The following is a 57,671-nucleotide window of genomic DNA, read 5'->3' as shown; positions in this document are numbered from 1 at the left end:
GGGCTATGGGCATTCTATTGATGTAGATCTGCAGCTGCGTGCCCAGCAACCGCCCGAAATTCTTTATCATGGTACAGCGCAGAGAAATGCAGATAATATTCTTGCTGAAGGACTCCATTCCGCCAACCGTAATTTGGTGCACCTGTCGGTTCACAAGGCTGATGCTCATCAGGTGGGAGCACGCCACGGGGAATCGGTAATTTTACGAGTAAACTCAATAAAAATGGCACGAAAGAACTATGATTTTTATCAATCCGAAAGTGAGCCCAGTATTTGGTTGACGAAGTATGTACCAGCAAAATTTATTGATGGTTTCCAATAAAAGCGGATAACGTAGCCATAAACTTAGTGTAGTAAAGAAGTAGCGTACCGTATGTAATATTCTTCCAATCTGCTGAAAATTTTATACCTTCATTTCTAATACTTCTATTTAAATCAATATCCGAAGGTCAATTATGAAAAAACTAATACTATCTTTTTTTATGGTGGTTATTTCCACCGCAGGATTGAGCGTTATCAATGTACAAGCTCAAACTGACAGTTCGGCAAAAGCGATACCAGAGGCTAAACAGTCGGTGACGCAGCACACTGTTACCGTGGATGGCGAAGAGATTGAATACACGGCCACAGCTGGAACAATGATTCTCAAAAATAATAAAGGGGAACCAGTTGCCTCTTTTGGTTATACAGCCTACAGCAAAAACGGGGTAGAAGACAAATCGACTCGTCCGCTTACCTTTTCGTATAACGGTGGACCCGGCTCTTCATCTCTATGGTTACATATGGGTGTAATGGGGCCACGACGCGTTGTCGTTGACGATCCCAACAGCACACCACCTGCTCCTTATGAGTTGACCGACAATCAGTATTCTATGCTGGATGCTACCGATATTGTAATGGTTGATCCTGTGGGAACCGGAGTAAGCCGAGCTATTGGCAAAGCGGAAAACAAAGATTTCTGGGGATTAAGCCAGGATGTTCGCTCAGTTAGCAATTTCATCAAGACCTATATCAGTGAAAATAACCGATGGAATTCGCCAAAATATTTGTTGGGTGAAAGTTACGGTACTACTCGGTCGGCCGGTATAGTTGATCACCTACAGGAACAGGGGATTGCCATGAACGGAGTGGTCTTGGTTTCTACTGTTCTTGATTTACGTACTATTTCTTTCGGTGATGCTGACTTTACGCCTTACGTGGTGTACTTGCCTACTTACGCAGCGGTGGCTGAGTATCATGGAGAGTTAAGCCATTCTCCTGAAAGTTTAGAGGCATTTATAGAGGATGCCCGTCAGTTTGCCTCAACGGAATATACGGAGGCACTAATGAAAGGAGAAGAACTGTCGGAGGCGCGACGCAACGAAATCATCAATAGGTTATCTTATTTCACGGGACTTAGCAAAGACTACCTGGACAAAGCTAACATGCGTGTAACACAGTCGGAGTTTACTAAGCAGCTGCTCCGTGAAAAAGGCAAAACCGTGGGACGGCTCGACTCTCGGTATAAAGGATATAGTCTGGATAACCTTTCCCAGAATGCAATTTATGATCCACAGAGTTCCGCTATTAGTCCGGCTTATACGACCATGTTTTTGCAATACTATCATAATGAGTTGGAGTTCGGAAAAGATATGCAGTATAACATCTCAGCTTACAGTCTGCCCGGTTTTGAGTGGGACTGGTCTCGGCCCGGAAGTTATTTTCCCACAAGCCCGACTACTGCTCCAGACCTTGCGGACGCGATGGTTAAAAACCCCAATTTAGAAGTGTTGGTACTAAATGGATATTATGATTTAGCTACGCCGTTTATGGGAGCTGAATATACAATGGACCATTTGGAAATACCCTCGGAGCTGGAGGAAAATATTTCAATGGAATATTACAAGGCGGGACATATGATGTATATCCATAAGCCTTCGTTGAAAAAAATGCATGATGATGTAGAGCGTTTCATCCAACAAACAGGTCAAAACTAAAATTAGTAAAAAATTATGAGCACCTGATTTTAAATAAGTTCCGGTGCTCGATACGAACCATTTTAGCCACCTTTATCAATACTAAGAAGCTACCTGTTGGTGAATATACCAGCAGGTAGCTTTTTGTTTGGGAAACTACTTTTACAGCCATCCCCAACTGACAAATCTATAAATGGCTGTACATACAAATATATAAAAGGGTTGTTGGATAGTTTCTATTGTTGGCAAATTAACCTTTCGAAAGTGAGTTAAGCTGTTCCTTGAGCTGTTTTGAGGCTGATACATACCCCCCGCCGCTACCGTCAACGAAATGGATGTGTTCACGATGGTATTGAAAAACCATACAAGTAATCATCGCTGCATCAGCAATATGGATACCGTAGGCAAGCTTATTTTCTTTGTGTTGTTGCTGTAGAAAAGCTTCTAACTGTTGGCGCTGTTTGGGGGTACCGCTTATAACTACGCGCAGCATATCGTCAAACTTACGGTGGTCGGAATTCAGAGACATATCCCTTTTGTATAGCGACCAATCGGTCGCCGAAGTTTCATAATTGAGGGCCATCAGTAGTTTTCCGATAAGAATTTGAAGTTCTGTTTTTACGAGATAGATAATACGGCTCAGCCATCCCTCTTCGAAAGTTCGAAATTTCACCTCGTTCATAAGTTTATTGAACGAGGTGGTCATTTTGAGTTGTGAGGGATCAATGGGATTTGTTATGTCATCAAAACCGAAAATGTCGCGCATTTTCTGCAAGACAGGTTGATAAGCTTCTTCTGTAAAATCGGTGGCTGGGTTATGTTTAACCAGCAGGGTAAGCACTTCTTTGTTGGGTTGTTTTACCTCCTTCCAGCGGCATTCAAGCCCGGAAAAATCAACGTCGCCGGTACTATCAGAGGGATAGATGGCGTATTGTTGAATGTTAGGACCCTTAAGAATTTCCTCTGCATAGCTGATACCGCCCCCTGAAAAAACTCCTTGAATATAATATTCCGAGGCACGGTAGCGAGCTACTTTTATTGTATATCCTTGGTCTTCGATATGAGATATTGGAATGAGGGCTGTTCGTAAGTCTAAGTTGTATTCTTTTTTCCCAATTTTACGACTTTGGGCTAGTACATTCTTTGCACTATCGTACAGCGTTGGGGGGGTACAAAATGAACAGCCGTCCCCCCCAAAGATATAGGGAATTTCGTTACGGTCTGCAATATTAAGGATACCAACAATAGGAGAGGCTCCAAGCATATTTACTTTTTTATATAGATTATTTTCAACTGCAGTGGTTGAGTCCACAATATCAGAAACGGCTACATACCAGTCAGAGGGTAATGAGTGGTAGTTGTTTTCATTTGATGCATCAAAGAAATTTTTGATGACAGGCAATTGTGTGTAGAAGTTAGAGGGCATATAAAGTCATTTTATAATTATCACTCCGTATTTAATGAGTTACAAAAACAAACAAGGAGTTCAGTAGTCAGGCCAAGAAAATTAAGATATTGAGAAAATATTTTTGCTTAGGGTGTTGTTTTAACTCTTTAAAGAGCAGGATTGCTTATTTATCAATAGCTTGAGTATAATAATTGAAATTTATATGTAACCAAAAGTGTGATATCTAAGCGCTATTGTTGTGTAGCTCAAGTAGCTGAGATTTAAAGTATATCAATTGGTTATGATAGCTTTAAACCTTTAAAAGATCGGTGAGGACATTTTTGTTTATCGTTGCAGGCAAGTATTAGAAATGCAATAAAGCAAGGAAGAATAGTAAGATATTTATTCTCCATTTAGTGATATTAATCTATCTAACAAAAATTAGATAAAGGCGTATTACAAATTAATGTCTTGTATTTTGGTTGTTCCCTCTCACAGCTTCAGTTTTGCTTCAAAATCGGGTTTTATATTTTAGATTATGAAATTGTTGATTATCGAAGATAATGAAGATTTGCTGGAAAACATCTGTACCTACCTAGAACGTGAAGGCTATATCTGTGAGTATGCCCAAAATTATTCACAGGCCTTCGACAAGGTTATGTCTTATACTTATGATGTAGTGCTCATAGATATTATGATACCCGGAGGTTCGGGCCTGCAGGTACTGCGGGAGCTGAAGTCAGTAAATCCGAAGACGGGAACGATTATTATATCGGCGAAAAATGCACTTGATGATAAAGTAGAAGGACTTGAGCTTGGAGCCGATGATTACATCACCAAGCCCTTTCAACTACCAGAGCTTCATGCACGGATAAAGGCAATCAATCGCCGTAACCAGCGGGATGGAGAAGAGATCCTGAATGTCAACGAAATTGCGATTAACACCGATACTATGGAGGTTACCGTAGATGATACGGAAGTAGAGCTGACCCCCAAAGAGTACGATTTATTGCTTTATTTTGCATCCAACAAAAATCACGTGCTCTCTAAGCAGACAATTGCCGAACACCTATGGGGTGATTACGTAGATCATCTGACAAACTTGGATTTTGTATATCAGCATATCAAGAATTTGCGAAAGAAGTTGGAAGAGGCCGGTGCCGAGAATTATATCGAAAGCGTGTATGGCATTGGTTATAAATTTAATGTAAAAAGAAGGTAATGAAGCTAACATCAAAATTTGTGCTTATCTACCTTGTCGTAACGCTTATTGTGTTGAGCATTGGCGGATACCTGTCCTATCATATTATTAAAGACGAGGTAGATAGCGAGTTAAAGTGGCGTTTTATGGATCGGGTAGAACGAATTACATACCTGATTGAAGAAGGCCATATTATGGACGATACTACATCAGTCAGTGATGAGGATAGGAACTTGACGATTAGGCAGCTTTCCCGACAAGTAGAGCCTAAAGTTGAAGTCCGTGATACCATGGTATGGCACGAGCGACTGCAGCAGAAAGAGCCGAACTTAAAGCTGATAGCCCATCGCAATGTTAACAACAAGTCATATTATATTGCTACATACGGGGCACTTATTGAGACGGATGATATTACCGAAGCGGTTACCAAGATATTGCTTTGGATTCTGGGTATGCAGGTGATTGGTGCCATAGGAGTGGGGTTTATTGTATCCAATCGCTTATTTAAGCCATTTCGTGAGACGTTGAATCAACTTAAAGCATTTAATTTGCAGAATAAGGAACCCATTGAAGCCGGACAGGCCAATGTAGAAGAATTTGCTGACCTGAATCACTTTGTAGAGCAAATGACCCGTAAGGCCGTAGCTGACTATAAGAATCTCAAAGAGTTTGCTGAAAATGCTTCACATGAGTTACAGACACCGCTCGCTATTATTAAAGGCAAGCTAGAGCTATTGACTGAGACAGATCTTAACCCCGAACAGTATCAGTATGTGGATGACAGCCAGCGTGCCATTAAGAAACTATCGCGGCTCAGTGAGTCCTTATCATTACTTACAAAAATCGAAAACCATGAGTTTGGTGATGCTGATGAAGTAAATATGACAAAGCTCATCAGGGAGAGCACACAGTCTTTTCATGAGTTTATAAAACTCAACGATTTGTCGGTACAGACAGATCTTACCGAAGACGTGATGGTGCACATCCACCCGGCGCTGGCGGATATTTTGTGGACTAATTTATTCCAGAATGCAATTAAGCACAATATTGAAGAGGGCAAAATAAGTATAACGCTAACCGAAGAGACGCTTACTATTGGCAATACCGGCAAACCGCTCGATATGCAACCCGAAAAGCTATTTGAGCGATTTAAAAAAGATGCTCAGAATACTGAATCAATTGGGTTGGGGCTGTCGATCATCAAGCAGATTGTAGATCAAAATGGCTACCAAATTTCATATCGCTATAATGATGGTTGGCATAATATAAAGGTCACATTTAGCTAAGTCGGTACGCTCAAAATAGAAGAAAGGTGTAACAGCTAAAAAGAACGTCCTCATCTATTTTTCCTAGTACGTTCTATTGAAATATATACGAGTGAACGTATATCAAATCTTCAAATTTCGTTCAGCTTTAATACAACGTTGGCACAAGTTCATCTGTTATCTTGAATTCAGAAATAAGAAAGCGAACACAGAAACGATAAATATTGATGAAAAAGCTAGCCCTCTCGTTATTTATATTACTTACATTTTGTTCGATTGCACTATCCCAGTCAAATAATGCAACGCTCACCGGAACCATTTTAGATGAAAAAGAACAACCTGTGCCCTATGCTTCAGTTGCGGTTTATGATTCCAGCCAGTCCCAGGTGCTAACAGGTGCATCAAGCGATACAACGGGTACTTTTTCTATCGATGTGGAGAGCGGCAGTTACGTATTAAAGATAACCTTTTTGTCATTTAAGCCTCATACCGAATCATTCGAGGTTGGCGCGGGCGAAACAAAAGATTTTGGTGATATTGTATTAACGCCCACCGCCGAAAGTATGGATGAAGTTGTAGTTCGGGGCGAACAGTCGCAGATGGAAATGAGCTTCGACCGGCGCGTTTTTAATGTGGGGCAGGATATCACTAGCCTGGGCGGCTCTGCCGTAAATGTGTTGGATAATGTCCCCTCTGTTAGTACGGATATTGATGGCAATATTAGCCTGCGCGGTAATCAGTCGGTGCGGGTACTTATTAATGGTAAACCATCAAGTATGGTCAGCGGTGATGTAGATGCCCTGCGCAGTCTGCCGGCCAGCATGATTAAAAAAGTGGAAATTATTACCAATCCTTCTTCGAAATATGCGGCCGAAGGTTCGGCAGGAATTATAAATATTATCCTCAAAAAAGAACGTGAGGGAGGCCTTAATGGTAGCGCCAGCGTGGAGGGCGGATATCCCGAAGAATACGGAGGGTCTGTGAACCTTAATTATCGTAAGAATGATATTAACTGGTTTATTGATGCCGGTGCTGATTACCGTTCGGAGCCGGAATCCGGCAGTTCATTTCAGCGCTATGCAGGTCCCAATGCTTCTAGTCCTGACACAACTTATATGTATCGAGAACGTACGGAGGCAACAGAATCTGAAGTAGACGGAGATCTACGGTTCGGTGCTGATTTTTATCTGTCAGAGAATGAAGTACTTACTGCCAGTAGCTATATCAGTATGGAGAAAGAGACCAATGACGAAGATATCCGCTACACTGATTATCAGTATTCAACCGGTGCAACAACAGGTCCTGTCATTGAACAAGTAAGCCGTGATAATATTGAAGAAGCCCGAGAACGAAACTTCGACTTTAATCTCAATTATGAAAATAAGTTTAACGGTGATGAGCACAAGTTGGTGGCAGATGCCAGTTTTGATATCAGCCGAGAAAATGCAGAGACAAATATAGAAGAGGTGGTCCAGCAGGGATCGGCCGCTCCGCTTCGTCAACGCAGCGAAGATACGGAGGAAGAAATGGATCTGCGGATTAATGCTGAATACAAACAGCCGCTCGGCGAAAAGGGTAAGCTGGAAGCCGGACTCCGTAGTGACACTGAGTGGATGGATACCGGCTATAGCGCCGAAACATTTAAGAATGGCAACTGGGTAACCGAGCCGACTTTTACACAAAACTTTTTATATAACGAAAACGTCAATGCTGCTTTTGTCATCTTGGGTGGTGAATTCGGATCCTTTTCCGGCCAAATTGGCCTACGCGCTGAAAACACAAATATCCGTACCGAGATAAAGGGTACCGGTCAGGTTAATGAGCAGCACTATCTTAATCTATTTCCCAGTGCCTCTTTAAATTATTCATTTAACGATCAGCAGTCGGTGCAAATGAGCTACAGTCGCCGTCTGCGTCGCCCATGGTCACGCTCGCTTATCCCTTTTGTGGATTTTGATGATCCGCGAAGCCAGTATATTGGCAATCCAAATCTAACGCCAGAGTTTAGCAATTCTTATGAGGTAGGCTATCTCCATTATTGGGAGACCGGCTCGCTGTTGACCAGCTTTTATTATCGGCACCGCACGGATGTTATAGAACGTATAACTGAACAGCGGAATGGAGACCTATATCGCTTTCCTATCAACTTTGCGACAGAAAAAGCGTGGGGGGTTGAGTTTTCGGCTGACCAAGAAATTATTGATGGGCTTTCGGTAAATGCCAATGCTAATCTTTTTAAATCTAATATGGATGGTACATATCAAAGCCAAGCATTTAACAGCGAGTCGCGCAATGTACAGGGACGTATGCGCCTGCAGTGGGAAATAGTCGAAGGGTTTAATTACCAAGCGTCAATGCGGTATCGTGGACCCAGTAATACCCCGCAAGGTAGCCGCGAAGGTATGACGATGATGGATGTTGGCGTTGCCTATGATATGCTTGACGGAAAAGCGAAGCTTTCGCTAAATGTTCGGGATCTGCTAAATTCACAAAACTTCAATAATACTGTTACAACAAACGGAAATGAACAGACAGACTTTTATTCCACTCGGCAATTTAGTTGGTCGTCGCGTTCATTTTCGTTGAGCTTCCAATACTTTTTCGGTGATCGCCAAAATAAGCGTCGCGATAACGACCGGCGCGGCCCCCAGGAAGGTCCGGAGCAAGGGGGAGGTTATTAATCTGAATTGTTGGGAAACATTTTGCGATTTCGTTCGTAATGTATACAGAGTAGCTTTCTAAGCATAAGCTATGACCTTTGGCTGCAAGCTCCGAATAGGGCTTGCAGCTTTTTTATTGATAATTAGTTCTGCAGCTGTGGCCAGTCCCCATTTGCTGCAAACAATTGTTCATATATGACTGTCATAATATGAGCAGAATTGAGCATCCCTCCACAATAGCCCGGTTCTTGTGCAAGGGTTATGCCTTCACATTTGGGTAGGATATGTTGAAACACCGGTTGCTGGGGATCTATTACAGTCTTAATTTCCTCATCAGTATAGCGACTAAAATCCTCTGAGTAGTGTCGTTTGCCCTTCCCGTGAATAAAGTAATCCAAATCAATATCAAAAAAAATGTGCTGATCCTCACGATCGAGGATAAAATTCTGAAAGCGCTCAAAATCTCCAAATTCATAAAAAGTGTGCTCCCTGCCCTCGTGATCCATAATGGTTTGATGCATTTCTTCCGCTGTATTTTTGAGTAAAATCACATCTCCCACAAGGTTCAGCCATGTGGCACAGCGAATGTGTGCGTCATTGGTTTGGGCAAACCGTGCCCATACGTAGTTCGAGACATCTGATAGGTTCGATTGATCAAGCTGAAGCAGAGATTTTTTTTGTTTATCAGTAGGTGGGGCAAAGTCGCGGTGCCAGTCAATGGTAACCAAGGTTGGTGCTTGCTGATCCGATTGGATATCCTGAAGCTGATTTCGCCACTTCATCCAAAAGAAAAAGGCGAAGCGGTGTTCCATAATTACGGCTTTTTCTACTGACCGGTTACTGTTTGCCGGATGAGGAAGCTTTGTTAGAAAAGTTCCGGGTGGGTTGCAGTTTTGGGGATCTACATTTTCGTACATTTATAGGGGGACTGGTTTATGTAAGGATGACTAAATTAAAGATCATAAAATAAAAATTAGCATTATTCATTCTGAACCCTTTTAATATGGTAAACCTATTAATCTAAACAAGGATAATAATATGTTACAACGACTAAAATCTTCTACCCTTAGCGAGTTTGTCGATGTCAATACCTCCGTTATGTTGCTACGGCTTTTTGCTTTTTTGATGATCTACAATCATGGCTTTGGCAAAGTAATGAATGTGATAAACGGCAACTTTCAGTTTGGGGATCCCATTGGTTTAGGTCCAGAAGTTTCTCTTGTTTTAGCTGCTCTGGCCGAAGGTATCTGTGCATTGTTGGTTCTTGTAGGGTTCTGGACGCGCCTGGCTTCCCTCATTCTAGTTATTAATATGGCTGTTGCTGCTTTCTTTTATCACCTACCCGCTGGTGATGGTTTTGGAGGAATGGAAATGGCGCTAATGTATATGCTGGTGTTCTTAATTATCTTTTTGCTTGGACCCGGCGACCATTCTATTGACAAAACTATTCAAGAAGGGAGTGCTTGATTAGTTGTTGGAAGTGACAGATCCTTCCTTATTGAATGTTTTTCTACTGTTATAGCTTTGGGAAATTTTTAACATTTCCCAAAGCTTATAAATATTGCTTGTCTTTTATGTTTTACCCAAAACTATTACTTACCGGTTGTTTTTTGTTTCTGATAATAGGTTGTAACTCAAATAATTCCGAAAAGGCAACCACAGTAAAATCGCCATCCAAGAAAACAGCCATCAGCCCACAACTTGATACTGTAGCTACCGACCGTGTGTTGGTTTATCAGTGTGGCGATTCATTGAGGACGGTGTCCTATGCGAGCACTGACAGTACTTGGGTATTATTGCCCGACACTACCCTGAAAATGTCCCGCCAAAAATCTGCATCCGGAGAAAAATATAAGGCGGACAACCACTTATACTGGACCAAAGGAGACGAAGCACTGTTACAGCTGCCCAAGGGCTCGTTGATGAGCTGTAGCTTGCAGCCCAAGCAAAAGTCATGGGCAGTAGCAAAACTTCGCGGAGTTGATTTTCGGGCCATGGGTCAAGAGCCCGGCTGGGTTCTTGAGATTACTAAGGGCAAGCAAATTAAATATGTAGGGAATTATGGACAGGATACGGTTTATACCCCCGCCCCTGAGCCTGCAGTACAGACCTCCGGCAAAACCGTTTATCGTGTATCAACTGAAGATGATACCCTTAAGATAGAGGTCTGGGACTCACCATGCACCGATACGATGAATGGCGCTCAATTCCCTGTAACCGTACATATGAAAGCCAACAAAGAGGAACATAAGGGATGTGGAAAGATGCTAACTAACTGATTAATTTTTAGTGCTGTGCTTTTGTATCAAGCATTCAAAGTTTGGCTAGTTATTGCCCGTCCAAAAGAGAAATTTTAATATCTATTTGAAGTCTGCTTGCCATAAATCCGATAGATTATCTGCCCTAATCAGCGATGCGGCTTGTTCGACGGCTTCTTTCACCATTGGGTGTCCCTTATCATACCCGTCATACACGTAGCCGTTCTTAAAGGAACCTGCTGCCCGAATTAAAATTTCCGCCCCAATGTGGGTAGTTGTATCCCGGTATTCTTGGTTGTCATAAAGATGGCTAAAGTTACTTTCTGTGCCCTCCTGGTAACTTTCCCAAAAATATTGCCACAGCTCTCTGAACATTTTTTTTCTATTGGCTTCTGATGATGTATGTGCCAGCATCCAGCAATGAGCGGCAAAATGACCTACATCCTGTAGTGGACGCCCAAAGTGGCTGAACTCCCAGTCAATAATGCGAAGCTTGTCATTATCTATTAATATGGAAGAGGGCCACAGGTCGCCCATAATTAAACAGCAGCCGGATTCAAGCAAATCTTTCCCCAGCTTCTGTGTTTCTGACTGAATAGCTTTTAATTCCGTACCCCCTCCCCTTTGGGCATACTCAGCTGCAGCATTATACTGCACTTCGCGCCGGGTTTTTTGGATACTGGTATTGGTAAACTGCTTTTTAAGATCAAGATCATTGTAGCTCAGCCTATGTATATTGCCAATAAAACTACCGAGCCTTCTGCCGGCTTGTTGGGGAGAGATTTCTGTATTCGACAATCTACTAATATCTGGTAGGTGCCCCAGATCTTCAGTAGCTAACAGGTGTTGCTTATTATCATAAAAAACATGTTTCGGCGGGCGTATTTCTCTGGAGGCAAGAGGATTCAGCAATTCCCTATTCCCAAAAAGCTGAAGCGCTTTGGATTCAAATTGTATGCGCTTTGGATCCAGCGGGACCTCGGGATTGGCTGCAATATAAGGAGGAGCCATCTTCAAAATTAAATTGCGGGATGATCCTTTTAGTCTCCAAACGTGATTAAGATTCCCACCTTCAAGAGACTGCAACGATGACTCAGGCTCAAAATCGGGCAGTTTTTCAGAAACAATTTTTAAAATCTGTTGCTTACTCAGCATTAAAAGCGGTAAATATGATTTTGGAATTCAACCGGTGAACCGTGTTGTAAGAAATCAATAATAATATCTTTAGTAGCTGACTTCGCTTCATTCAGAGTATCCGCGATATCGGCTTCTTCAGGGTTGTCAATCTCTGGTACCGAATATTTGTGCCCCACCACCAGTCCGGCCGTTGGTATTTCAAGTTCGTTAGCCAAGACTACTTCAGGGGCCACGGTCATCGAGTTGACGTCCCCGCCCAGTTGTGCCCACATTTGGTTTTCAGCTGCTGTTTTGCTCCGGGGGCCACCCGCATACACAAAGACAATATCTACATCGGGATTGTGAATCCTGCCTGAATGCTTACCGGCTATTTGTTGCGAAAGGGCACGGCTAAACAGTCCGTCATTCAGTACAAGGTGTCCCTGGCTGTCCGAAGGTTCTGTAAACATAGTACAGGTAGATCCGTCAGGAAGCCGATTTTCGGGCATTAACTGATCGGTTAGTATAAGGGGTTTGTATAGGGGTAAGTCAGGGGTTAGAACTCCTACAGAGCTGTTTATAAGGAGCGCGCCACAGTTTACAGATTGCAATGCCGCAGCCTGTGCCCGGTAGTTAATTTGATTGGGCAGTAGTCGGTGCGGGTGCTGGTGCCGCAAAATAGTATATATTTTGCGGCCTTCTTTATTGGTAGTACCGTAAATTTTTTGCGTACCCCATTGGGTGTCAATGTTAATGGGCTGCATGTCTAGAGAATTAGGGATTTCATCTCCAAATGCACTTCCAAGTATCACAGCCAGGGATTCCATATATTAAACAACTGTTTAGTTAGTATTGCTTATTAATTTCCAAAACTTAATTTCTTCTTGTACGGCCTTATGGTCAGCGGCTAAAAATTCTTCCAGTGATGGATAAATAGTTAGCTTCCCGTTATTCATATTGGCGATACGGTCGCCCATCAGTATGGCTTCCTTAATATTGTGTGTCACAAAAATGGCGGTAATTTCAAATTCTTGGGCAATTTTTTTGAAAAAGCGTTGCATTTGGCTGCGCGTGTCGGCATCAAGGTTCCCAAATGGTTCATCCAGCAATAGTACTTTGGGATTGGTAATGAGTGCCCGCCCAAAAGAAACCCGCTGCTTTTGTCCGCCAGATAGCTGATGCGGCATTTTTTGAGCCATGCCATCAAGCCCCAGTTTGGTAATCATATCATTAGTTTGGGTTGAGATATCCTCCTCAGCTTTGTTTCTGAGACGAAGACCAAAAGCAATGTTTTCAAATACATTCAAATGAGGAAACAGCAAGGCTTCTTGATACAGATAGACCACCGGACGATTCTGTGGAGACAGCGAACAGATCTTGGTACCTTCAATGGTAACCAATCCTGAGTCTGAATCTTGTAGGCCAGCGCAAATTTTAAGAAGGGTTGTTTTTCCACAACCGGACCGCCCAAGGATACTGAGTGTTTCTTGATCCTTAAGCTGAAGACTCAGTTCCGAGAGCACTGTTTCTCCACCAAATTGTTTTGATATATTATTAGCTTGTAAGGGCATTACCATCGTTTTTGAAAAAGATAGCGCTTGTTGAAATAAAGAAGAATTATAGGCGGAAGTACAAGCAGTGAGCTGCTTAAAGCCGCATTGTAAAAGGAGGCTTCATTAATATATTGAAAAACTTTCAGTGTTAGCGTTTGCACTTTCCCTACCCCGATGATGGTGGTGAGACCGTATTCAAACCAGGAAATTAGAAAAGTTTGAAAGAAACAAACCAGAAGCAGACCCTGAGCCATCGGCAATAGCACACGCCGGTAGGTTTGCCATCGGTGGCCGCCCAGTGTTTGTACCAGCTTTTCGATATGGAGCATCCGTTTGCTCCAAAAGCCGCTAAAAAGAATAACACTGTAGGGATAAGCAATGAGCAGCTGCCCAAGAATCACGCCCATAATACTGCCGGATAGTCCAAGCCGAATGAAATAATAATAAAGTACAGCAGCGTATATCACCGGCGACAGCACAAAGGGGAAGTAAGAAAGCCGCATCCAAAGGCTACGGTTAGGGTGATAGGCAAGGTGCTTACTCGTAAAAAATCCGCAAATAGTAGAAACTGTAGCAACGGTAAAAGCTATTATCAGTGATAACAAGAGGCTTCCCCAAAGATTATTAGCTCCGCCCACAAGTGTTCCCCATCGTTTTAGAGTGAGCGCTTCGGGAAGAAGCTGAGGAAAAATCCAGCTGTCCGCTAGCGAAAGTACTAGCAGATACAACACCGGAAATACAAAGGCCAAAGCGATCATCCGAGCGGCCATTGATTTTGATTTACTGATCGAGGTCATAGCTGAAGTTTCGGTTCTTAAAAATAAGCGTAAGCCCAATAATGATTAGCGTTATAAAAAGCAGTGCCGAAATATAAGCTTCCGGAATATCGGAGAGATTAAATTTACGCAGTTTGCGAATGACAAGTACCGATATCATCTGCGGAGATTGGCGACCAACAATGAGTGGAATCTCGTAAGATCCCATGACAAAAATGGTGTATAGGGTAAGAGTTGGAAAGGCACGCCTTAGCAGAATGGGTACGACGATCCGCCGGTGTTGCTGGGCGCTCGATGCTCCCAGCGTTTGCCCAACTTTTGCAAGCTGATTAATATTTTCCTGATCATAGAGATTTATAAAATAGAGCGTAAAAAAAGGCAGTGCCATAAAGGTATGAGCGGCAATAATTCCAATACCATAGGTGTCATTGACTAATTCGGGAAACTGAGCTGTACTGGATATCCATCCCAGTTGATAGATAATGCGGGCAAAAAATCCCGATTGAGAAGCCAGCTGGAAGATCAGGAAAGCAACAACAATTGCCGGAAAAGCCAGCGGCACATAGATTGAAAAGCCGGCAAAGCCCTGTTGTAAGGGTTCTTTAAGATAAATAGTTAACAACAGTGCGCCCGCGATAGTCAGCGTGATGGTAGCAAGGGCAATATAGAAGGTGTAGCCCATGGAATACCAGAGCTCAATATCGGTGAATGCCTGTTGCCAGTATTTCAGGGTAAAGCCGTCGCTGACCAGTCCGGTGATGCCCAGACTATACAGCAGCGCATAGATAATACCCAGCAGCAGCGGAAGCACTGCAAGCAGAAGGAAAAGGAGCAAGCCCGTAGCTTCTACTTTATTTTTGAATAATTTCTGTTCGAAAATCCTCATAAAGTCGAATCATATATTCCGGGGCCAGTTCACGCAGGGCGTGGTCCTGCAGGGAATCCCGCGGTGGAGCATAATACCGTTGGGGCATAGCCGCAAATTTTTGTTGCCATTTTGGAGGAACCTTCAACTTACTTAATACTGTACCGTCGCCCCAGATATCGGGACGTGCTTTGCGATATTGGGCTTCGGGAGAAATTAGAAAATTACTGACAACCATCGCTGCTGCTTTGTGGGTACTATTTTTGGGTATGCCCACATAGTGTGAATTTCGAATAGTACCTTTTTGAAATACATACGCACGTGCTGTTTGGGGAAAGAATCCTTCCAAAATTTTATTATCCACTTCGGTATCGTTGTTGCTCATCGTAAAATTGAGCTCTCCGTTAACAAAAAGCTGGTGCATAGCCGTCACGTTCGAAGGGAAAGTTTCTCCATTTTTCCAAAAATATGGCTTTATATCGTTGATATAATTCCAGAGACGCTCGGAGTATTTTTGATAGGCTTGTTCATTAAACTCACCGCTTAGCGTACCCTTACCGGCCATACCAATGAGCAATGACTTAAGGAAGGTCATTCCCGAAAAGTCGTTGGCGATGGTAAATGTCCCGGGATGGGTTTTGACATACTGCCTGAGGGCTTGTCGATTTGTGGGTGGTGATGATACACGGGCCGAATCATAGATGATGGTAAACTGTACCTTGCCCCAGGGAACTTCATAGCCATTGATGGATTGTTGAAAATCGTATTTTATGAAGGGATTACTAAAGTCGATAAATTTGCTGTTGGGCAGTTGCGAAACGAAGGGACCATAGAGGGCGTCGATTTCTCGTAGCTGATAAAAGGTTTCCCCATTGATCCATACCAGATCTAGTTCGCTTTGCTGCTGACCGGCCTCAAGCTCACTCATGAGCACTGACACGATGGTGCTCCCCTGCCCGTTGGAAACATTCAGGTCAATATCGAATTGCTTTTTAACCTGCGGCACTACATACTGCTGCATGTATTTGTTGATGTTGGGATCACCCTGCCACATCATCATATTCAGAGATTGTCCCTCGGCCTTTTGCAGGATTTGATCCCAAGAAAGGTTTTGCAGATCAGTTTGGTTATCGGGTGAACTGCTGCATGAAGCAAACAGCAGTACAGAAAAAATAAGAACGTAATAGAAAAAGAATTTCATCTAACAATTTTTAAGTATGGAATAAGATGTCAAAAATTTAAAGACGATATATTGTGTAAGCTGTTATTCTAATTAAAATTTATAGCTCAGACTGAACTGGAACTGCCGGGGTGGTGCAGCATTACGATATACAAACTGGTCTTGATCAATAAGGCCTACCTGGATTTGATTACTGACTGTAGCATTACTAGTGTAGCCGCTATAGTTCGTGGTGTTAAGCACATTAAAAACATCAGCTCGTAACTGTAGGGCGTTATTTCCAAAAATAGAGATACGGTATTGCAGGCTCATATCAAAAGTGTAAGACCACGGCAGTCGTTTGTCGTTACGTGTAGCACCCGGCGCGCGATCGGTTTTGCCGGTGTATTGTACGGCGCGACTGCTGCCGTCCCCGTTAAGATCAGTGGTACCGCCAAATTGAGTGGCATCAGGAATGCGGTTTACGGGCTGACCGCTTTGGATAAGCGAAGTAAGCGTGATGCCTAAATTGTCAATGGGATAATATGTGCCAACTGCGCTTAGTACGTGACGCCGGTCGTTGATTGATGGTCCCCATTCATCCGAAAAGTCATTAGCGTCTTCGGCTTCAAAATTGATGTCTTCGGTATTGTTACGCAGGCTCGAAATTGTATAGCTGATACGATAACTGTAACTACTGCTACCCTTACTTTTAAGTAGATTGAAATTGGCGGCCCAGTACCGCGATTCGCCTTTACTTTGGGTCATGGTCACGCGCCGGGCTATATTGCGCAGCGTATCGCCATTGCTAAGAGCAAAGGGATTGCCTTGGTTGTCATACCGGATGGGAACGCGACGCGTAGCATCAGCCACCCGTTGAGATCGAACATCAGAAGGGCCCGCATTCGGGTCATTCACTTCGTATGGTGAGGGGGTATTGACATCAGCCAGCCGGAATTTGTTAAAGCCGCGTTTGTGAATCAGATCAACATAAAAGAGCACATCTTCGCGGAGCTGCCGCTGGTATCCCAGGGTAAAATGGTGCGAATAGGGATTATCAAGACCATTGGGATTAAGAATGGTCTTCTGATTACTAAATGCATAGCCGTCGGAGTTGGCAAAATCTTTACTTGTTGATCCCTGAAGGTAAGCAACATTAGTCTCGGTAGCACTGGCATTACCATTAGATGTGATCCTGTCAATATTGGTATCGGAAGGTAAAAAGCCTTGCTGCCTGAGTAGTCGAAGCTGTTCTTTAAAATCGGGTGCATTAGAGCTGCCGGCTACCGCATCACTGTAAATAGTATATGGGATGCGTCCATAAAAAAGCCCATACCCGGCGCGGAAACTACTTTTATCATTCAGGCGGTAGTTAAGGTTAAAGCGTGGAGATATATTATTGAAATCTCCCTGATCGGCGCCGGCTTTTGAGAGGTTGTCATAATCATAACGCAGCCCAAAAGTTAGATTCAGCTGATTATTAACCGAGTATAGATCCTCAATGTACGCACTGTAAATAGATTGACTGCCGCTAAAGGTATTGGGATGAAGCTCTATCGTATTCGACAATACCTGCACGCCCGAGGGGATATCCCGGTACGACAGATCACGGCCCAGATTTTGTGACCGTAAATTGTTGAGTTGCTGTTGGTTGAGCTGTACCCTGTAGAAGCCTTTGGCGTTGCCACCGCGGGTATCATTGTGGATAGAACCAATAAAATCCAGCCCGGCTTTAATGGTGTGCTTGCCGCGGTAGAAGGTGAATTTTTGCTGTACCTGGTGTATGGTCTGCAGGATGTCAAAGTTCCCAAAAGATTCACCAAGCTTTGCAATCGTTTGTCCCTGCGGATCTAGCACATTAACGGAGGGTACGCCGGTGGTATTGGGTTTGGTGAAAATCCAGTTGAAGGTAGCATACTGGTAATTTGTTTCGGAGGTAAAGCCGCTGCCGTTATAGACATTACGTAATGCAGCGGTAAAAGAATTACGGCTTTGCTCATTAGCTGCTTCGGGGAAAGTCACGCCGCCGTTGAGTCCACCGCCCTGCCGGTCAATACTCACAAACCCTTTGTGCAGGCGCAGTGAAGAACGAAAGTTGCCGCTCCAGTTGTGGTCAATTTTGCCGGAGAGTAGGCTGTAGTTATTGCGACCCTGAACAGTGGTATTAACGCCCAGCTCGGGAACGTTGAGCAGGTTATCTTTTATACCGATGGTCTGTTCTGCGTTAAGGTAGAAGAAGGTTTTATCTTTTTTGATAGGTCCACCAACGCCCAGTCCAAACTGGTGCCGTTGGAAGCCGTCGTCGACGGCATTTCCGGAAAGGTCGGTTTGATTGAAGGGAGAAGAGGCATCAATAACAGAACCGGGACGCACATTATAATAAGTTTCTCCACTTATTTTATTGCTGCCCGACTTGGTTGTTACATTGAATAGGCCGTTACTTGTTTGTCCATATTCGGCAGAATAGTTATTAGCCAGCACGGTGATGTTTTTTGAAAAGCCAATGGGAATCCGGAAGCGAGGGCCGCCCAGAAATCGTTCATTGTTGTCCATGCCGTCAATGAGATAGCTAGTGTACAGTGAGTTAGCACCGTTGATGGTTACTTTGGGAGCCTCGGAATAAAAGCCGGTAGATTTTGTGACATTAGGCAGGCGGTGCAGAGAATTGCTTACCGTACGTCCTTCGATTGGGATATTTTCAATATCCTGTTCCTGAAGCTCCGATGAAACCTCAGCATCGATAGTATTAATACGAGAAATAGCATTACTGGCTTGTACTTTAACCTCTTCCAACTGGCGTGTTTCTTTGGGCAACAGTGCCATTGTAATACTCTTTTTATCGTTGGAGCGAAATACAATATCATCAGCGTTGAGCGAGTAGTATGAACCATTTTCAACAGCTATCGCCCGATAAGAACCAGAGGTTGACAGGCCGCCAAAGAATGCTTTGCCCTGGGCATTGGTAGAGTCAATTTGTCGATAGCCAATACCTTGGTTTTCGAGAATGATTGCCAAGTCTTTTACGACCTGACCGTCGTTTTTATTTATGACAGAAACTTCAAGCCTAGACTGACCGAATGCAGTTGTAGCAATGACTAAAGTAAATAGAGTGCACAGAAGTCGTTTCATACCGGTAAACATATTTATTGGATAGATGTAAGTGAAAAGAAGAAAAGAAGTTCACTTACACTAAAGGAGGGGCGCGAAGGGCATTCGGTTTATTAAAAAAGGTAATTAATCTTGTGGGCGGCAACTTATTTATATCTCCTAAAGTAGTGGAGAGAATAGATAGTAGAAGAGTAGCCAGCGACCGAAGAATGTATGGAGCACTATTTATAAAAGAGTTAAGATCCTGCGGAGAGTCGATATCACCCAGTTGCGGTAGTTCATATACCGAAAGAGCATTGGTATATTGCCGTATAGCTGACAGAAGCTGATTTGTCTGCCAAGGATGCTGTTTGAATGCTTTTTTGTTAAAAGCCCCTTTACTGTAGCCCGATAGCCAGATTCCCCCGTCGGTTGAGGGGCCTAATACCACATCAAATCCCGAACGCAGCTTTTGGGCAGTATCGATGATGTGCTCTTTTGATAGCCCCGGAGTGTCATTGCCTACTGCGATCACATAATCAAATCCCCGATCGAATATTTCTTCAAAGGCATTAGAAAATCGCTCTCCGAATGAATGACCTTTTTGTTGGCTTTCATCAATAATAAAATAGGGTAATTCTGTTTTGGAAATCTCTTTGCGGGTGTGAGCAATGAGCTGCTGAGCAATTTGGCAGTCTTTGCTGTGCCGGCCGTCATCAGAAAAGGTTTTAGCGTCTGCGTCTACTTGTGCAGATCGGCTAAAAAACAGCACGGCTGTATGTGAATTTGCTATATCCAACTAATATGACTTCTTTTTGAAATTATAGATAAATAGATGATCCGTTAAGAAAAAAGCTTACACGATTATTGTATAAATTAAAATACGATAAAAAGAATATTTGGGATTGTTTTAAATCCCACACAAAGGAGATGGTGGCATTTGTGTTAAAATGAGGGTATCAAATGTTCAGATGAATGTGTATAATATATTTTCAATTTGTTCAGACGTTTACATAAAGTGTAAGTATAAGATCTAAACTCAAAAGAGTATATTTATTATGCGGGTAAGTAAGGTGTTTTGTTGGCTGGTAGCTATGAGCGTAATGATAATGGGATGTGGCGGATCCAGTACTGGTGGAGATGATAAAAGTTCAGAACAGGTGAGGCTTTTAGTTACTGAAAACCCCAGTGAAGGCGGTTCGGTTGATCCGGCTCGTGGTACTTTCGATGTAGGCGAAGAGGTAACAGTTAAAGCTGATGCCAATGATGGATATGGCTTTGGAGAATGGACCGGCGACCAGCAGTCGCAAGATAATCCACTGACATTTACCATTAATGAACAGACCAACCTTACGGCTAACTTTGTGCAAACCGGTCCACGGTATTCGATGGTGATAACAGCAGGAGATGGAACGGAAACAATCAATGATTTGGAAACAGGACAATCATATGATGCCACTGCATCCTTTGATGAGAACCTTGATAAGGATGCACCCCCGTCCCCTCCTCAGGGAGCCTTTGATGCACGTTTTGTAACACAGAGTGACAACTTGAGAAAAGATTATCGTAGCAGTACGGTCCAACAAGTTGACTGGACGTTAAAATACCAGCTAAGCAGCGGCCAAGATTTGAATTTAAGTTGGAACCTGTCGGTTCAAGACCAGTCTCTGGATGGGGATGACTTAATTTTGACTGACCAAAGTGGATCCTTCGAAAAGGATATGACCAACAGTTCATCATATACGGTATCGGGAGCTAGTTCGGGGACCCTTATTATTTCATATACGGCAAATTAATTAACAATTCGCCGATATAACTTTTGACAGTTTTAAAATAGCTTAGCTCAATGACTAATCAATAAAGTAAAGGGTTGTGTGGGCAGGATATATTTTGCATTACAGAGGTTTTTAATTGGATAGTATTTCTATCTCTCCCTCTTTTTAAAACTTCGAATGTATATAGGCAGTCAGATTAAAAGAAATTAATCAAGCTTTTTGTAACATTTGCTTTGTTTGATCATCCTGTAAATAGCAAAAAGACTTCATCTTACAAGCCTTAGACGATTCAACTATATTAACTAGTGGTTTTAACCAACTTGGTAATCTGAATACGAATTAAATTCGATTCCTTATGTTTACTCAATTTGCTGGTTTAGCTATTGTTTCCGGTATAATAAATATTGGTGTACTTTTGTTTTTAGCATGGCTTGCCTATCGTTTCGTAAAAGCCCATGAATCTATTGCATACAGTCTTCGGGTTATGAAAGGGAAAATAACTGATCTGCCGTTTGAGAAAGAGTAACGCTAGCTATCGGATTTTTGAGATTGAAATATTTTCTTTCAAGGAGATACAATTTTCCAACAGGGCTTTCCTTTTAGCAACATAATTTCCAAGACTATATTTGCCCCTCCATCTAATAAATACTACACTGTTCATGATTTGCAATTGTTATAGAACTCAGAGACGGTGCTACTAAGACGCCCTATCACAGCCATAATGCTTATTATAGCGACGCTCATCTTCGGGACGATTGCCTTAAGTGAGTTGTCCGTAAGCCTGCTTCCGCAGGTTGACTCTCCCACCCTTTTAGTACGTACCGACTGGAGTGGAGCTGCCCCACAGGAAATCGAGCAGCGCATCAATGAACCCATGGAAGCTACGTTGAGTACTGTACAGGGACTGGAAAGTATTCATAGTTTTTCGCGACAAGGGCAAAGTATTATCTCTTTGCGATTTAAATGGGGGCAGAATATGGATCTGTCCTTTTTGAATGTCCGCGAAAAGCTTGACCAGGTGCAGTATGCCTTGCCCCAGCAGGCAGATCGTCCCCAGCTGGTTCAGAATAACTCTTCCGACGAGCCCATAGCTATTTTAGGTATTACCAGCGTCAATGAAGCTAATCCCGATTTTAAAACCCGTCTTGATCTAAAGCGATGGTCAGAACAAGTATTGTCCCGTCGGCTGGAGCAGGCCGAAGGTATCGCCCAAACGGTACTGGTGGGAGAAGTAAAGCCTGAAGTAAAAATAAATTATCAGCCCAAAACCCTTAACCGGTTTGAGGTTTCACTCAGCGAAGTAGAGAATCTGGTTTCTGATGCCAATCTTTTTACCGCCACCGGCGAACTTCGGGACGGTTGGTACCGCTACTCTCTAAAAATCCAAAGTCGCATACAATCTATTGAGGATGTTGAGGAAGTACCGCTGAAAACACTTGGTACCGGACGTGTACTTAAGTTGAGTGATGTAGCAGAAGTAGAGCTGGGCCAGGCCGACCCAAGTTCCTTTTCGCTGGTAGATGGTAAAGAAGTGCTGAGTGTGCTCGTCAAAAAAGAATACGGGGCCAATACCGTCGAAGCCTTTGATACTATGCAGCCCCTGCTTGATGAACTTCGTTCCCAAAACGCTAACATCGGCATTACCATACTGCAAGAAAATGCCAGTTTCATTCGAAATGCCATAAATAATCTATTGCAAACCCTGTTGTATGGGGCGCTGCTGGCTTTCATTATTCTCTTTTTGTTTTTGGATAACTGGCGGACGCCCTTCACTATTGGCGTAGCTATACCCGTGAGTATTTTCCTGACCTTTTTTGTGATGTACCTCTCGGATATCCAGCTTAATATTGTTTCTCTCAGTGGACTTACTCTCGGCATTGGCCTGCTGGTTGATAATGCCATTATTGTACTGGAAAATATTAACAGGCACCGCGGGGAGGCTGCCAGTATATTTGAGGCTGCTGACCTGGGAACGCGCGAAATAGCACTGGCCGTTACGGCTTCTACTTTTACTACTATCTCGGTCTTTTTGCCCCTGGTGTTTTTAGGGGGATTCGAAGGTGCCTTTTTCAAAGACCAGGCGTGGACACTCTCAATAAGTTTGTTGGCATCACTTGGGGTGGCCTTGCTCATTTTACCTGTCTTGGTTACCCAAGTACAAAAAGAGGAGCAGCAATCTTCTGTGCTTGGCTTTAACCGTTACTTTGATCGGCTGCGGGATCGGTATGAAAAAAGCCTGCAGTGGGCCTTGCAACACAAAGGATTGTTTTTGGGAATTATGATGGTGCTGCTGGTTCTTGCCGGATTGTTACTCATTACCGTTACCAAGAGCGTATTGCCCCACACTGAACCCAAGCAGGTACGCTATCAGGTGCAACTGCCCGGTAATACATCACTGCAAACGACCCGTCAGGCGGCCGAAAGCACTATTCGTCAGACTATGTCTTTAAAGGCCAATGACCGTTCCATACAAGTGCTGGGTGGCTATACCGATCAGACAAATTTGTCAAACCTCTCCGAAGAGGGACGCAATAAATTTACTATAAGTATTCCGGTAGAGGGATATGCTACGGCCGAACAAGTGCGGCGCCGGCTCACAACATATATTGATGACCATCCGGAATGGAGTAGTCAGCCGCTGGCAACACAAAGCGCACTGAATGTGCTGCCGTCGTCCTCAGAACCGCCAATACTTTTTAGGCTGGTGGGTAATGATCGCCGACAAGCCGAACGTAATATCAACCGCCTGCAGCAAGATTTACAGCATGCAGGACTGGATATACAGCTCTCAAAGCAATACAAGCAGCAAATAAATACCTATCAGCTGCAGTTTAAAAAGAAGAAGATGATGCAGCTGGAGATCTCCGAGCGGCAGATCATAGAGTACCTCGAATCACTGACCCGCGGAAGTTGGATTACCGACTGGAACCGGCAGGATGAAAATGTGCCTGTTCGGCTGGTAGGTAAAGACCAACGTATTTTTGATCCTCATAATATTACTCTCGAGCTTAACAACTTTAAAATACCACTCTCACAACTGGTAGCTATTGAACGCAGTTCTGAGCCGGAGCAGCTTGAGCGGGTCAATCAGACCCCGGTACTAAGTTATAAGGCCGATTTGAGTTTTACTGACTGGTGGTGGAATAAGCAAAAAATCCAAGACACACTCACTGACTTTGCCCGCCAAACCGGTATTGAGGTAAAGGTCGGCGGGTCGGTAAAAAACATAGCCGCGCTGCTGGCGGATATGGGATTACTGCTGCTTATCAGCGTTATTATTATCTACATTATTTTGGCTGTACAGTTCGAAAGCCTGCGGCATCCGCTTATTATTTTGACTGCCGTCCCCTTTGCTTGGGTGGGATCAGTCATCATTTTGTGGATGACCGGTATTAGTCTGAATGCCCTTTCGTTTATGGGGATTTTGATTTTAACCGGCATCGCTGTTAACGATTCTATCCTTAAAGTAGATTTTATGCGCCGCTATTATGCCGATACCGGCAATCTGCATCAGGCCATTACGCAGGCAGGCCTGCATCGTTTTCGTCCCGTAGTAATGACCAGCCTGACAACCATTTTTGGGCTTATACCTATGCTGTTGCCCATTGGCGATGGCTATGCCTTCCGCCAGTCGTTGGCTGTGGCGCTGATGGGCGGGATGGTTACAAGTACACTGCTAACCCTTTACTTGGTACCAATTATCTTCCAGTGGGTAGAAGGAATGCGAGCAAGGAATTGAAACTTCTTCACTTTCGGAGCTTTCTTTTGCTTCTGGATAAAGCAGAAACAAGATTAGATTGCTTTAATAGTCGTAAAACAAGCTGTAACAGTTACCCTTCCCGATAATCCTGATATGTAAAAGAGAGCCAGGTTTTTAGATGCTAACTTTTATGACATACTATTCCAATGAGTGCATATAGGAAGATCATTAAGCAGGAACTTGAAGATTATCGATCACAGCTGTCCGGTTGTTTACTTAAAATGAAGAATGGAAACGGCATTCCGTGGCCGCATGACGTTACTGCGGTTTCCCGATTTATAAGCCGGCGGTTATATCATCCCGATTTAGATATTGCCTATATGAAAGAAAATAAGGTAATCAAAAGTCGGAAAGTGCCTTCATTATTCAGCTATCATATAGGTGTGTCGATTACAACTTATATCAACCGGCACCGGGTACAAGCTTCCCAGAGAATTCTTTGCAATCCCAAACTTACCGCAGTTACCGTCACCGATCTCGCGTATAAGGTCGGATATCGCAGGTCTTCAACTTATATAAAAGCGTTCAAACGATGTGAGGATATCCCGCCCGGTCGGTGGAAGGATATCAATTTGACGTAGCGCTGTAAAATATTCAGTAATTATTTCAGCAAAAATTTCATGTAGCGGGTCTTATGATTTGTTAGGTTTTAAAAAACAAAGCGTTTATTAACATGAGTAACAGACTACAAAGTTTTGATTTAGAAAGTTTGCCCGGCCAGCTTCCACCGGTCACAAAATTATTCTACAGTGGGCTTTATTATGCTATTTCGTTTGTGTTGATCATTGCCGGAATGCTTAAAATTTATGACGCCTCGGGGTTGGTTTCAGCCATGCAGCAGGTAGTATTTTTCAACGATACGTTTATTACTCTCACGGCAACATTTCTGCCGTTACTTGAAGTGGGGCTGGCCGCAGCATTGCTGATAAACTACCACCCGGAATTGATGCTTGGGCTTACCGCCGGGTTATTTGCAATCTTTTTTGCTTTTAGCATATACGGTCTGGTTAGCGGACTGCAGGGAGATTGCGGATGTTTTGGAGACCTGGCTGAAAGTGGTTTTGGATGGGCGATGGCAGTAAGAAATTTGGTACTGTTTTGTGCAGCAGGCTTTTTATGGATGCGAAAATCGCATTTGTAAAATGAACCCTTGTTAGGGTGTTAATTTTAAATAAACAGAGAGCATTATAAAAAAGTACAAATCAATTCTTGTCAATAGTACAGGCCTTTTGATGCTATTGGCATTAGTTAGTCTAAACCTGAATGTTAATTCTTTTCCCAACATAGATTTGGATCACATGGGTTTTACTTTGGGAACGCAAGTCGCCCATGCTCAATGTCAGACGTGTCCAGATCCATCTGACTTAACGATGGAGCCATATACCTGTAGTAATGGGGACCATACTTACAGATGTGTTACTGGAGGAGATGGATGTGATGTGAGTTCACAAACTACATGTGGTGGAGGTGATGTGGGTTTTCAATAAATATAAATATTAATAACCTGCCTAGATTAACTTGGGGCAGGTTATTCTTTTTTTATGAAAGTTTATGTATAAAATGAGTAATTAATAACTCAATTTTTTTATTCAGTATCAGCCTCTCATTATGAAAATTTTAAATTATTTATTGTTATTCCTGACATTACTTTTTCTAAATTTTTGTAATCATACGACTAAGAGTAAAGTAATTGAAAGAAATAAGAAAAAACTGGCAATAGATCTGGAAGGTAGTAAAACTGTTCAAATGTCTGATATTTTTCAGAATATCCAGTATTTAAAGCTTGAGAACAAAAAAGAACAACTCATTGGGAAAGTCCGAAAAATATTAATCCGGGATAGTAAAATATTTATTTTTGAAAAAAACACACCTTCGATATTTATTTATGGCTTTTCAGGTAAGTTTATTAACCAGATTAAAATAACAAAAGGTCGTGGGCCACAGGAAATGCTATATGCAAGGGATTTTACGGTTAATACACAGCTAAATGAAATCATAGTATTAGGTTTTCAAGAAATTCATAAATATTCTTATAAAGGTGAATTCTTAGATCGAATATCTATAAAGATTGATCCCGATAAAATTACATTATTGCCTGGGAGTGGTTATGCATTATTTATGAATAATAGTACTTATAGCAGTGGGGAAATTGAAAATACAGGATTTAATTTATTGTACTTCGATGAAGAAAAAGTATTCAGACGGTTTCTAAAAATTGAAAAGTATAAGTCGGGCTTAGGTTTTGGGGTAACTAATAATTTCCCCCGTTATAATGGCAAACAGCTATTATACTTCCATCCTTCTTATAATATTTATGAATTAAAAAAAGATAAAATTGCTGTGAGATATACTCTTGATTTCGGGCCATATAATGTACCGGAATCATTGTTTAGGGAGAGGAAAAATTTAAAAAAAGGTTATAAATTTATTGAAAAAACAATTAATAGAGAATATGCTTCGTACATATCCCGATTTCTAGAAACAGATCACTTAATTTATTTTTCTATTTTTTGGGACAGACAAAAGTCATATCCTGTATTCTATTTGAAGAAGAAGGATAAATCGGTTGTTGCTAAAAAACTGGTGAATGATATTGACAATGGGCTCACGCCGTATTTTAAAGCTAAATATAAAAACGAATTGGTAACTGAAATACAGCCCAGTGATCTTTTAAAAAAGGCCAAAGCCATAAAAAAAATGCCAGAAAGCAAACGCAATAAACATGAAAAAGAATTACTTGAATTTGCTAAAAATTTAGACCCACTAGATAATCCAGTATTAATGTTTGCGCAAATAAAAACGAAATTTACAGACTAAATTGTATTGTCGTGAAGGAAATAAATTCAAAATGGGTATGGACAATTGGGATTATATTGGTTTTGTTGAATATGTACAGCCTTTATCAGCGAAATAAAATCGAGCAGACAAACGAAAAACTTAGAGTTAAGAAGACTAATCTTGCCAATAATCTCAAAAATATACGCCTTAATATTCAGGAGCGCACGTTTTTGCAATTTATGAGCGAAGATCACAGGATCGATTTGTCTATTCCACTGACGACGCCTTCGATGGATGATACTACGGACCTGTTTAATTTGGTGCGAAAAAGATGAGATGAATTGATTTCTTTCACTTCTGGATAAAGCAGAAATAAGATTAGGTTGCTTTAATAGTCGTAAAACATCTGTAACAATTGCCCTTCCCGATAATCCTGTATGTAAAGGAGAGCCAGACCTTTCGATGCTAACTTTTATCACATACTATTCCAATGAGCATATATAGGAAGATCATTAAGCAGAAACTTGAGGATTATCGATCACAGCTATCCGGTTGTTTACTTAAAATGAAGAATGAAAACGGCATTCCGTGGCCGCATGAAGTTACAGCGGTTTCCCGATTTATAAGCCGTCGGTTATATCATCCCGATTTAGATATTTCCTATATGAAAGATCGCGGTATTATTAAGAGTCATCGGTTGTCGGGGCAATTTGAATATTATGCAGGGCTAAAACCCAAATCGTATATTAATTTGCATAGGGTTAGCGCATCCCAAAAATTACTCAGATTGCCGAAATTGGGAAAGATGTCAATACTGAAGGTTGCTTACCATGTCGGATATCGCAGGCCATCGACGTATATCAAGGCCTTTAAACGTCAGGAAGGAGTTTCGCCTGGCAAATGGCGAAAGAAAAGTTGAAATAAATAATTCAACAACTATTTCAGTAGTTAATTCATGAATGGGATATTTAAAGTATTTAAAATTTCAATATAGTTATTACTAACCTCATTGGTTGACAAATAATTACACTATTTATTAATAGTAAATCTAATTAATACAGAGAGTATTATGAAAAATTTGACTAATATTTTCACTAATATCTTATTGATATCTGCATTCGTATGTTTATTAATTTTCAATATTAAAGTTAGCAATAATGAAACGGATGCTAAAAGAGAAGTTGCAAAACGTGCTAATGTAATACCGTTAGTACAAACCCAAAAGGCTTTTGCCGGACCGTGTGGCAGACGCGGATGTGAAGGCTCCAAAGGAGATTGTGGTGAAAGTCATACTGTAATTGAAATTGGGCCTATAGAAATAATCAGACATTGTAACGGGACGGATATGGATGAACCCAAAAAGGAAAGTATTGATCAAGGGGAGGAATCATTCCAGAAAGAGCGGTAAACGGAATAATAATTTTAAGCTGGTTAGATAGGTATCTAACCAGCTTATTCTATTTGTAACCATAACCAAATTAATATGAAAATTAGAATATCAGCTATTGTTCTTACGTTTTTTTTAGTCTCGAATATTAGTGCCCAGGTGCCAAAATCTTTTTATCAAAATTATGAGTCTCAACCCCAAAAAACTGATAAACGAATAGGACTGGAAGATAGCTTGGTATCGATCGGTCCCAAAATTACCTTAAGTGATTTTGAACTTTATGAGCTTGCATTTTTGACTGTTGACTCCAAAGGAAATATAGCCGGCTATGACTATCAGCTAGAGCATATTGTATATTTTCCCCATGACAGTCTTTCTGATATAAAGCTTTTGGGAAACGGGGTTGGGAATGGTCCTAAAGAATTCCGCTATCCAAGTGACGTAAAGTTCGACAAGGATGGTAATATTTGGGTAACCGATAAGAATGCTAGTCGAATAACCAAGTGGTCTCCAAGCGGGGAATTACTTAAAAGTCTTCCGGCCAATCGAAATTATGTACGACCTGCTAAATTAGCAGTGTGTAATTTCAAACTTTACACAGTATCTGAGCAATATCTGCCGAGTGGGGTCATGAGTGTGTTAACAAAAGGAGGTAAATTACTCAACTCATTTCAAAAAATTGAGGATCGGATGCAGCGATTTCCGGCTTATATGAATGGAGAGGTAACCTGCCATAATGAGAACCTTTTTATCGTAGGTTCTTATAAAAATTACATCCGAAAGTACGATTCTGGAGGTAGCATTATATTTTCACGTAGTGTCCAGTCTTTTGAACCGAACAAAGAACCAATGGTTACCAAAGATGGAAAATGGTATACTCGTTCTGATGATGCACGTCGCGTGAGCGGAGATGTGTGGGTGCGGAATAATAAGCTTTATGCTGGTTTTTCAGGCAATAAAAACTCATGGTATTATTGTTTGGATACTTATAATATTGAGGATGGGGGTTATTTACGGTCTTATATTTTTAACCATCCGGTGGAGGATTTTACGATGTCTGATACTAAGATATTTGTAATTGAATGGGATTCTAAAAATGATAATCGCAGGCTGGCTGTTTACAAATTGCCAAATTAACATTGCTGTGGAATCACGTAGTTGTTTTGAATCTCAACAAATTCAATAACATGTTTAAGTCAAAACTCACTCATAATGTTAAATTGTGGTTAGCAGTGGCAGCGTTATTTTCACTAAATTGTTATTTCTTATTTATAACAAGTAGTGACATAAATAATGACAAAACGGCCAAGGAAATTAAGCAAAAGGTGATTTTCAGCCAGACAAATAAAAATATCTTTGTTGATAAATTACTGCTATCAAAAAATAGGTCTGAGCTTCAATTAATTACTTTGTTCCCAAAGTCATATTGTCCTGCTTCGATAGAGTTAGAATTGCCCAAGCTCAAAAAGTTAGCTCAAGATTATTCAAAAGCGATTACGGTCTTAGATATTGGGATGAGATATGATATTAATAAATTAGTTGGTAAAAAGTTGAAAATGGTTTCTATAGATGATTTAAGTCAACTAATTCCGATAAACGAAAAACAAGTGACCGTACCTATTATGTTAGTTATTGACCAGAATGGACTTGTGCAATTATCTTATGTAAGCAATGACAAAAATCCACAAAAAAGCACTTGGTTTTTCAGGAGGGTGAATTCATTATTTAATTCAGTGTATAAGTGAAAGTTAGCAATCGACACTATTGGTTTTCTGTTCGGGCTAAAAAGCTAGTCCGGTGGCTTAAACTTATTGGAGCAATAGTCATTATCTCTTGGTTATGTAAGGCACTGCTTTTTTCGGTCTATTATGTGCCGACTCAGTCAATGTCCCCAACTATTCAGCCGAACAGTTATATTATAGTACTTAAATTTCCCTATCGACTTCATACTCCTGCCCACTGGCCATTAACTAATGTTCCATTCCCAGATTTGTCTATAAATGGTATAGGGAACATGAATCATAATGATATTGTCGTTTTTGAGGATCCTGTAGGGCAAAATAATTCAGAGATAGTATCAAAACGGAATTTAGTTAAGAGATGTGTTGGGCTTCCGGGAGATACTATTCAAATATACCTTGCTCATACCACTTTGAATAGCCAAATAATAGACCATAAACACAACGTGATGATTAATACAAAGTCTGATACATTATTAAAGGTTTTTGCTATTCCTCAAAAAAAATCCAATAGTTATTTTATGTTAGGAGATAATCGTACTCAAAGCTTTGACAGTCGATACTTTGGTCTGGTGCCCCAAAAGAATTTAATTGGCCGAGCTGAAGCCAAAATTTGGCCCTGGCCGCCCAAGTGGTTATAACTCATTTTATTGCAATCTTTTTTGGTTTGCCCAAAGCTTTGCTTCTCAATACATTATTGTGAATAAGAACCCTGAATGCTACCGATTATGCTAAAAAACTATTCGTCATTTTATCAGATTGCGCTACTTGTGTGTTGCGCGGCACTTTTGTTTAGTGGCTGTCAAACAAGTGAAACTGAAAACGAAAATCCTCTTTCCGAAGAAGAGCAGGAATCTGCCAAAGTGCGTCCGCAGGTGACTTTTGCTATAGCCGATGATAAACCTATCTACCAGTATGTCGAAAGTCAGGGCGTGGTAGAAGCTAACCAGTCTGTACAGTTAAAGCCGAAAATAAGCGGTTATGTAGATAGCTCATATATCAGGCAGGGGAAACGAATACGTAAGGGAGAGACACTGCTCACTTTTGATCAGAAAGAATATGCTATAGCAGTACAGGAAGCCCAGAACAAGTACAAGGAAGCCCGTCAGAAGTATCGCATCGAGATGGGCATGCGTTCCGGGCGTGACAGCGCACGAGGGACAAATGGGCATGAAGATCCTGGAGAACAGCTGGTGCGTATTACCACAGGCTTGGCACAGGCAGAGGTCAATTTGAAGCAAGCCCGCCTGAATCTATCCTATGCTACACTTAAAGCACCCTTTTCAGGGGTGTTGGCTACGAATAAGCGGCTCTCGTCCGGTACCTATGTAAATGCCGGTACAGAAGTGGGGCAGCTAGTGGATGACCGGACCGTACGCATCCGTTTTGATGTACTGGAATCTGAGCTGAGTAATATTAACAAAGGAATGAACGTGCGGCTGACTGCCCCTAACGGACAAGAGTTGCAGGGACAAGTACAGGCGGTAGCTCCGGTGGTAAATACCGAAACGAAAACCGGGACTGTAGTGGTACAGGCTAACAATAGCAGTCAAGTATTACGGCCAGGGATGACGGTAGAAGGACTTATCCAAACGTTGAAGCAGGATGGGAAAGTGCGTGTTCCCCGATCAGCCATTTTATCGCGGGACGGGGGGCGAACGCTGCTTTTTAAACTCAAACCTGAAAATAACGAAGTGCAATGGGTGTATCTAGAGCCAACAGCCCAGAACAGTGAATGGGCGATTATTGATCACAAGCAGATTGCCCCGGGTGATACTATTGCCGTGGACCGCCACTTTAGCCTTAGCCATCAGCAGATTGTAGACCCCCAACTGAGGGTAACCGCCAACGAATAATTAAACCATTTTGATGAGGTGCTTACATTATCTAACACTGTTTACTTTCTTTGTTTTGGTTCCGTTAGGATTACCGGCCCAGGGTTGCTGGATCGTATTCAGTAATGTGAAATATGATAGAAAGAATTTCTATGCTGTTGCAAATAAACTTTTCAGGTTGTAAAAATTGATACGTCAGGAGATGTTTTAAAAACTTTTGGCAAAAGGGGAAAGGCCCCCAAAGAATTTTCGACAGATAACTTAGAGTTTTTACTGACAGAGAGTTTTCTATATGTGTTGGATGATAAGGCGATGACTATTACGAAAATAGATAAAAATCTGTTTACGAGTCGTGGTAGAACGGTAATTAAGAAACCAGCATCTTGTTTAATATTCTACGAACAAAAAATGTATGGATATGTTACCGATTCCGAGGAGTCCTATCTCTCAGAAACTGGTAAACAGGTTAACACTTTTAGTCAGCTTAAGGATGACCAAAAGATGTTATTTAAGATGGAAGGTCCTAATCCAATAAATCCTTTTTATGATGCTGAACTTATGGATGTCTCAAATAATACTGTTCTCGTTGCTCGGGAAGCCAAAAGTTCTTTAACGATCTTCCATGGCGATTCCCTGTATCGAAAAAGAATTCCATTTATAGAAGAGCATTCTTTGGCAGAAGAAATAAAAGCCGATACCGATTTTTAAAACGCCCGATGATGAAAGTGGTCCGGAAAAAGAAGATAATGCCAGAATATGTACTGATAGATCCACATCTATAGATGGACCACATATTTTATCCAAGCAGATTCCTATAAGTTAGGGAGTGTGCTTTTTGTTTACGATATAAAGGAAGATTTTTTTGAAGAAATTGGATCTCTATATAATGGGAGGCTTCTAGCTGTTGATGATACTATATTTACTATTGAGGGTAAGAAAATTCATGAAAATTCTTTATCTGATATTTGATCTTGCGGCAATACCAAGGTCACTTTATACCTTGTAAAAAATGCTTTTAATGAAGAATGCACCACCTGTAAAAGTCTTTTCTTAAATGGTATGATTATCTTCGACAACAGAATATTCCGGTTAATATCGTTCTGGAAGATGATTCTTGGTTCGGGAGAAATGAAGTTACGTTTCAGGCAATTAATCTGTTAAAGCAATGGAACTTATGGGGAAAAATTAGCTATAGCCAAAATTGTGAGAGTTGTTTTAAATCATTCCTGTCTGCAATGATAGGAGAGCGAAAGAAAACTAAAAAATGTATTCTTTTTCCGTACCACTATCTATGCTGAAAAAGAGGTGCAATGTGTTTAAAAATAATTTATAGTTGTTAGGCTGAAGATGGTGAACGTATTGGTGTACAGGTGAGTATAATCTATGCTAATCTACGGTTACCTATGAATGCTATTGATATTTTCTGAGATCCCACTATCTTAATCGTATGTTATCACGACTATTTAACAGACGCTACTTTATTTCGCTCAGTTATTTGCTGGTGGTGGTCATTGGTGTAATTGCCTGGCAGCAGATTGCCCTCGAGCAGTCGCCAGACCTGAGCCTGCCGTCCATTACGGTCAGCTACAGTTGGGGAAGCACCTCTCCGGAAGTAATGGAGCAGGAGGTGACCCGCAAGGTGGAGCAATCGGCAAACCGGCTACGGGATGTCAAGAAAATTGAATCTATTTCAGAAGAGGGACAGGCCAGGGTTACCATCACTTTTAACCGCAATGCACCGGTAGAGTATCGCAAGGTAGAACTGCAGGAATATTTGGTTTCGCTACAGGAGCAGTTGCCGCCCAATGTGCGTCAGCCGTCGATCACCCGCCGGGTGCCCGAAGCCCTGCAGGAGATGCAGACCTTTGTGGTTTATTCGCTGAGCGGCGAGCGGCCGGTTCGCCAGCTGTTGGAATATGCCCGCCGGAATATCCGGTTGTCGCTGATCGGCTTGCAGGGTGTGGCCGATGTCGAAATTAACGGCGCGCGTGACCCTGCATTAACCGTTGAGTTTGATACCGAATTGTTGGAGCGCTACGAAATTAATCCCCAGCAGGTACTCGGGAATATTCGCCGCAATTTGGAGTGGCGTTCCTCGGGCTATGTAGAATCATCCGGCAAGCGTATGAGCATGCTGGTGCCCCCACAATTTTCAGGATTAGAATCGATTCGGAATATATCGCTTGCAATACCCGGCAGTCAACGGACTGTAAAGCTGTCGGATTTGGCAGAAGTTGATATCCGGGATTATCCGGCAAAAACCCTGAAGCGTATAAATGGAAGTCCGGCACTGAGTATAAATTTCATTAAAGAAAGTGGTGCCGATGCCATAGGGCTGGCTGAGCAAATTCGGAACCGGATGAGTGAGATTGCGGCCACACTGCCGTCAGACATGACTATTCAGCTGGAGCGGGACGCTACTGACAAGCTTCGGAAACAGTTTGGGAACCTGCAGTACCAGGCAGTCATTAGCCTATTAGCTGTATTTATCATTTTAATAGTATTTATCCGTCGATTTCGGGCGCCCTTTGTTATTCTTGGCAGCATCCTTTTTTCGCTGCTGATGAGTGTAAGTATCCTGTATTTTATCGGATATACGCTTAACATCATCACGCTGGCAGGGCTTACCGTTTCGCTGGGAATGATTATCGATAACGCTGTGGTAGTATTTGAGCAGGTGAACCCGGGTCTTCCGGATTTAAAAGATCGGCGTATAGCTCATATACAGCAGCAGCTGCCGCGGGCTTTGGTGCCGGTACTGGGCAGTACGCTAACGACAGTGGGGATATTTATTCCGTTGTTTTTTGCGATGGAGGAACTACAGATTTTTCTGGTGCCGCTGGCTGTAGCCCTGTCATTGACGCTGATCTCTTCAGTGCTTATTGCTCTCAGCTGGATTCCGTATGCACTCATTTGGTTGGTACCCCGACAATCCCAAGACTCACCGTCGGGATGGGTGGTACTTAAAAACGGTATCTTTGAGAAGGTTCGCCGATACTTGATGGGGCTTTTTGTTTGGCGGCACAAGCTGCGCTGGCTTTTTTACGGTGCACTGATTTTTCTTATTGGTATTCCCCTTTTTGCTATAGAAACACCGGATTGGGAGAAGGAAACGTGGTGGCCCGAATTTACGCAAACCTATTTTGATAATCGTGGAGATATTGATCCATGGATTGGGGGCGTTACCCATAAATTTTTTAATGAAACGTATTTTGGGAGTCCGTGGGGAGGCAGAGACCGACAGCAGCGCATTTATGTTACCATTCGTACGTCTCAGGGTACCCCCATTGAAGAGATTGATAAGATGGCGCGGAATTATGAAAAAATTGTCAAGCCGTATGAAGAAGCCTTTTCGTTTTATGAGACTCGGGTGTCGGAGTATAGCGGCGCGCGGATGGTCTTTTATATTAAAGATGAGTATCTGACCCGCACAATGCCCTTTGTTTTTTATTTTGAGGCCCAGTTTTTGGCAGCCCGAACCGGCAATTCGGCTATTTCAGTGGGCGGACTCGGAAACGGCATCAGCACCGGTTATGGCGGCGGTTCCTCCACCCATCGTATTACGCTAACCGGCTATTCATATGATAAGCTTTTGGGGCTGGCAAAAAATTTGCGAACAAAGCTAAAGAAAAACCGCCGGGTAAAAGAAGTGGATATTCACGGCACGGGCGGCTGGCGCAGCCGGGACGATCTATATCAGTATTTCCTGCAGTTTAATGATGAGCAGTTGGCGCTCAATGGGTTAAACCGCACAGATGTGCTTTCTGCAATTACACTTGATGTAAATCCTACCAACTCTCCTGGAAAAATAGAACTAAGTGGCAGAGAAATGCATCTTATTGGACGAAACAAAAATCAGCAAAATACCCGTAGATTGCTGATGCAAAAAAAGCGTTTTTCGCCCTCCGACAGTACCGTATTTTCGCTTGCTGGAATATCCAGGCTGGGGCGCGAAAAAAGACAGTCTATGATACAGCGCAAAAACCAGTCGTACCAGCGCACTGTAGAGGTAGATTTTTTAGGCCCCTATCGACTGGGAGAAAAATATGTAGAAAGTGTGCTCCAGCAAATGCCAGTGCCCGTAGGTATGAGTATGGAGTTTGGCGGCGGCGGAATCTTCGCGTTTGGAAGAGACAAAAACACAAAAAACGTTCTGTTGTTGCTGGGGCTTACCATCCTGAGTGTGTGGATGATCGTATCGGCCCTGCTGGAGTCATGGATAGATCCGCTAATTGTGATTGGTGCGGTACCGTTGAGCCTGCTGGGCGTTATGCTGGGCACTCTTTATCACGATTTGGCCTTTGATCGCGGAGCTATTGCCGGTACGCTGCTGTGTGTGGGCGTGGTGGTCAACAATGCTATTTTGCTGATGCATGAAAAACAATATACCCGAAGATTGGGCATTCACGGGCTTCGAAGCTGGCTTTACGTCTATAAAAATAAGATGCGGGCGGTACTTATTACTACGCTGACAACCATTGGTGGACTGGTGCCTCTTATTGTTATGGAGGGGAGCGATTTTTGGCAGACGCTGGCTACAGTAGTCGTCTGGGGACTAAGTTGCAGCACGCTGCTGATCCTGTTGCTGGTGGGATTATGGGAGAAAGCACGGTATTCCGGTTAACTGAAAATTGGTACCGGATGGACTCCAGACTGCAGTTTTAAAATGTAAAGTACGCCCTAATACACCAATTGACCTCCTTGATTCTTAAAAATTTCTAATGTAACAAAGGGGGGGAGAATCATCTTGTTATGTTAAGGCTATCTAACATTTACAGGAGTTATTATGAACAAGCAGAGGCAACTGGCGTCCATCGGAGAGGCATTATCTATTTTACAAGATGAGGTGTGTCATATTATTACCGTACAATATTGGGCACAAGCAGTTGGGTACGAGTGTTCAAAAAAATTTTCAAATGTATTTAGAAATGAATTTGGCAAGCGTCCCCAGCCGGTATTGATTAGCTTCCGCACCCGCAAGGCGATTGCCTTGGTACGGAAATCGAATCTGAGCAACTACGAAATTGCCCAAAAGCTGAAGCTGCGCAACGAAAAAGGACTGTACCAGTTTGTGAAAGAGCAAACCGGTCACTCACCAACAGCTATACAAAATATGGTTGCCAGTGATTATCAGAGATTGCAAAAAAGATTATGTAATAAGATTAGCGAATGAATCTAATTGCGGATAATTAAAAAAGAAAATAAGTTAAAATAATTTCTAATTGAAAATAAAAGCTATGAAATTTAATACTAAAGACTTTTTCAATTTAGTTTCAATAATTTTTATTTCACTATTTTTTACAGTGGGCCCGTTGGTTCAAAAAGCATTGGCTGATTTTTATGTTTGTCGAAATAATAATTGTGCTACTTATATCATTGAAGACAGCGAGGGCTTTAGTTGGCATATTGAATGTATGGATGGTACTATGGTTTCCGGACGTACTAGCGGTGCAGAATATGGTGGTAATTGTAAACAAATGACTATTTAATTAGAAATTTAAGGATTATCGGGTATCGATTTTTAGCATATGTATTTGGTATATTCTTATTGATATACAGTGCCTGCAGCAGCTCAATAGACTGGCCTGAATACATCAATAAGCTTCCTCAATCCAAAAGCTACGAATATGTTAAAGCGGGAGAGTGGAATAAAAAGAAAGCGGTTGATACCCTGGCTGCTTCCCTTTGGATTGATCCTAAAAATCCCAAAAATGCTGTTTACAGTACGCCTGCTGATCTTGTGAAGGTTGGTGATAATTATTGGATTTGTGATCCAATGATGGGAAGTATTTTTAAGTTCAGTTCTGATGGAAATTACTTAGAAACCGTGTCTGCCAGGGGAAGAGGTCCTGGAGAAACTCTAAAACCCGCTGCCCTTTATTCTCTGGATGGAGAAGATGGTACGCTTATATATACTGTTGATCCACCTCAGAAAAGTATTCTTATTTTTGATAAAGAGGGCAATGAAATAAACAGAATTCCACAAGAAACAATAGACAGGAGTCTATTCAACAATTGGGTAATTGCCCTCCGCAGTAACAGATTAGTTTGGCCAACGTATAATTTAGATAATCATGTCATAATAAAAGCTGATTCCAGTGGTATGATACAGGATTCATCGGTCCATAGATTAATTCCCAAAGGCCATCAACCGGCGACTTATAATGCAACGGTGTATGATGAGGACCCTTCTAAAAACGATATATTCTATGCCTATCGTGGTATTCCGGTACTGTTTTATAAAAATCCCAATGCAAAAAAAATGGTCAATCTACTCCCTCGCACCAACTTGGAAGATCTTAACACTCCGTTGAATATCATGCCGCATCAAGAAAAAGCCAGGGTCAAAAATATTATAAAAGACATTTATAGCTACAAAGACCGCCTTCTGGTTCATTTCCGCAACAAATTTTTGGTCATTTCAAAAAATAGTTGGCGGAGTAGGGCATTTATTTTTGTTGATAGCTCCGATAATAAAATTATTCCGCAAAAAATAGTCTTGGCAGGAAATGACCTTTTCTTGATTAATCGTTTCAATCTAAAAATTTATAAATTTTCGTTGAGTGAGATTGAAGGTTTATAAATTATGGCAGGCCATCTGTTTCTCTTAAGGGGTTTTAAATATTTGCGCCAGTTGTTCAATAAAGTCGTAGCCGTTAGAAAATAAGCGCAGCTGAGAGTTTCTACTCTGCTTAACCAAATGCGCTTTCCCACAGTACAATTGCGAAGTTAAATCAACTATTGATAACTTTTTTTATCTCTAAAAACTTAATTTTAAAATTATTTGGGTTGTCGTTAACTAATGTAATTATATAACCCTCTTTAGTATATCCCAGTGGAGCTCCTGATAATGGAACTTCTTTGATGAACTGATAATCATTTTTAGAGTATATAGCTAAGAAGTGATTTCTATCATTGTAATTTCGAGTTTCATAAAATTTCGATGTTTCATTTCGGAAAGTATGCAGTAGATACTCTTTATTTTGAGCCAGGAAAACCGTTGTACTTTGATCGTTGATCGCAAACTCTTTTAATTTTTCAGAATCTTTTACCTTTCCAATAAATTCATCTGAAAGTCTAAATGACGGGGGGGACCTCAGTAATTCTCTTGATTTTTGAAAAATCATTTAAATCCCAAACCTGTATGAAAGGTACTTTCATTTGAGTTGTGAATATTACATCCTCTTCACAATTAACTGACGAGATAGTTTTCATCAAAATACTTTTATGTCCTTTAAGATAGGGATCAATTTCACCAAATGATTCTTTTAGCGTAAAATCATCTGCAAACTTACCGACAATTTCATTATTACCTTTTTTAAGATCATTAATGCCAAGAAACCAATGTGATCCACATTGTTCAAGAATATTGGAGCTAATATTTATTTCTTCAGACATTGGAGATTTGAAGCTGTTTACAGTATCAGCTTTGAGGTTGAATTCTTTAATAGTAGCAAGTGTCTTATCGTATATATTGATGTTGTTTTCTTCATCAAAACCAAAAAAGCGTGCACTGAGTATTTCCTTAGGGCCTCTGCCTTTACTGCCATATTGATCTATGAAATTTCCCTGGTAATCAACTTTGATTACACTAAGTGGACCTTTCATATTAGATAGCGCCAAGTAATCTTCATTGGGACTTGCAGATATGATTGGATAAAGTCTTCCCAAGCGGTTTGAAACCGAACTGTCTAACTCTACCACTTTATGTTCAATGACTTTTATTGGAGAAGAGCGGTTTTTAGAATTCTTAGAGCAATTAAGAGCAATTGCTAATGTAAAAAGAGTGGTTGCGAATAGTATTATTTCTTTACGCATACTGGTATATCTTCAGTTACTAAGTTAACTTATATAAAAAATAGTAGCAGTAATATAGTATCTGCTACTATTGATTGTTATTGTATTGGACAAATACTAAAGGTTTGACAATCCAGCAACCACCTATATACATATCCATCTTCTCCCCTTTTATAAAATAGGTAGAGATTATCCAGCTATTTCGCAAAGGAGGTTAGCATTTCATGTGCCGTACTCCAGTTTCATCTATTTAACAACTGATATAGATGTGTTTGGGTTATGAATATTTTATAGCTACTATATCTATATGGTAGTATCATTTTTTGTTGTATAAAAAGTCCGTAAATCTTTATGAGTTGCGGGCTCAATGGATCTAGGAGAGGGATCTAGTTCATATCCTTATGCTCCGTAATCAAAACGAGATGTTCCTGAGGATGAAACAAGCCCGATCATAACATTTTATTCTACCGTATCTAATCCTTTCATCGAAATATTAAAAGGATTAAGTGAAAAGATACTGACTTTAAAGAGGTGGTGGACTTATGGAAATCAAACATTTTGACCAGTTTTTTAGTAATAATCCCATCCCCATGTGGATTTACGATCCCCGCGATTACTCGATAAAGGATGTGAATCAATCAATGGTTCGCCTGTACGGATATAATAGAGAAGAGATGCTCTCCTTTACGTTATTTGATTTACGTCCTGAAGAGGAGGTTCCAAAACTTAAAAAGCATCTAGAACAGATGGATCATGATAGGTTGGGCGATGAAGGGGTATGGAAACAGCAGAAAAAGAACGGTGACTTTATCTATGTACATGTGATCACAAACCCGGTGACTTTTGAGGAGGAAGATCATACCTACCAACTGGCAATGTATAAAGATATTACCAGTGAGCTGAATACCCAGCTAAATAATGACATGCTGTTCAAGCATAGCCTGGAGGGCATTATGTTGACCAATCCCAACGGGGAGATCCTCCAGGCAAACTCTGCAGCTTGTGAGATACTGGGAATGACCGAGCAGGAAATTACAGAGTGTGGTCGCGAAGGGGTTGTAGCAAAAGATCAAAAGTTGGAGGAGGCCTTAAAGCAGCGGTCTGAAACGGGACGGTTTATCGGTGAACTCAACTTTATTCATAAGGACGGGCACAAAATACCGGTAGAACTTACCTCATCGGTGTTTGTGAATTTTGCAGGGGAAAGGCGAAGCAGCTTAATATTTCGGGATATCAGTGATCGGAAACAACAGGAACAGGCCGTGCGGAAAGAAAAGGAATTTACCGATATTGTCTTGAATAGTCTGCCGGGGCTATTTTACATTCTGAATAAAGAGGGTAAAGTGGTCCAATTTAATGACCGGGCAACGGAAGTATTTGGCGTACCAGTAGAAAAAATAGTTGGTCGATCGCCCGCAGATTTTGTTCATGAAGCCGATCAGGGAAAAGTACCGGAAGAAATTGAAGCCGTTCTTGAAGAGGGATACCGAGAATTTGAAATAACCGTAGAGAAGGCAGGTGGAAACACTGCGATCTACCACTTTAATGCCGAGCGGCTGGAGCTTAATGATCAAACATTCATCATTGGTACGGGATTAGATATAACGGAGAAAAAAGAGCTGGAAGAGAGGTTGAACTTGCTGTTAGAACAGGAACAGGTTCAACGCAAGAAGGCAGAGGCTGATCGTGATAAACTAAAAGAGATGTTCGAGGAGGCGCCCTCACCGAAATGTATGATAGAAGGCCCGCAGCTGCGCTATGTGATTGCCAATAAGGCGTATCGGGAAGTGGTAGGACAAGAAAATATTATAGGAAAACGAGTTGATGAAGTTGTACCCGAAGTCGAGTAGCAGGGCTATATTAATCTGCTAAAACGGGTATACGAGACTGGTGAGGCATATATAGGCCATGAGAAACCGATATATATTGACAAAGATAACAAAGGTTCAAAGCAAGAATATATCTTTAATCTTCTGTTTGCCCCATTGTTTGATGAAGACGGAGAAGTTTATGGGATCTTTGTAGAGGCCTTGGATTATAGTGAGCAGATTGCCTATCAAAACCAGCTGGAGGAATCGCTCCGAGAAAAAGAAACGCTTTTAGCCGAAATCCATCACCGGGTAAAAAATAACTTGGCCATTGTGACGAGTATGATGGAGCTGCAGGCCATGGATTCTAAAAATTCTGCACTTCGGGAATCACTTAAAGTAGCCCGGCAGCGAATACACACCATTGCCAATATTCACGAATTGCTTTATGGGGCTGATAGTCTGTCGCATTTAAATTTTGGAAAAAATGTTAAACAGTTAGTTCAAAATATAGATGATGTATATAATGAGGATGATGAAATTTCGGTGACCGTTGATACTGATTCAATTTCCTTGAATATAAATCAAGCTATTCCTTGCGCGTTGTTGGTGAATGAAGTGGTTACCAACGCGTTTAAACATGCTTTTAGACATCAAGAGAAAGCGGGAATTGATATTAAGGTACGTGAAGATGGGGATAAGGTAGTGGTGATGATAAAAGATAATGGGATCGGTATCTCTGATGATATAATGGATGAGACCACATCCTCAATTGGAATAACTCTTATCAAACTTTTAGGGCAACAATTGAAGGGAGAGATTAAATACGACAATAAAAATGGTACTGAATTTAGATTGGCATTTACAAAGGCTGAAGTGAAAGGAATTGGCAGTAATCTAATATAAGTTTGGAATTTCACAAGCTGCTAAACTAAGCATGTGTCCTCGAATAAAGAAGAGTACGGATAAGATATAGCTTGGATGAAATAGGTAATAATGTTATATCCAACTACTTTGTTAACCGGGTTGTATGAGCTTTCCTTGATTTGACTAATTAATTTCTAACAAAAAACCTTTTTGCGAATCAAGGGTTTATTAATGTATGGACGAGCCACCCTTGGGAGCTTAGCTTCACAAGACACTATTAATATTGAACATTATAACATTGGACATTAAACTAATTTCTTTTATAATCAAGTTTAAAAATAAAGTTATTAGAGACCTATAGATTGGCAGTTTATTAACACATAAAATGTAGTTTTCCGTAGTGATAAATTTGCTAAACTATTAGAGTGCCCTATTCTTACATATAAAAAGTTTAGTTTTAGGTTATGGAAGAAGAAATACGTCGGTTACAAGAATTGGCTAAGTTGGGTATTGATTTTGGTAAGCAAAAGAAAAAATTGCAGCCATTTGTCGAGCTGGCAAAATTTATTACCGAATCTCCGGTTTGCGAAATCAATATTATTGACAGCCATGCTCAGTGGACGATCGCGCGTACCAAGGATAGCTTAAAAGCTATTCCTCGTGAGAAAAGTATTTGCGAGGACACGATCCAGCAAAATTTCACCCATGAAATTCCCGACCTTAGTAAAAACGAGCGATATCAAAATAGAATTTACGTTACTGAGGAACCCCATTTCCGTTACTATTGCGGCGTACAACTAACGACCTCTGACGGATATAATATCGGGTCTATCTGCGTGTTGGATATGGAACCAAAGCAAATCAGCATCGAGCAAAAACAAATGTTGGGGAACCTCGGGCAATTTGTTGTCGATCATATTGAACGAGAAAGCAGATTTTTCCAGCTATCGGAACAATTAGATGAACTTAAGGATAGCTTGCGGAACCTGAATCACGATGTACGAGGTCCAATTAGCGGTATTATTGGCATGGCTGATCTCTTACTTGGAAATGGAGATCATGATGAGGGTCTGGAGGAAGACGTATTGCAAATCAAGGATTCTGCACAAGCCATTATTGAAGAAATTGACGGGGTGTTACATACCGCCTTGGCCGAAGATGGCAGCGAAAAGAACCTTACCCAAACCTCGCTTTCCCAAGTATTTGAAAAAATTAAACGACTATATAGTCCATTGGCCCAACAAAAGGGACATGACTTTTCTGTGAAAAGCTCCATTAATAAAGAGTTAAGTGTTCCCCATGACTTTTCTGTGACCTTGGCTCAGATTATCGGAAATTTGGTTGGGAATGCCATGAAATTTACTCCAGAAGGTGGAACTATCACGGTTGATTTTAGTCGTAAGATGGAAGAGGAAAAGCAGATTTTGAATGTTAGTGTTGAAGATAGTGGTAAAGGTATGTCCGCTGATCAAAAACAAGCGTTCAATAATGGGCAACGCCTAGAAAAATCCAAAGGAACTGCAGATGAAGAAAGTTTTGGTATAGGACTGGATCATATTCGACAACTTGTAGAAAAACAAAACGGCGATATCGTAGCGGAGAGCAACGAAAGCCAAGGTACAACATTTTCGATAAGATTACTTATGCCAAGGGTTGACAATCCTGATACCTAGATTAAATTGTTTACGAGTCAATCTTTGATGTACCTTTCCAGTAACTTGTTGAGTGGCATAATCTTTTATAAGATAACCGCCATATCCGTAGACAGGACTTACCGGTTCGTCATTTTATTCTTTTTTGTTATCCTGTTCAGGACGTGGCCTTGGCATGTTAAACGGACGGGTAGTTTTCATATTAAACAATAACGCAGGCATAACTTCATAGGGTATTTCACATACGTTAATTTTCTGCCAGTGGAATCTTGACAGAAAAAATAGATCCTTCACCTTCTTTACTACTCACCGTCAGCTCCCCTTCCATAAAATTAACCAGTTTTTTACTGATTGGGAGTCCCAGCCCAAATCCACTTTCACTTGAGCCTGAATTATTGTTATCCATTTGGTTAAAAGGCTGGAATATGTGATCAATTTTGTCAGAAGGGATTCCAATGCCGGTATCTTTCACTTGTATTTTAGCAAACTGCTCCTCTTTGTCTGTAGATAAGGTAACTTTACCTCCTTGCTCAGTGTATTTGACCGCATTCGTTAACAAGTTTATGATTACCTGTTTGAGCCGGTCTTTGTCGGCCAAGAGTTTAAGCTCAGTTTTCTCACTTCTGATTAGTTCAATGCCTTTGTCATCAGCATCAGGCATAGTCATCATAACCGAGTTCATGAGCACTTCTTCAAGGAGTACCACTTCTTTGTTTACCTCAAAATAGCCCGATTCAAGCTTGGCAAAATTCAGAATGTCATCCGCCAGTCGTGCCAGATCTTTCCCTGCGTTTTTAATAAGGCCCAGATACTTGCGTTCATCACTCTGGGCTTCACCATTTATCTCCTCGGATAGCAGATCGACCATCCCGAGAATGGCGTTTAAAGGACTACGTAATTCATGCGACATCATTGACAGTAGTTTTTCCTTTTTGTCACTCTTTTTTTGAGCTTTCATTTTGTCATACAAAATTCGGTCTTCGTATTCCGAGCGGCGCTCCATTTGTACAACAATACAGCGATTTATAGCCTCATTATTTTCTACTGTTCTATCGGCATTGATCAACACCGGTATATGTTTCCCCTCCTTTGATTGCAAGGTTAAGTAAATTTCATTTGCCTGCTTTTCCATTTTTAACATGGGAAACAGGTGGGTCTGATAAAAAATTTCAGCACCTGATGAAAGGATAGTCTCGATATGGTTATTGGCTAATTGCTTATTATTGTAGCCTAAAATACTACAAAGCCGGTTGTTTACCTGCGTTAATGTTCCTTCATCATTAAATTCCAGATAGCCACAAGGTATTTGATTTTTAACAGGGCTCATGATGTAGCTAAGTTTGGTTCCAGATAATTATCGATGGCCTCAATGGTTAATTCAGGGTCTGTCATATGTGGACAGTGGCCGTTGGTCGGAAGCACCTCAAAGGTGCTTTCGTTAATTTGGGCATGCACGTATTTTCCAACGTGGAGCGGGGCTATGGAATCATCTTCGCACTGTATGATAAGTACCGGTACCTCTATTTCGGATAGATCTTCACGGTTATCAGCAAGAAAAGTGGTTTTGGCGAATTGATGAGCGATAACTGGATCGGTAGAGCAAAAACTTTCCTCGAGTTCCTCAGTTAATTCAGGTTTGTCTTCATTCTTCATCATTTCAGGAGCGAAAAATTCCGCCCAGCCGATATAATTTTTTTCCATGAGTTGCAGCAGCTCTTCAATAGTACTACGATCAAACCCCCCAAAATATTCAGGCGGATCATTTAAATAGCATGGAGAAGGACCAATCATAATCAGATGTTCAAATTTTTGGGGTTCTTCAATAGATGCTAGTGCACCAATTATGGAGCTTACCGAATGTCCCACAAATATAACTTCATCAAGGTCCAAGGCATGAATAATATCTAAAACATCCTGTACATACCCCTCGAGGCTGCAATAACGATTAGTTTTATAAGCGCTGATGTCAGAATTACCGGAACCCACATAATCGAAGAGAATAATTTTAAAATTCTCTTTTAATGCCGGTGTAATAAAACGCCACATGTTTTGATCACACCCAAAGCCATGGGCAAATACTATTGGTATTTCACCTTCTCCGATAATGGTAACATTATTTCTTTCAACAACGTTATGTGCCATAAATTGTAACTTAACTAAAGGTTATTGTTCTACATAATGTTATTTAGGGTGATATAATTGCAGTTCCATTTTCTATGGAAAATAACTGGCACTGGATCCGCCGGATTGTGTTTTGGTAAAAGTGATATGAAAGGAGGTGCCGTTTTGGGCATTGATGTCAACGTCCCCATCGATTTGACTGATAAGCTTTTTTACGAGAGTGAGTCCCAGTGTATTGGTATTGTCCAAGGCATTCGGAACGTCAAACCCAATCCCATTATCGGATATCGTCAAGTCAATGGCGTGATCGTTTCCTTGTAAATCAATTGATACAGTTCCGGTTTCAGAATCGGGGAATGCATGGTTAAATGAATTGGTGACAAGTTCATTAATCACCAATGCACAGGGTATTGCCTGGTTGATATTGAGGCTTACATCATCTGTATGCAAATTAATATCTACATTTTGTGACTTTTCCGGGAAGGTATCGCATAGTGAGGTGGTCAGTTTTTTAATATAACTTCCGAATGAAATATTTGCGAAACTTTCCCAAGAGTACAGTGTCTCGTGGATAAGAGCCATTGAGTGGATACGCATCTGGCTTTTGGAAAGGATGTCTTTAAGTTTTCCATTCTCAATATTAAACATTTCGAGCTGCAACAGGCTGTTAATAATTGCGAGGTTATTTTTAACTCGGTGATGCACCTCGGATAACAGGACTTCCTTCTCCTTGAGAGCTTTTTTTATTTTTTCTTCATTTTTTTTGCGAGCCGTTACGTCCTGTAAAATGCCGTCAACCCGAATCGCATTTCCCTCACTGTCATAATGTGTTTCACCGCGCTGGTGAACATAAATAACTGAGCCATCCGATTTCAGCATTTGGTGCTCAATATCTTTCATGCCTCTGCCTTCTCTTATTCCTTCCACAAGTTTTTCTAACCTTTCAACCTCACTTTCCGGCAATAGGTCAAAGTATAATTCGACAGTGGGTTTCGTTTCCTCTTTATCAAGCCCCAAAATGTGGTAAACTTCATCTGACCAAATGAGCTCATCATCAGGTATTTCCCAGGTCCACCCACCTATTTTACCGATACGCAGAGCTTCTTTCAGTTTTTGCTCTTTTTGCTCCAGCTCTTCAAGGGCCTGTTTTTTATCACTGATATCAATACCTATACCTGTGACATAGGTATTGTCATTAGTCTGATAACGGAATCCGACTAAAAGAATGGGAGTAACCTTCTGATCTTTGGACAAGAAGTCGAGTTCAGTACGGATATGTCCATCTTCAAAAACTTTATGCAATGCTTTTTCGGCTTTATCGTGATGTTTGGGAGCGATAAAGTTTGTATAGGGCAAGTTTTGGGTTTCTTCGGGCCCGCGGTTTGTAACGTCAACCAAATTATTATTCCATCTTTTAATACGACCCTCTTTGTTCATGATGAAGAAAATGCCGGGAAGGTTTTGGATAATGTTTTCGGTAAGCTTTGCCTGTTTGCGGAAGCGCTGCTCAGATTGTTTGCGTCGGCTGATATTGCGCCCGGTTACATAATATCGATTCGATTCTTCGGTAACAGTTAACTGGAACCATAAGGGATCATTTGCCCGAGTGCTAATAATCGTTTCTGAGGAAAACTGTTGTGCTGATTTGTTGTTGGCCCATTCCTTAAGCTCGGTTATGAATTTTTCCTGTCGGAGGTGATTAGCCAAGGTAGTATCTTGGATCTCTCCGGTCTCGTAGCCGAGCAGTTCTTCTACCTCTTTATTGACTTCGAGAATACGTAATGTCTCCGGATCCAGGATCATTCTGATGTCCGTCGAATTCTGAAGAAATATTGCACTCTTTTTCAATCGTTTATGTTCCTCAATCAGTTCTTCCCTTTTGAGACGAAGCTCCAGCTGAGCCTCTACTTCATTTCCCAGAATTTGTAATGATTCCAACTGATTATCGGAAAGCTGTTTGGGTTCCGGTCCAAAAACGCATAAGGTTCCCAGCTTATACCCATTATTTTTTAATATAACACCGGCATAAAATCGGATACTCTTATCTTTTACATAGTCCATATCCTTAAAGTGAGGGTCCTCGCTTAGGTCATTGACAACCATATATTTATCCCGCTGGATGGTATGGTTACAGATGCTTTCATCCCGGGGCATTTCTCTTACGTCCCACCCGTGACAGGATTTTGTCCACTGCCGCTTGTGATCCAGAAAATTAATGTGAGCATATTTAACATCGCAAAGATAGGCGGCCATCTTGGTGAGGTCGTCAAACTCTTTTTCGTCAGGAGTATCAAGGATATTGTATCGCAGCAGTTCCCTAACTCTTTCCTCTTCGTGTTCGGTATGGGAGATATGATTATCCATGGCCACCTTTTAAAATATGGGCTTTAAATAAAGTTAGATCGATAGCAATTGATTTAACACTCGAGGCTTAACTTTTGATAGGTCTTTCTAGACAAATAACAAAACCTTTTTACCTAACTTAATATGTAAGAAATATAGAAAAAAGAAAATGGCCCGTATTTATCACTTATGGGAAAGTAACTTGAAAGATCGTCCATTCATCTTCCGAAAATACCTCTAACTCTCCTTTCAACTGCTTGGTTAGTCTTTGGATTAGTGTCATGCCCAGGGACTGTTGGTTTGAAAGACTAAACCCGTCGGGTAGTCCCCTGCCGTTATCAGCGACACGGAATAGGATTTCTTCATCTTCTTTTTTAAAGGTAATACGCAACTCTCCGGATTTAGTGTCCGAAAATCCATGTTGATAAGCATTATTGAGCAACTCGTTTAGTATAAGTCCAACTGGCACGGCTTTGGTTGTCTCTAGATTAAAGCTTTGAACATCTTTGGTAATGGTAATGTCTTTTTGTTCTGAATTAAAAGAGCTTGCAATCATGTTGGCAAAATCTTCGATGTATTCCTTGATGTCTATATCAGAAAGCGTTTCTGTTTGATATAACTTTTCATGGATCATGCCAATAGAATGGATCCGGGACTGGGTTTCCTGAAGAAGGGATTTTAATTCATTATCGGCTTCTTTTTTCTGTAACTCAAGCAGACTCAACACAACCCCGAGGTTATTTTTTACACGGTGGTGAACTTCTTCTAATAATGTTTGTTTTTCTTCAAGGGATTTTTGTGTTTGCACCTCATGTTTTTTGCGGGTCGATATATCCCGAACGGTACCGACGATTGCAGTAGGATTACCATTATCGTCTTTAACCAGCGATCGTTTATTATTAACCCAGATATAGTTACCATCTTTTGTTTTGATGCGAAACTCTGTTTCTCCGGCGAAATGATTTTCAACCCCCTTGCCTTTCATCTCCTCAATTTCTTGGTCCATCCTTTTAAGGTCTTCCGGATGGATGCGATCCAATACAAATTCAGTCCCCTGCTCCAATATCTGATCCGGTGAATAGCCAAGCATATCTTTAACGGCAGGACTCATATACTCATAGTTACCCGAGTCAAAGTCTATTTGGTAAACAACGTCCCGGGAGTTTTGAAGGACACTGCGGAATTTGGTTTCGCTTTCTACCAATTCTTGGTTCAGGATATTTATATTGCTAAATAGGTTGCGCATTATGATATAACCTGTAAGAATGATAATTATTCCCAGTCCCGCAATAGACCAGAAAAGTACACTCCGAATTTCCCGGGCCCCTTCTGCCATGTTTGCTGAAAAGGAGTTTTCCAGCTTGGTTAGCGTTTGATCCAATTCATAAATATCCTGAATTAACTGAGTTCTCCTTTCATGATTAGTAGGTTCTTCTTGTATGGTTTCGTGCAAGGTACGCCCCAAGGTGTCTAATTTTGCAATGTGCCGGTCTCCCTGTTTCCAGACCTCAAAAGCCTTTTGAAGATATGAGATATTAGCATGGAATTGAGCAAGCCATATCAACAGTTTAATATCATCGGAATGGATATCAGCGGTTTCAAATCCCCTGAATGCCAAATCGTAATTCGGAGCTTGTGAGGTCAGCGTTTGACGACTTCTTTTAAATGCTTTATGCAATTCCAGCTCTTGCTGGAACTGTTCATATAATTTCGGTTGCTCATTATCATTGTATCGGATAAGCAATGTCGTTGCTTCTTTTTGAGCTTTTGTCCATTGGCCTTCAGCGCCTACATACGCCCGGACAGCAGAGAGTGTTTTGGTTCCATAATGTGTTCCTACAATGATAAACAGAGCGAATACTATAAAAACCGATATTATGGCAGTATTTCCCCACTGACTGCCAAGTCGTTTTTTAAGGCTATCCATGCCATTATATATTTTGATCCTATACTTGATGAAGCTACCTGTTATTTGATAATATATGTAACTACGAGTTTATCACAAGTTAGCCCCGGATGATGCATCCGGTAAGTAATCAATGAGTGTTGGTGGAGGCAACTGATTGAATCTTTGGTTTTTGTCTTTTTGTTGTTGACTTGTAGGCTTATTAAGCAGGTATGTAAGAAGGTTCTATATAGAAAAACTCATCAGCTGAATGTTAACAGCTGATGAGTTTGATATGTACGAGGGTTCCGAAAGTTTTGTGAGAATTTTCAGTCTTCTGATCCAAGACCAGTATGAGACGTGGTTGTTTATAGACTAATATTTTGAAATTTAATGTAGTGTTTTTTCCCTCCTCTTTTGTAAGAAATTGCAGGTATAAGTTGAAAATTTAATAATGTTAACCTGTGGTGAAACACCTTATCAACTGCTAGTTCCTGAGTCTTCAACTGACTTTTCAACTTTAATGGTGTTATGTGCTTCAGGATGACGAATTTTCCCTCCTTCGTAGGCTGTATATAGCAGGCTACTTACTGCAGTTAAGGCAGCAACTAACAAAACACCCATCAGTACATTTTTGTAACGAATATTATAGTTCGCCCCAAACAGACCTACTAGAGACAGTCCACCTGTGACCAGCGAAAACCACATCGCAATTTCTGCTGCCTCCTCATGATCGTGGATCGCATCATGGGATATCGAAGTCGCGTACTCTTCCAGAACTTCTTCGGCTCCTTCTCCTGTTTCAACAGCTATGTAGCTGGTGATGGCACCAAGGACAAACAATACCATCGCAATTCTTTGAATTGAATCCTTCTTTTTCCACAGTCCCCAGCCCAAAATAAGTACGCCAAAGAGCATACTAAAAATGGGGAAGTGATTTATGACCAAGTGTAAATATGCGTCATTCATGACAGATACCTCTCGTTATTTATGGTTAGAATGCTTCATCTTCGGTAACCAGTTCTTTGCCTTTCTCCATCCAGTGATAGATAGTGGGTAAGACCAGCAAGGTGAGTAATGTTGCTGTAATTAATCCGCCTATCACCACCGAGGCCAGTGGCCGCTGGACTTCTGAACCGGGCCCCACGTTGAAGGCCATTGGTATGAATCCAAGACTGGCCACCAGGGCTGTCATCAGAACCGGCCTTAATCGATCACTGGCACCTTTGATGACGGCTGTTTTTAAATCTTCCCCCTCTTTGCGCAGATCGTTGAGATGAGCAACCAGCACAATCCCATTGAGTACTGCTACTCCAAACAAGGCTACAAAACCGATACTGGCCGACACAGACAAATACAGTCCCCGCATCCATAGTATGAAGATACCCCCGGACAGGGCTAGCGGGAGATTTAGGAATATCAGCATAGTAAAGCGAAACTTGCCAAACATCATGTAGAGCAATCCAATAATGATCAACAGCGAAATGGGTACTACTATCAATAGGTGGTTCATTGCCCGCTCTTGATCTTCGAATGAACCTCCATACTGTAGAAAATAGCCGGGCGGCACATCTACTTTTTTATTGATAGCTTCGCGCAGATTAGCCACATAACTTCCTACATCAATGCCAGAAATGTTGATTCCAAGAATAGCACGCCGCCAGCCGTTCTCCCGCGAAATCTGTCGTGGTCCTTCCTCGGCATAAATATTTGCAACCTCTTTCAACGGAATATAACCGCCGCCTGGTAGTTGCAGTGGCACCTCCATGATGTCTTGGAAATCACTCCTCAAGTTTGCGGGCAGTCGGACATTGATATCAAATCGACGTTGACCTTCAAAAATCTGTCCGGCCTCACTACCCCCAATGCCGGTTTCAATGACATTCTGAACCTCATTTACGTTAAGTCCATACGAGGCCACTGCTTCGCGATCAATTTCAATGTTGTAGTAGGGTTGTCCACTACTTTGCTCCAACAGAAAGTTTTCCGTACCCTCTAGCTCATTCAAGATGCCGGATATCCGACGCCCCACTGCATTCAGCGTGTCCAGCTCTTCGCCAAACACCTTGACTGCAATGTCGGACTTCACCCCGCTGGTCAACTCGTCCACTCGCATGGCAATAGGCTGGGTAAAGTTGTACGACAAGCCAGGCTCCGTTTCCAAGTAGGGCCTTATCTGATCGATAATGTCTTGCTTGCTCATGCCTTCGCGCCATTGATCACGGGGATGCAACATCACCCAGACATCCGTCTGATGAACCCCCATCCAGTCGTTGGCCAAATCGGAGCGTCCCGTTTTGGGGACGACCGTTTTTATCTCAGGAATATTCTTGGTTATTTTTCCGGCCAGCCAGTTGGCGTTATCCACGGATTCATCGAGCGTTACCGAGGGCATGCGCACCTGTTCAATTAGGATGGAACCTTCATCAAGTTCGGGTAAAAACTGCGTACCCAAAAACGGCATAAGGGCCATCGATATTCCAAAAATCACTACCGCTGAACCAATCGTTATCGCTTTTTTATCCAGGCTCTTTTCAAGGAATTTTTCGTAGCGGGGTTTTAGCCAGTTAATAACATAATTTTTGCGCGTTTTAACACCATTACGGAATACCAGGGCCGAAATAGCCGGTATATATACAAGTGCTAAAATAAGCGATCCAAAAACCGCCGCACCGACCGTAATAGCCATGGGACGATACAAAATGCCCTCCATGCCGGAGAACGTCATTACCGGCACATACACCATTAGAATAATTAACACGCCAAAGAAAATAGGTCGGGCCACCTCGTGAGCCGCCTCCCTGATGATAACGAGTTTTGACTTATCAGATTTATCACTGTTCAATTTCTCTACAATATTCTCCACCATCACCACGGATCCATCTACAACCATCCCAAAGTCAATGGCACCCAAACTCATCAGGTTGGCTGCCAGCCCGAGCTGGTCCATACCGATGAAGGCAAACAGCATCGACAATGGGATTACTGCAGCTACAATAATCGCTCCTGTAATTTCGCCCAGCAACAGTAGCAGCACAGCAATTACAAAAAAGCCACCTTCTACTAAGTTCGTGACGATAGTATCAGTTGTACGATCGATGAGATCGGACTGATCATAGAATTTTTTAATAGTTACCCCTTCGGGCAGACTTTTATTTACCTCTGCTATCTTCTTATCCATCTTTTGAATTACTTCACGTCCGTTAGCGCCCCGAAGCATCATAGCTATACCAGTTACAACTTCTCCGTTTCCATCCTTGGTTACCGCTCCTTGCCGCAGCTGTCTTCCAATACTAATTTCTGCCACATCCTTGACATAGACCGGACGATCTTCAGTACGCTTCACAATAATATTTTCAATATTCTTAGTGTCCGAAATCTGTCCGAAACCGCGAATAATATACTGCTCCCGGTTATGCTCAAGATAGTTACCGCCCGATACGCTGTTATTATTTTTAATGGCCTCAGTTAAGTCTTTCAGTCCAATCCCAAAGTTCCGGAGCTTATCAGGATTGACGGCCACTTCGAACTGCTTAACAAAGCCGCCGAATGAATTAATTTCAGTGACCCCATCCACTGTTTTAAGCTGGGGGGCAATCAGCCAGTCCTGAATGGTACGAAGCTCGGTAAGTGAGCGATTTTCACCGCGAACAACATACTGCACAATTTCCCCCATGGCCGTTGATATCGGTCCCAAGTTGGGTGTAGAAACGCCTTCTGGTAGTTCCTCAGAAATACTCTGCACCTGCTGACTTACCTGCTGTCGGGCAAAATAGATATCCGTTCCCTCTTCGAACAGAACTGTTACCGCCGACAGTCCGAATTGTGAAATAGAACGTACCTCCTTCACATTCGGAAGTCCACTCATTGAAGTTTCGATCGGATAACTTACCAGCCGCTCCACATCATAGGGCGAATACTGTCCGGCCTTGGTAATGACGAGCACCTGCGTTGGAGTCACATCGGGCTGGGAGTTTATGGGGATATTAGAAAGAGAGAAAACACCCCCAGCTGCCATCAATACTACCAAGGAAAGCGCTACAAATTTCTGTTTGAGACTAAAGTCAATAATACTCTTTAACATGGTTGATATGGCTATAAGTTAATCAGCAAATTGTTCGAAACGTTCTAGCGCCTTTAAGCTAAATACCTGCGTGACAGCAATCTTTTCTCCGGGTTTGAGGCCGGCTCCTATAACTGCACGATCCTCGGTCATTCGTTCAATCTGTACTACTCGTTTGACATATTCTCTAGGGGCCTGCTGAACAAAGACTGCTGCTTCCTGCTCCTCGAACTGGATGGCCGAGAGTGGGATGGTAAAAGTAGAATCCAACGGCTGGGCAGCGTATTTCATCCGCACGCTTTGTCCCACAATGGGCCAGCCTTCTTCGGTAGGTACAATACTGTTCAGGACGATTGACCGGTTCTCTTCGTCAAGGGCCGGATTGACTGAAGTAACCTGTCCTTCAATGCGTTTCCCTTGCGGAGTACCGTCCTCGGTTTTTTCCGTAATCACTACCGAAGTGCCTTCCCGTACAAAGGGAGCATCAGCCGGTGATACAAAGCCCCGCACCAATACTTCGGTGTTGTCGATAATATCCAGCAGCTTATCGTAAGCATTGACGGCCTCCCCAAGATCAATTAAGTGTTGGTTCAGCACGCCTGAAATTGGGGCACGAAGAGTCAGCTCGGCTTTGGGGTCAGTAGCAAAGGGATCCCAGTTTTGAACTTCCTCCCGGGAAATACCTACAGCACGCAGACGGGCCAACGAAGCACTCTGTTTAGTCTTAGCACGCCGGAGATCGGCTTGTGCACGCTCGAGTGTACGCTGCGGACTTATTTTATCTTCCGTAAGTACTTTCAGTCGTTCTACTTGCTGTTGTTGATAAGTAATTTCAGCGGTGGCTTCGAGGTAGTCCCCAACCAGATTTGCAAATTCGAGACTTTCGATCTCCAGCAGCGGATCGCCTTTTTGGACGCGTTCTCCTTCGTGCACGTAAATATTTGATACCCGACCGTTGATGGGGGAACTTACTACTGATATACGTCCCGGGGCCGCATAAACCTGGCCGGGTGCGTTGATATCAAAACTAATATTTTCACTCTCGACCGTGTAGAGCTGAATGTTCAGATCTTTGGCCTGTTGCTCAGTCAGTTGAACCAGCTGTTCGGTTTGTTTGTCCGACAGAGAAGGGGGTGTTCCGGGGTCCGGTTGGGTAGTCTTCTCGGCGGTCTCAGAACCACAGTTGCTCAAAAACAAAAGCAGTCCGATGACCAAGCCCAAGAGAGTGTATGATGAGTACCGATGTCGGGTTAAGTGAACGTTCATAATAAATTCGACTATGGGTTTATTTGAATATGATATCCTTTTGTATATACTTTTCTAGCTCAATGACACGCAGATAATAATCTCTAAGGGTCTCGTAATAAGCTTGTTGGGTCCGCAGATAAGTGCGTTGGGCCTCCAAAAGCGTCAACAGATTCAGCTCTCCCATCCGGTATCCTTTCTGGGTCATATCAACCAGCTCTTTAGATTTTGCTTGGATGGATTCCCGATAACGCTTGATGTTAGCCCGCGTTGTTTCATAGCCGTGCCAAGCTTGCTCGGCTTGTTTTTTTAGGGAGAGCTGTTCTTCCTGATATTGCCATTCTACGGCACTGTATCTTGCTTTGGATTGTTGAACTTGATTCGATTGGTTAATCCCAAACCACAGTGGAATGCTAACACCTATTTCAAAACCATTGAAATCAAATCCGTTGCCAAAATCCTGTCGATAGTATTTTAGATTGATATCCGGCAAATACCCACTTTGGGCTACCTTTGTTTGATAAGATGCTGCCAACTGATCTTTGCTGATCTGCTGAAGCTGGGGATGCTGTTGCAACTGCCGCAATACTTCATTCTGATTGATATCAACAGCTACATAGTGTAGTGTATCAGGAAAACCTATTTCATAAGTTTGTTCTTCATCCAGCCCAATGGTTTCAAAAAGATTATATCGGGCATCCATGATATCCTGATGAGCCTTTTCCATATTGTTTTGCGCCTCCGTGAGCTGAAGGTTGGCCTGCATAGCATCAATTTTCGATGATTCTCCCAGATCGGCCCGGGCCTTTGCTGCATCTCGCAGACTTTTAAACAGGTCTACCCGCTCACGTGCCAAATGGCTCGATTCAATGGCATATGCAAGCTTGGTATATGCTGATTTTACGTCGGCTTTAAGCTGCAACTTCAGTGCTTGCAGTTCCAGTTCCATGGAGCGTGTGTTGGCTTTTTGGCTCTTCGAACGGTAGTAGCCGGTGAGTGGAAAATCCAGTGATTGCGACACAACCCACCGCTGCTCGGCAAACGTACCTTGGCCAATTCCTTCTTTGGCATAGGTTACTTCTGGATCTTGGATACCTAAACTCAGGGACTGCTGCTGCCGTTGGGCTTCAATCCGGTTTTTGAGCTGATTTATACGGGGATTATGCTGATATGCAATTTCAAGGGCCTTGCCAACACTCAAACTATTGAGATTAGTCGTATCTGATTGTGTGGGCTGAAATGAGACCAAGATTGCTAAAACTATGGAAAAAGCCATTTCGAATAATTTTGACCGTTAGTATGCGATAGCACATAATTTGTCTACGGTCAAAATG

At 41.8% G+C, this 57,671-nt stretch carries 48 protein-coding genes (1 of these 48 running past the window's edge); 28 read left to right on the top strand and 20 right to left on the bottom strand.

The features are described 5' to 3' along the window. Both LX73_RS06685 and LX73_RS06680 read left to right on the top strand, forming a co-directional pair. On the top strand, positions 1–322 hold the 3' portion of the coding sequence (locus LX73_RS06685) for an RNA 2'-phosphotransferase (RefSeq protein WP_281289664.1). The gene continues 230 nt to the left of window position 1, outside the view; 322 of the gene's 552 nt are visible here — the last part of the coding sequence; its start codon lies beyond the left edge, outside the window; the stop codon is at positions 320–322. A 133-nt stretch (positions 323–455) separates the two neighbouring features. Continuing rightward, positions 456–1,976 carry a S10 family peptidase gene (locus LX73_RS06680; protein WP_148898713.1) on the top strand — a complete coding sequence of 507 codons (1,521 nt, stop codon included), beginning with the start codon at positions 456–458 and terminating at the stop codon, positions 1,974–1,976. A 229-nt stretch (positions 1,977–2,205) separates the two neighbouring features. Here the strand turns inward: LX73_RS06680 and LX73_RS06675 are convergent, their stop codons facing one another. After that, positions 2,206–3,381, bottom strand: coding sequence for a DUF3095 domain-containing protein (locus LX73_RS06675; RefSeq protein WP_148898712.1), 1,176 nt, complete (start codon positions 3,379–3,381; stop codon positions 2,206–2,208). A gap of 499 nt (positions 3,382–3,880) precedes the next feature. Between LX73_RS06675 and LX73_RS06670 the strand changes: the two genes are divergently transcribed. The 3 genes from LX73_RS06670 (at position 3,881) to LX73_RS06660 (ending at position 8,489) form a co-directional block, all read left to right on the top strand. Continuing rightward, positions 3,881–4,564 carry a response regulator transcription factor gene (locus tag LX73_RS06670; RefSeq protein WP_148898711.1) on the top strand — a complete coding sequence of 228 codons (684 nt, stop codon included), beginning with the start codon at positions 3,881–3,883 and terminating at the stop codon, positions 4,562–4,564. Then, positions 4,564–5,829: a sensor histidine kinase gene (locus LX73_RS06665; protein WP_148898710.1), complete on the top strand. Its 1,266-nt coding sequence runs from the start codon at positions 4,564–4,566 to the stop codon at positions 5,827–5,829. Before LX73_RS06670 ends, LX73_RS06665 begins: the two co-directional genes overlap by 1 nt. Positions 5,830–6,035: 206 nt before the next feature. Then, positions 6,036–8,489, top strand: a complete 2,454-nt coding sequence (locus LX73_RS06660) for a TonB-dependent receptor (RefSeq protein ID WP_148898709.1) — start codon at positions 6,036–6,038, stop codon at positions 8,487–8,489. A 122-nt stretch (positions 8,490–8,611) separates the two neighbouring features. Here the strand turns inward: LX73_RS06660 and LX73_RS06655 are convergent, their stop codons facing one another. Next, a complete protein-coding gene (locus LX73_RS06655; RefSeq protein ID WP_148898708.1) occupies positions 8,612–9,385 on the bottom strand; it encodes a hypothetical protein in 774 nt (257 codons plus the stop codon). A 121-nt stretch (positions 9,386–9,506) separates the two neighbouring features. Here LX73_RS06655 and LX73_RS06650 point away from each other — a divergent pair, with 121 nt between their 5' ends. Both LX73_RS06650 and LX73_RS06645 read left to right on the top strand, forming a co-directional pair. Next, positions 9,507–9,935 (top strand): DoxX family protein, encoded by a 429-nt coding sequence (locus LX73_RS06650; RefSeq protein ID WP_148898707.1) that lies wholly within the window; start codon positions 9,507–9,509, stop codon positions 9,933–9,935. 107 nt (positions 9,936–10,042) lie between these two features. Next, the gene (locus LX73_RS06645; protein ID WP_170245608.1) at positions 10,043–10,747 is read left to right on the top strand and encodes an MliC family protein; all 705 of its coding nucleotides are present in this window, start codon (positions 10,043–10,045) and stop codon (positions 10,745–10,747) included. 81 nt (positions 10,748–10,828) lie between these two features. Here LX73_RS06645 and LX73_RS06640 read toward each other — a convergent pair whose 3' ends face one another. The 8 genes from LX73_RS06640 to LX73_RS06605 all read right to left on the bottom strand — a co-directional run bounded on the left by LX73_RS06640 (position 10,829) and on the right by LX73_RS06605 (position 20,081). Further along, a complete protein-coding gene (locus tag LX73_RS06640) occupies positions 10,829–11,881 on the bottom strand; it encodes a phosphotransferase (protein ID WP_148898705.1) in 1,053 nt (350 codons plus the stop codon). Continuing rightward, positions 11,881–12,669, bottom strand: a complete 789-nt coding sequence (locus LX73_RS06635; RefSeq protein ID WP_148898704.1) for a phosphorylase family protein — start codon at positions 12,667–12,669, stop codon at positions 11,881–11,883. Before LX73_RS06635 ends, LX73_RS06640 begins: the two co-directional genes overlap by 1 nt. Positions 12,670–12,684: 15 nt before the next feature. After that, positions 12,685–13,413 carry an ABC transporter ATP-binding protein gene (locus LX73_RS06630; protein ID WP_148898703.1) on the bottom strand — a complete coding sequence of 243 codons (729 nt, stop codon included), beginning with the start codon at positions 13,411–13,413 and terminating at the stop codon, positions 12,685–12,687. Then, positions 13,413–14,192: an ABC transporter permease gene (locus tag LX73_RS06625; protein ID WP_211359377.1), complete on the bottom strand. Its 780-nt coding sequence runs from the start codon at positions 14,190–14,192 to the stop codon at positions 13,413–13,415. Before LX73_RS06625 ends, LX73_RS06630 begins: the two co-directional genes overlap by 1 nt. After that, positions 14,176–15,057: an ABC transporter permease family protein gene (locus tag LX73_RS06620; RefSeq protein ID WP_148898702.1), complete on the bottom strand. Its 882-nt coding sequence runs from the start codon at positions 15,055–15,057 to the stop codon at positions 14,176–14,178. The genes LX73_RS06625 and LX73_RS06620 overlap by 17 nt, the downstream gene beginning before the upstream one ends. Next, entirely contained in the window at positions 15,023–16,237 is a 1,215-nt protein-coding gene (locus tag LX73_RS06615; RefSeq protein ID WP_148898701.1) for an ABC transporter substrate-binding protein, read from the bottom strand. Before LX73_RS06615 ends, LX73_RS06620 begins: the two co-directional genes overlap by 35 nt. Positions 16,238–16,309: 72 nt before the next feature. After that, positions 16,310–19,324, bottom strand: a complete 3,015-nt coding sequence (locus tag LX73_RS06610) for a TonB-dependent receptor plug domain-containing protein (RefSeq protein ID WP_148898700.1) — start codon at positions 19,322–19,324, stop codon at positions 16,310–16,312. Positions 19,325–19,379: 55 nt separating this feature from the next. Beyond that, positions 19,380–20,081 carry a TIGR04282 family arsenosugar biosynthesis glycosyltransferase gene (locus LX73_RS06605; protein WP_148898699.1) on the bottom strand — a complete coding sequence of 234 codons (702 nt, stop codon included), beginning with the start codon at positions 20,079–20,081 and terminating at the stop codon, positions 19,380–19,382. 295 nt (positions 20,082–20,376) lie between these two features. Here LX73_RS06605 and LX73_RS06600 point away from each other — a divergent pair, with 295 nt between their 5' ends. The 18 genes from LX73_RS06600 to LX73_RS06520 all read left to right on the top strand — a co-directional run bounded on the left by LX73_RS06600 (position 20,377) and on the right by LX73_RS06520 (position 39,139). Further along, on the top strand, positions 20,377–21,078 hold the full coding sequence (locus LX73_RS06600; RefSeq protein ID WP_148898698.1) for an InlB B-repeat-containing protein: 702 nt from the start codon (positions 20,377–20,379) through the stop codon (positions 21,076–21,078). A gap of 334 nt (positions 21,079–21,412) precedes the next feature. After that, positions 21,413–21,583, top strand: coding sequence for a DUF8066 domain-containing protein (locus tag LX73_RS12955; RefSeq protein WP_170245606.1), 171 nt, complete (start codon positions 21,413–21,415; stop codon positions 21,581–21,583). Positions 21,584–21,748: 165 nt separating this feature from the next. Further along, the gene (locus LX73_RS06595; RefSeq protein ID WP_148898697.1) at positions 21,749–24,796 is read left to right on the top strand and encodes an efflux RND transporter permease subunit; all 3,048 of its coding nucleotides are present in this window, start codon (positions 21,749–21,751) and stop codon (positions 24,794–24,796) included. 167 nt (positions 24,797–24,963) lie between these two features. Beyond that, positions 24,964–25,398: a helix-turn-helix domain-containing protein gene (locus LX73_RS06590; protein WP_148898696.1), complete on the top strand. Its 435-nt coding sequence runs from the start codon at positions 24,964–24,966 to the stop codon at positions 25,396–25,398. A 92-nt stretch (positions 25,399–25,490) separates the two neighbouring features. Next, positions 25,491–25,958, top strand: a complete 468-nt coding sequence (locus LX73_RS06585; RefSeq protein WP_148898695.1) for a MauE/DoxX family redox-associated membrane protein — start codon at positions 25,491–25,493, stop codon at positions 25,956–25,958. A gap of 467 nt (positions 25,959–26,425) precedes the next feature. Continuing rightward, the gene (locus tag LX73_RS06580) at positions 26,426–27,634 is read left to right on the top strand and encodes a 6-bladed beta-propeller (RefSeq protein ID WP_148898694.1); all 1,209 of its coding nucleotides are present in this window, start codon (positions 26,426–26,428) and stop codon (positions 27,632–27,634) included. 71 nt (positions 27,635–27,705) lie between these two features. Continuing rightward, entirely contained in the window at positions 27,706–27,930 is a 225-nt protein-coding gene (locus tag LX73_RS06575; RefSeq protein ID WP_148898693.1) for a hypothetical protein, read from the top strand. Positions 27,931–28,085: 155 nt separating this feature from the next. Further along, positions 28,086–28,514 carry a helix-turn-helix domain-containing protein gene (locus LX73_RS06570; protein ID WP_148898692.1) on the top strand — a complete coding sequence of 143 codons (429 nt, stop codon included), beginning with the start codon at positions 28,086–28,088 and terminating at the stop codon, positions 28,512–28,514. A gap of 150 nt (positions 28,515–28,664) precedes the next feature. Then, positions 28,665–29,003: a hypothetical protein gene (locus LX73_RS06565; RefSeq protein ID WP_148898691.1), complete on the top strand. Its 339-nt coding sequence runs from the start codon at positions 28,665–28,667 to the stop codon at positions 29,001–29,003. A gap of 75 nt (positions 29,004–29,078) precedes the next feature. Further along, positions 29,079–30,119, top strand: coding sequence for an NHL repeat-containing protein (locus tag LX73_RS06560; RefSeq protein WP_148898690.1), 1,041 nt, complete (start codon positions 29,079–29,081; stop codon positions 30,117–30,119). Between the two features lie 50 nt (positions 30,120–30,169). Next, positions 30,170–30,727, top strand: coding sequence for a hypothetical protein (locus LX73_RS06555; RefSeq protein ID WP_148898689.1), 558 nt, complete (start codon positions 30,170–30,172; stop codon positions 30,725–30,727). Next, a complete protein-coding gene (gene lepB / locus LX73_RS06550) occupies positions 30,724–31,362 on the top strand; it encodes a signal peptidase I (RefSeq protein ID WP_148898688.1) in 639 nt (212 codons plus the stop codon). Before LX73_RS06555 ends, lepB begins: the two co-directional genes overlap by 4 nt. A gap of 75 nt (positions 31,363–31,437) precedes the next feature. Further along, positions 31,438–32,577, top strand: coding sequence for an efflux RND transporter periplasmic adaptor subunit (locus LX73_RS06545; RefSeq protein WP_148898687.1), 1,140 nt, complete (start codon positions 31,438–31,440; stop codon positions 32,575–32,577). Between the two features lie 387 nt (positions 32,578–32,964). Next, positions 32,965–33,264: a hypothetical protein gene (locus LX73_RS06540; protein WP_148898686.1), complete on the top strand. Its 300-nt coding sequence runs from the start codon at positions 32,965–32,967 to the stop codon at positions 33,262–33,264. Positions 33,265–34,003: 739 nt separating this feature from the next. Beyond that, positions 34,004–37,180: an efflux RND transporter permease subunit gene (locus tag LX73_RS06535; RefSeq protein ID WP_148898685.1), complete on the top strand. Its 3,177-nt coding sequence runs from the start codon at positions 34,004–34,006 to the stop codon at positions 37,178–37,180. Positions 37,181–37,342: 162 nt separating this feature from the next. Continuing rightward, positions 37,343–37,729: a helix-turn-helix domain-containing protein gene (locus tag LX73_RS06530; RefSeq protein WP_148898684.1), complete on the top strand. Its 387-nt coding sequence runs from the start codon at positions 37,343–37,345 to the stop codon at positions 37,727–37,729. Between the two features lie 64 nt (positions 37,730–37,793). Continuing rightward, positions 37,794–38,045, top strand: coding sequence for a hypothetical protein (locus LX73_RS06525; protein WP_148898683.1), 252 nt, complete (start codon positions 37,794–37,796; stop codon positions 38,043–38,045). Between the two features lie 59 nt (positions 38,046–38,104). Beyond that, positions 38,105–39,139 carry a 6-bladed beta-propeller gene (locus LX73_RS06520; protein ID WP_148898682.1) on the top strand — a complete coding sequence of 345 codons (1,035 nt, stop codon included), beginning with the start codon at positions 38,105–38,107 and terminating at the stop codon, positions 39,137–39,139. A 151-nt stretch (positions 39,140–39,290) separates the two neighbouring features. On the opposite strand, the gene LX73_RS06515 is transcribed toward LX73_RS06520, so the two are convergent. Together LX73_RS06515 and LX73_RS06510 are read right to left on the bottom strand one after the other, a co-directional pair. Further along, positions 39,291–39,683, bottom strand: a complete 393-nt coding sequence (locus LX73_RS06515) for a hypothetical protein (RefSeq protein WP_148898681.1) — start codon at positions 39,681–39,683, stop codon at positions 39,291–39,293. Continuing rightward, positions 39,634–40,374, bottom strand: a complete 741-nt coding sequence (locus LX73_RS06510; protein ID WP_148898680.1) for a 6-bladed beta-propeller — start codon at positions 40,372–40,374, stop codon at positions 39,634–39,636. Before LX73_RS06510 ends, LX73_RS06515 begins: the two co-directional genes overlap by 50 nt. A 521-nt stretch (positions 40,375–40,895) precedes the next feature. On the opposite strand from LX73_RS06510, the gene LX73_RS06505 reads away from it, so the two are divergent. The 3 genes from LX73_RS06505 to LX73_RS06495 all read left to right on the top strand — a co-directional run bounded on the left by LX73_RS06505 (position 40,896) and on the right by LX73_RS06495 (position 44,701). Beyond that, complete coding sequence (locus LX73_RS06505; protein ID WP_148898679.1) at positions 40,896–42,203, top strand: PAS domain-containing protein; 1,308 nt, start codon at positions 40,896–40,898, stop codon at positions 42,201–42,203. A 135-nt stretch (positions 42,204–42,338) separates the two neighbouring features. Continuing rightward, on the top strand, positions 42,339–43,067 hold the full coding sequence (locus LX73_RS06500) for a sensor histidine kinase (RefSeq protein WP_148898678.1): 729 nt from the start codon (positions 42,339–42,341) through the stop codon (positions 43,065–43,067). 425 nt (positions 43,068–43,492) lie between these two features. Continuing rightward, positions 43,493–44,701 (top strand): GAF domain-containing sensor histidine kinase, encoded by a 1,209-nt coding sequence (locus tag LX73_RS06495; RefSeq protein ID WP_148898677.1) that lies wholly within the window; start codon positions 43,493–43,495, stop codon positions 44,699–44,701. 226 nt (positions 44,702–44,927) lie between these two features. Here the strand turns inward: LX73_RS06495 and LX73_RS06490 are convergent, their stop codons facing one another. The 8 genes from LX73_RS06490 to LX73_RS06455 all read right to left on the bottom strand — a co-directional run bounded on the left by LX73_RS06490 (position 44,928) and on the right by LX73_RS06455 (position 57,613). Next, a complete protein-coding gene (locus LX73_RS06490) occupies positions 44,928–46,007 on the bottom strand; it encodes a PAS domain-containing sensor histidine kinase (protein ID WP_148898676.1) in 1,080 nt (359 codons plus the stop codon). Next, positions 46,004–46,822, bottom strand: coding sequence for an alpha/beta fold hydrolase (locus tag LX73_RS06485; RefSeq protein ID WP_148898675.1), 819 nt, complete (start codon positions 46,820–46,822; stop codon positions 46,004–46,006). The genes LX73_RS06490 and LX73_RS06485 overlap by 4 nt, the downstream gene beginning before the upstream one ends. Positions 46,823–46,894: 72 nt before the next feature. Next, positions 46,895–49,165, bottom strand: a complete 2,271-nt coding sequence (locus LX73_RS06480) for a histidine kinase dimerization/phosphoacceptor domain -containing protein (RefSeq protein ID WP_148898674.1) — start codon at positions 49,163–49,165, stop codon at positions 46,895–46,897. 166 nt (positions 49,166–49,331) lie between these two features. Further along, complete coding sequence (locus tag LX73_RS06475; RefSeq protein WP_148898673.1) at positions 49,332–51,071, bottom strand: sensor histidine kinase; 1,740 nt, start codon at positions 51,069–51,071, stop codon at positions 49,332–49,334. 438 nt (positions 51,072–51,509) lie between these two features. Further along, entirely contained in the window at positions 51,510–51,998 is a 489-nt protein-coding gene (locus LX73_RS06470; protein WP_148898672.1) for a hypothetical protein, read from the bottom strand. Positions 51,999–52,023: 25 nt separating this feature from the next. Then, entirely contained in the window at positions 52,024–55,113 is a 3,090-nt protein-coding gene (locus LX73_RS06465; protein ID WP_148898671.1) for an efflux RND transporter permease subunit, read from the bottom strand. A gap of 18 nt (positions 55,114–55,131) precedes the next feature. Further along, a complete protein-coding gene (locus LX73_RS06460; protein ID WP_148898670.1) occupies positions 55,132–56,358 on the bottom strand; it encodes an efflux RND transporter periplasmic adaptor subunit in 1,227 nt (408 codons plus the stop codon). Between the two features lie 19 nt (positions 56,359–56,377). After that, the gene (locus LX73_RS06455; RefSeq protein WP_148898669.1) at positions 56,378–57,613 is read right to left on the bottom strand and encodes a TolC family protein; all 1,236 of its coding nucleotides are present in this window, start codon (positions 57,611–57,613) and stop codon (positions 56,378–56,380) included. Between the last annotated feature and the right edge of the window lie 58 nt (positions 57,614–57,671).

Origin of the sequence: Fodinibius salinus (assembly GCF_008124865.1) — a bacterium.
GTDB lineage: Bacteria > Bacteroidota > Rhodothermia > Balneolales > Balneolaceae > Fodinibius > Fodinibius salinus.
The sequence above is the reverse complement of the archived record's forward strand: the minus strand, read 5'-3'. Positions and strand labels throughout refer to the sequence as shown.

Coding starts and splice junctions, on each gene's coding strand:
- LX73_RS06680 (WP_148898713.1), top strand. CDS start 456: ATGAAAAAACTAATACTATCTTTTTTTATGGTGGTTATTTCCACCGCA.
- LX73_RS06675 (WP_148898712.1), bottom strand. CDS start 3,381: ATGCCCTCTAACTTCTACACACAATTGCCTGTCATCAAAAATTTCTTT.
- LX73_RS06670 (WP_148898711.1), top strand. CDS start 3,881: ATGAAATTGTTGATTATCGAAGATAATGAAGATTTGCTGGAAAACATC.
- LX73_RS06665 (WP_148898710.1), top strand. CDS start 4,564: ATGAAGCTAACATCAAAATTTGTGCTTATCTACCTTGTCGTAACGCTT.
- LX73_RS06660 (WP_148898709.1), top strand. CDS start 6,036: ATGAAAAAGCTAGCCCTCTCGTTATTTATATTACTTACATTTTGTTCG.
- LX73_RS06655 (WP_148898708.1), bottom strand. CDS start 9,385: ATGTACGAAAATGTAGATCCCCAAAACTGCAACCCACCCGGAACTTTT.
- LX73_RS06650 (WP_148898707.1), top strand. CDS start 9,507: ATGTTACAACGACTAAAATCTTCTACCCTTAGCGAGTTTGTCGATGTC.
- LX73_RS06645 (WP_170245608.1), top strand. CDS start 10,043: ATGTTTTACCCAAAACTATTACTTACCGGTTGTTTTTTGTTTCTGATA.
- LX73_RS06640 (WP_148898705.1), bottom strand. CDS start 11,881: ATGCTGAGTAAGCAACAGATTTTAAAAATTGTTTCTGAAAAACTGCCC.
- LX73_RS06635 (WP_148898704.1), bottom strand. CDS start 12,669: ATGGAATCCCTGGCTGTGATACTTGGAAGTGCATTTGGAGATGAAATC.
- LX73_RS06630 (WP_148898703.1), bottom strand. CDS start 13,413: ATGCCCTTACAAGCTAATAATATATCAAAACAATTTGGTGGAGAAACA.
- LX73_RS06625 (WP_211359377.1), bottom strand. CDS start 14,192: ATGACCTCGATCAGTAAATCAAAATCAATGGCCGCTCGGATGATCGCT.
- LX73_RS06620 (WP_148898702.1), bottom strand. CDS start 15,057: ATGAGGATTTTCGAACAGAAATTATTCAAAAATAAAGTAGAAGCTACG.
- LX73_RS06615 (WP_148898701.1), bottom strand. CDS start 16,237: ATGAAATTCTTTTTCTATTACGTTCTTATTTTTTCTGTACTGCTGTTT.
- LX73_RS06610 (WP_148898700.1), bottom strand. CDS start 19,324: ATGAAACGACTTCTGTGCACTCTATTTACTTTAGTCATTGCTACAACT.
- LX73_RS06600 (WP_148898698.1), top strand. CDS start 20,377: ATGAGCGTAATGATAATGGGATGTGGCGGATCCAGTACTGGTGGAGAT.
- LX73_RS12955 (WP_170245606.1), top strand. CDS start 21,413: ATGTTTACTCAATTTGCTGGTTTAGCTATTGTTTCCGGTATAATAAAT.
- LX73_RS06590 (WP_148898696.1), top strand. CDS start 24,964: ATGAGTGCATATAGGAAGATCATTAAGCAGGAACTTGAAGATTATCGA.
- LX73_RS06585 (WP_148898695.1), top strand. CDS start 25,491: ATGAGTAACAGACTACAAAGTTTTGATTTAGAAAGTTTGCCCGGCCAG.
- LX73_RS06580 (WP_148898694.1), top strand. CDS start 26,426: ATGAAAATTTTAAATTATTTATTGTTATTCCTGACATTACTTTTTCTA.
- LX73_RS06575 (WP_148898693.1), top strand. CDS start 27,706: ATGTACAGCCTTTATCAGCGAAATAAAATCGAGCAGACAAACGAAAAA.
- LX73_RS06570 (WP_148898692.1), top strand. CDS start 28,086: ATGAGCATATATAGGAAGATCATTAAGCAGAAACTTGAGGATTATCGA.
- LX73_RS06565 (WP_148898691.1), top strand. CDS start 28,665: ATGAAAAATTTGACTAATATTTTCACTAATATCTTATTGATATCTGCA.
- LX73_RS06560 (WP_148898690.1), top strand. CDS start 29,079: ATGAAAATTAGAATATCAGCTATTGTTCTTACGTTTTTTTTAGTCTCG.
- LX73_RS06555 (WP_148898689.1), top strand. CDS start 30,170: ATGTTTAAGTCAAAACTCACTCATAATGTTAAATTGTGGTTAGCAGTG.
- LX73_RS06545 (WP_148898687.1), top strand. CDS start 31,438: ATGCTACCGATTATGCTAAAAAACTATTCGTCATTTTATCAGATTGCG.
- LX73_RS06540 (WP_148898686.1), top strand. CDS start 32,965: ATGTATGGATATGTTACCGATTCCGAGGAGTCCTATCTCTCAGAAACT.
- LX73_RS06535 (WP_148898685.1), top strand. CDS start 34,004: ATGTTATCACGACTATTTAACAGACGCTACTTTATTTCGCTCAGTTAT.
- LX73_RS06530 (WP_148898684.1), top strand. CDS start 37,343: ATGAACAAGCAGAGGCAACTGGCGTCCATCGGAGAGGCATTATCTATT.
- LX73_RS06525 (WP_148898683.1), top strand. CDS start 37,794: ATGAAATTTAATACTAAAGACTTTTTCAATTTAGTTTCAATAATTTTT.
- LX73_RS06515 (WP_148898681.1), bottom strand. CDS start 39,683: ATGATTTTTCAAAAATCAAGAGAATTACTGAGGTCCCCCCCGTCATTT.
- LX73_RS06510 (WP_148898680.1), bottom strand. CDS start 40,374: ATGCGTAAAGAAATAATACTATTCGCAACCACTCTTTTTACATTAGCA.
- LX73_RS06505 (WP_148898679.1), top strand. CDS start 40,896: ATGGAAATCAAACATTTTGACCAGTTTTTTAGTAATAATCCCATCCCC.
- LX73_RS06495 (WP_148898677.1), top strand. CDS start 43,493: ATGGAAGAAGAAATACGTCGGTTACAAGAATTGGCTAAGTTGGGTATT.
- LX73_RS06490 (WP_148898676.1), bottom strand. CDS start 46,007: ATGAGCCCTGTTAAAAATCAAATACCTTGTGGCTATCTGGAATTTAAT.
- LX73_RS06485 (WP_148898675.1), bottom strand. CDS start 46,822: ATGGCACATAACGTTGTTGAAAGAAATAATGTTACCATTATCGGAGAA.
- LX73_RS06480 (WP_148898674.1), bottom strand. CDS start 49,165: ATGGATAATCATATCTCCCATACCGAACACGAAGAGGAAAGAGTTAGG.
- LX73_RS06475 (WP_148898673.1), bottom strand. CDS start 51,071: ATGGATAGCCTTAAAAAACGACTTGGCAGTCAGTGGGGAAATACTGCC.
- LX73_RS06470 (WP_148898672.1), bottom strand. CDS start 51,998: ATGAATGACGCATATTTACACTTGGTCATAAATCACTTCCCCATTTTT.
- LX73_RS06465 (WP_148898671.1), bottom strand. CDS start 55,113: ATGTTAAAGAGTATTATTGACTTTAGTCTCAAACAGAAATTTGTAGCG.
- LX73_RS06460 (WP_148898670.1), bottom strand. CDS start 56,358: ATGAACGTTCACTTAACCCGACATCGGTACTCATCATACACTCTCTTG.
- LX73_RS06455 (WP_148898669.1), bottom strand. CDS start 57,613: ATGGCTTTTTCCATAGTTTTAGCAATCTTGGTCTCATTTCAGCCCACA.